The organism is Agromyces sp. Y782 (genome assembly GCF_059445405.1).
Genome location: NZ_JCAIUG010000001.1, coordinates 852,399 through 910,069, shown reverse-complemented (window position 1 = coordinate 910,069; position 57,671 = coordinate 852,399). Strand labels below are relative to the sequence as shown.

At 68.2% G+C, this 57,671-nt stretch carries 48 protein-coding genes and 1 pseudogene (2 of these 49 cut by a window edge); 27 read left to right on the top strand and 22 right to left on the bottom strand.

What is annotated here, in order from left to right; translation table 11 throughout:
* The 3 genes in view from AC1C2S_RS04185 to AC1C2S_RS04175 are tightly spaced (at most 2 nt apart) and all read left to right on the top strand, a layout consistent with a single transcriptional unit that may run on beyond the window.
* Positions 1-138 carry the 3' portion of a branched-chain amino acid ABC transporter permease gene (locus AC1C2S_RS04185; protein ID WP_495351283.1) on the top strand. The gene continues 738 nt to the left of window position 1, outside the view, so only the last 138 of its 876 coding nucleotides appear in the window; the start codon falls outside the window, past its left edge; its stop codon occupies positions 136-138.
* 2 nt (positions 139-140) lie between these two features.
* Positions 141-1,913, top strand: a complete 1,773-nt coding sequence (locus AC1C2S_RS04180) for a branched-chain amino acid ABC transporter ATP-binding protein/permease (protein WP_495351282.1) — start codon at positions 141-143, stop codon at positions 1,911-1,913.
* Positions 1,910-2,623: an ABC transporter ATP-binding protein gene (locus AC1C2S_RS04175; protein ID WP_495351281.1), complete on the top strand. Its 714-nt coding sequence runs from the start codon at positions 1,910-1,912 to the stop codon at positions 2,621-2,623. The genes AC1C2S_RS04180 and AC1C2S_RS04175 overlap by 4 nt, the downstream gene beginning before the upstream one ends.
* On the opposite strand, the gene AC1C2S_RS04170 is transcribed toward AC1C2S_RS04175, so the two are convergent.
* A complete protein-coding gene (locus AC1C2S_RS04170; protein ID WP_495351280.1) occupies positions 2,620-3,666 on the bottom strand; it encodes an NADPH:quinone reductase in 1,047 nt (348 codons plus the stop codon). The genes AC1C2S_RS04175 and AC1C2S_RS04170 overlap by 4 nt on opposite strands.
* 277 nt (positions 3,667-3,943) lie before the next feature.
* On the opposite strand from AC1C2S_RS04170, the gene AC1C2S_RS04165 reads away from it, so the two are divergent.
* Entirely contained in the window at positions 3,944-5,233 is a 1,290-nt protein-coding gene (locus AC1C2S_RS04165; protein WP_495351279.1) for a DUF2254 domain-containing protein, read from the top strand.
* Positions 5,234-5,330: 97 nt separating this feature from the next.
* Here AC1C2S_RS04165 and AC1C2S_RS04160 read toward each other — a convergent pair whose 3' ends face one another.
* Positions 5,331-6,146 (bottom strand): NAD(P)H-binding protein, encoded by an 816-nt coding sequence (locus AC1C2S_RS04160; RefSeq protein WP_495351278.1) that lies wholly within the window; start codon positions 6,144-6,146, stop codon positions 5,331-5,333.
* 137 nt (positions 6,147-6,283) lie between these two features.
* Between AC1C2S_RS04160 and AC1C2S_RS04155 the strand changes: the two genes are divergently transcribed.
* Complete coding sequence (locus AC1C2S_RS04155) at positions 6,284-7,285, top strand: AraC family transcriptional regulator (protein WP_495351277.1); 1,002 nt, start codon at positions 6,284-6,286, stop codon at positions 7,283-7,285.
* A 24-nt stretch (positions 7,286-7,309) separates the two neighbouring features.
* On the opposite strand, the gene AC1C2S_RS04150 is transcribed toward AC1C2S_RS04155, so the two are convergent.
* On the bottom strand, positions 7,310-7,894 hold the full coding sequence (locus AC1C2S_RS04150) for a helix-turn-helix domain-containing protein (RefSeq protein ID WP_495351276.1): 585 nt from the start codon (positions 7,892-7,894) through the stop codon (positions 7,310-7,312).
* Positions 7,895-7,976: 82 nt separating this feature from the next.
* Here AC1C2S_RS04150 and speB point away from each other — a divergent pair, with 82 nt between their 5' ends.
* The 7 genes from speB (at position 7,977) to AC1C2S_RS04115 (ending at position 15,229) form a co-directional block, all read left to right on the top strand.
* On the top strand, positions 7,977-8,945 hold the full coding sequence (gene speB / locus AC1C2S_RS04145) for an agmatinase (protein ID WP_495353186.1): 969 nt from the start codon (positions 7,977-7,979) through the stop codon (positions 8,943-8,945).
* Positions 8,946-9,017: 72 nt separating this feature from the next.
* Positions 9,018-9,452 carry a nuclear transport factor 2 family protein gene (locus tag AC1C2S_RS04140; protein ID WP_495351275.1) on the top strand — a complete coding sequence of 145 codons (435 nt, stop codon included), beginning with the start codon at positions 9,018-9,020 and terminating at the stop codon, positions 9,450-9,452.
* 44 nt (positions 9,453-9,496) lie between these two features.
* Complete coding sequence (locus AC1C2S_RS04135; protein WP_495351274.1) at positions 9,497-10,888, top strand: purine-cytosine permease family protein; 1,392 nt, start codon at positions 9,497-9,499, stop codon at positions 10,886-10,888.
* On the top strand, positions 10,881-11,510 hold the full coding sequence (locus AC1C2S_RS04130; protein WP_495351273.1) for a cyclase family protein: 630 nt from the start codon (positions 10,881-10,883) through the stop codon (positions 11,508-11,510). Before AC1C2S_RS04135 ends, AC1C2S_RS04130 begins: the two co-directional genes overlap by 8 nt.
* Positions 11,511-11,933: 423 nt before the next feature.
* On the top strand, positions 11,934-12,692 hold the full coding sequence (locus AC1C2S_RS04125; RefSeq protein WP_495351272.1) for an SDR family NAD(P)-dependent oxidoreductase: 759 nt from the start codon (positions 11,934-11,936) through the stop codon (positions 12,690-12,692).
* Between the two features lie 75 nt (positions 12,693-12,767).
* Positions 12,768-13,547, top strand: coding sequence for a TetR/AcrR family transcriptional regulator (locus AC1C2S_RS04120; RefSeq protein ID WP_495351271.1), 780 nt, complete (start codon positions 12,768-12,770; stop codon positions 13,545-13,547).
* Positions 13,548-13,636: 89 nt separating this feature from the next.
* On the top strand, positions 13,637-15,229 hold the full coding sequence (locus AC1C2S_RS04115) for an ABC-F family ATP-binding cassette domain-containing protein (RefSeq protein WP_495351270.1): 1,593 nt from the start codon (positions 13,637-13,639) through the stop codon (positions 15,227-15,229).
* Positions 15,230-15,313: 84 nt separating this feature from the next.
* Here AC1C2S_RS04115 and AC1C2S_RS04110 read toward each other — a convergent pair whose 3' ends face one another.
* The gene (locus AC1C2S_RS04110; protein ID WP_495351269.1) at positions 15,314-16,303 is read right to left on the bottom strand and encodes a LacI family DNA-binding transcriptional regulator; all 990 of its coding nucleotides are present in this window, start codon (positions 16,301-16,303) and stop codon (positions 15,314-15,316) included.
* 193 nt (positions 16,304-16,496) lie between these two features.
* Here AC1C2S_RS04110 and AC1C2S_RS04105 point away from each other — a divergent pair, with 193 nt between their 5' ends.
* The 4 genes from AC1C2S_RS04105 (at position 16,497) to AC1C2S_RS04090 (ending at position 23,285) form a co-directional block, all read left to right on the top strand.
* On the top strand, positions 16,497-19,718 hold the full coding sequence (locus tag AC1C2S_RS04105; protein ID WP_495351268.1) for a family 78 glycoside hydrolase catalytic domain: 3,222 nt from the start codon (positions 16,497-16,499) through the stop codon (positions 19,716-19,718).
* Positions 19,719-19,845: 127 nt separating this feature from the next.
* A complete protein-coding gene (locus AC1C2S_RS04100; protein ID WP_495351267.1) occupies positions 19,846-20,814 on the top strand; it encodes a carbohydrate ABC transporter permease in 969 nt (322 codons plus the stop codon).
* On the top strand, positions 20,811-21,698 hold the full coding sequence (locus AC1C2S_RS04095; protein ID WP_495351266.1) for a carbohydrate ABC transporter permease: 888 nt from the start codon (positions 20,811-20,813) through the stop codon (positions 21,696-21,698). The genes AC1C2S_RS04100 and AC1C2S_RS04095 overlap by 4 nt, the downstream gene beginning before the upstream one ends.
* 123 nt (positions 21,699-21,821) lie before the next feature.
* Positions 21,822-23,285, top strand: coding sequence for an ABC transporter substrate-binding protein (locus tag AC1C2S_RS04090; RefSeq protein WP_495351265.1), 1,464 nt, complete (start codon positions 21,822-21,824; stop codon positions 23,283-23,285).
* A 2,962-nt stretch (positions 23,286-26,247) separates the two neighbouring features.
* Here AC1C2S_RS04090 and AC1C2S_RS04085 read toward each other — a convergent pair.
* Positions 26,248-28,398 (bottom strand): NHL repeat-containing protein, encoded by a 2,151-nt coding sequence (locus AC1C2S_RS04085; RefSeq protein WP_495351264.1) that lies wholly within the window; start codon positions 28,396-28,398, stop codon positions 26,248-26,250.
* 173 nt (positions 28,399-28,571) lie between these two features.
* Positions 28,572-29,162: a TetR/AcrR family transcriptional regulator gene (locus AC1C2S_RS04080; protein ID WP_495351263.1), complete on the bottom strand. Its 591-nt coding sequence runs from the start codon at positions 29,160-29,162 to the stop codon at positions 28,572-28,574.
* A gap of 86 nt (positions 29,163-29,248) precedes the next feature.
* Here AC1C2S_RS04080 and AC1C2S_RS04075 point away from each other — a divergent pair, with 86 nt between their 5' ends.
* Complete coding sequence (locus AC1C2S_RS04075; protein WP_495351262.1) at positions 29,249-30,145, top strand: SDR family oxidoreductase; 897 nt, start codon at positions 29,249-29,251, stop codon at positions 30,143-30,145.
* Here AC1C2S_RS04075 and AC1C2S_RS04070 read toward each other — a convergent pair.
* The 13 genes and pseudogenes from AC1C2S_RS04070 to AC1C2S_RS04010 form a co-directional block, all read right to left on the bottom strand.
* A complete protein-coding gene (locus AC1C2S_RS04070) occupies positions 30,130-30,753 on the bottom strand; it encodes a hypothetical protein (RefSeq protein ID WP_495351261.1) in 624 nt (207 codons plus the stop codon). The two genes, AC1C2S_RS04075 and AC1C2S_RS04070, sit on opposite strands and share 16 nt — an antisense overlap.
* A gap of 318 nt (positions 30,754-31,071) precedes the next feature.
* Complete coding sequence (locus tag AC1C2S_RS04065; protein WP_495351260.1) at positions 31,072-32,475, bottom strand: HNH endonuclease signature motif containing protein; 1,404 nt, start codon at positions 32,473-32,475, stop codon at positions 31,072-31,074.
* Positions 32,476-32,641: 166 nt separating this feature from the next.
* Positions 32,642-33,268 (bottom strand): CGNR zinc finger domain-containing protein, encoded by a 627-nt coding sequence (locus AC1C2S_RS04060; RefSeq protein ID WP_495351259.1) that lies wholly within the window; start codon positions 33,266-33,268, stop codon positions 32,642-32,644.
* 127 nt (positions 33,269-33,395) lie between these two features.
* On the bottom strand, positions 33,396-34,004 hold the full coding sequence (locus AC1C2S_RS04055) for a hypothetical protein (protein WP_495351258.1): 609 nt from the start codon (positions 34,002-34,004) through the stop codon (positions 33,396-33,398).
* Complete coding sequence (locus AC1C2S_RS04050; protein ID WP_495351257.1) at positions 34,001-34,441, bottom strand: hypothetical protein; 441 nt, start codon at positions 34,439-34,441, stop codon at positions 34,001-34,003. The genes AC1C2S_RS04055 and AC1C2S_RS04050 overlap by 4 nt, the downstream gene beginning before the upstream one ends.
* Positions 34,438-34,641, bottom strand: coding sequence for a hypothetical protein (locus AC1C2S_RS04045; protein WP_495351256.1), 204 nt, complete (start codon positions 34,639-34,641; stop codon positions 34,438-34,440). The genes AC1C2S_RS04050 and AC1C2S_RS04045 overlap by 4 nt, the downstream gene beginning before the upstream one ends.
* On the bottom strand, positions 34,638-36,341 hold the full coding sequence (locus AC1C2S_RS04040; protein ID WP_495351255.1) for an ADP-ribosyltransferase: 1,704 nt from the start codon (positions 36,339-36,341) through the stop codon (positions 34,638-34,640). Before AC1C2S_RS04040 ends, AC1C2S_RS04045 begins: the two co-directional genes overlap by 4 nt.
* Positions 36,334-36,633 carry a hypothetical protein gene (locus AC1C2S_RS04035; protein ID WP_495351254.1) on the bottom strand — a complete coding sequence of 100 codons (300 nt, stop codon included), beginning with the start codon at positions 36,631-36,633 and terminating at the stop codon, positions 36,334-36,336. Before AC1C2S_RS04035 ends, AC1C2S_RS04040 begins: the two co-directional genes overlap by 8 nt.
* Before the next feature lie 31 nt (positions 36,634-36,664).
* Positions 36,665-41,053 (bottom strand): FtsK/SpoIIIE domain-containing protein, encoded by a 4,389-nt coding sequence (locus AC1C2S_RS04030; protein ID WP_495351253.1) that lies wholly within the window; start codon positions 41,051-41,053, stop codon positions 36,665-36,667.
* A 91-nt stretch (positions 41,054-41,144) separates the two neighbouring features.
* On the bottom strand, positions 41,145-41,441 hold the full coding sequence (locus AC1C2S_RS04025; RefSeq protein ID WP_495351252.1) for a WXG100 family type VII secretion target: 297 nt from the start codon (positions 41,439-41,441) through the stop codon (positions 41,145-41,147).
* A gap of 69 nt (positions 41,442-41,510) precedes the next feature.
* Entirely contained in the window at positions 41,511-42,815 is a 1,305-nt protein-coding gene (locus AC1C2S_RS04020) for a LysM peptidoglycan-binding domain-containing protein (protein ID WP_495351251.1), read from the bottom strand.
* Positions 42,816-42,865: 50 nt separating this feature from the next.
* Positions 42,866-43,126 carry a hypothetical protein gene (locus AC1C2S_RS04015; protein WP_495351250.1) on the bottom strand — a complete coding sequence of 87 codons (261 nt, stop codon included), beginning with the start codon at positions 43,124-43,126 and terminating at the stop codon, positions 42,866-42,868.
* Positions 43,127-43,195: 69 nt separating this feature from the next.
* Positions 43,196-43,312 (bottom strand): annotated as a pseudogene (locus AC1C2S_RS04010) (haloalkane dehalogenase); the annotation flags it as partial.
* A gap of 14 nt (positions 43,313-43,326) precedes the next feature.
* Here AC1C2S_RS04010 and AC1C2S_RS04005 point away from each other — a divergent pair.
* Complete coding sequence (locus AC1C2S_RS04005; protein ID WP_495351249.1) at positions 43,327-43,488, top strand: hypothetical protein; 162 nt, start codon at positions 43,327-43,329, stop codon at positions 43,486-43,488.
* 40 nt (positions 43,489-43,528) lie between these two features.
* Here the strand turns inward: AC1C2S_RS04005 and AC1C2S_RS04000 are convergent, their stop codons facing one another.
* Positions 43,529-46,378, bottom strand: a complete 2,850-nt coding sequence (locus AC1C2S_RS04000; protein ID WP_495351248.1) for an FAD-binding and (Fe-S)-binding domain-containing protein — start codon at positions 46,376-46,378, stop codon at positions 43,529-43,531.
* Positions 46,379-46,412: 34 nt separating this feature from the next.
* Positions 46,413-47,315: a MurR/RpiR family transcriptional regulator gene (locus AC1C2S_RS03995; protein ID WP_495351247.1), complete on the bottom strand. Its 903-nt coding sequence runs from the start codon at positions 47,313-47,315 to the stop codon at positions 46,413-46,415.
* Positions 47,316-47,503: 188 nt separating this feature from the next.
* Here AC1C2S_RS03995 and AC1C2S_RS03990 point away from each other — a divergent pair, with 188 nt between their 5' ends.
* From AC1C2S_RS03990 to AC1C2S_RS03950, 9 genes are all read left to right on the top strand, one after another.
* The gene (locus AC1C2S_RS03990; RefSeq protein ID WP_495351246.1) at positions 47,504-49,054 is read left to right on the top strand and encodes an ABC transporter substrate-binding protein; all 1,551 of its coding nucleotides are present in this window, start codon (positions 47,504-47,506) and stop codon (positions 49,052-49,054) included.
* A gap of 80 nt (positions 49,055-49,134) precedes the next feature.
* Positions 49,135-50,106 carry an ABC transporter permease gene (locus AC1C2S_RS03985; protein ID WP_495351245.1) on the top strand — a complete coding sequence of 324 codons (972 nt, stop codon included), beginning with the start codon at positions 49,135-49,137 and terminating at the stop codon, positions 50,104-50,106.
* Positions 50,103-50,990, top strand: coding sequence for an ABC transporter permease (locus tag AC1C2S_RS03980; protein WP_495351244.1), 888 nt, complete (start codon positions 50,103-50,105; stop codon positions 50,988-50,990). The genes AC1C2S_RS03985 and AC1C2S_RS03980 overlap by 4 nt, the downstream gene beginning before the upstream one ends.
* Positions 50,987-51,898, top strand: a complete 912-nt coding sequence (gene murQ / locus AC1C2S_RS03975) for an N-acetylmuramic acid 6-phosphate etherase (protein ID WP_495351243.1) — start codon at positions 50,987-50,989, stop codon at positions 51,896-51,898. Before AC1C2S_RS03980 ends, murQ begins: the two co-directional genes overlap by 4 nt.
* Positions 51,898-53,067 (top strand): anhydro-N-acetylmuramic acid kinase, encoded by a 1,170-nt coding sequence (locus tag AC1C2S_RS03970; RefSeq protein WP_495351242.1) that lies wholly within the window; start codon positions 51,898-51,900, stop codon positions 53,065-53,067. Before murQ ends, AC1C2S_RS03970 begins: the two co-directional genes overlap by 1 nt.
* Before the next feature lie 3 nt (positions 53,068-53,070).
* The gene (locus AC1C2S_RS03965) at positions 53,071-53,592 is read left to right on the top strand and encodes a GNAT family N-acetyltransferase (protein WP_495351241.1); all 522 of its coding nucleotides are present in this window, start codon (positions 53,071-53,073) and stop codon (positions 53,590-53,592) included.
* Positions 53,589-54,731, top strand: coding sequence for a serine hydrolase domain-containing protein (locus AC1C2S_RS03960; protein WP_495351240.1), 1,143 nt, complete (start codon positions 53,589-53,591; stop codon positions 54,729-54,731). Before AC1C2S_RS03965 ends, AC1C2S_RS03960 begins: the two co-directional genes overlap by 4 nt.
* A 7-nt stretch (positions 54,732-54,738) precedes the next feature.
* A complete protein-coding gene (locus tag AC1C2S_RS03955; RefSeq protein ID WP_495351239.1) occupies positions 54,739-56,370 on the top strand; it encodes an ABC transporter ATP-binding protein in 1,632 nt (543 codons plus the stop codon).
* Positions 56,371-56,402: 32 nt separating this feature from the next.
* Entirely contained in the window at positions 56,403-57,032 is a 630-nt protein-coding gene (locus AC1C2S_RS03950) for a hypothetical protein (protein WP_495351238.1), read from the top strand.
* Here AC1C2S_RS03950 and AC1C2S_RS03945 read toward each other — a convergent pair.
* Positions 57,026-57,671, bottom strand: the 3' portion of a protein-coding gene (locus AC1C2S_RS03945; protein WP_495351237.1) for an NADP-dependent oxidoreductase. 389 nt of this gene lie beyond the right edge of the window; only the last 646 of its 1,035 coding nucleotides appear in the window; the start codon falls outside the window, past its right edge; the stop codon is at positions 57,026-57,028. The genes AC1C2S_RS03950 and AC1C2S_RS03945 overlap by 7 nt on opposite strands.

Sequence of the window (57,671 nt, the reverse complement as noted above, 5' to 3'; positions counted from 1 at the left end):
CTCGGGCTCGCTGAGGTGTACGCGGTCAACACCGTCGGCAGCTCGTGGCGCGACATGGTCGCATTCGGGTTGCTCTTCCTGATTCTCATCATCAGGCCGCAAGGCATCTTCGGAGCACGCAAGGTGCGTGAGGTCTAGACATGTTCGAGTACTCGTCACTGCTCACCTTCATCGCTTTGACGGCGATCCTCGCCTTCAGCTTCTACGCGGTGCTCATCGCCGGCCAGTTGAGCCTCGCGCAGCTCGGCCTCGCATCACTCGCGGCGTTCACTTCGAGCCTCGTCGTGCCGACCGAACCGTTGTTCGGTGTCATCCCGCCGCTGGCCGTCGGGGTCGTGTTCGGAATGGCGGTCGGCGTCATCGCAGCGTTCATCATCGGGTTGCCCGTCATGCGACTGCGCGGAGTGTTCCTGGCCATCGCGACGCTCGCCTTCGGCGAGATGGTGCGGATCTTCCTGATCAACCAGTCGTGGACGAACGGTGCGCAGGGCATGAGCTTCCCGAAGCTCGTCGGCCCCGAGACGGCGTGGATCGCACTCGCGTTCGTCGGCTTCTGGTTCTGGCGTCTGTCGGGCTCGCGCATGGGGCGCGCGTTCGCGGCGATCCGTGAAGACGAGCTCGCTGCGACCACGATGGGCATCAATGTGACCCGATATCGAATGGCGTCGTTCGTCATCGCGGGCGCGGTCGCGGGCCTGTACGGGGTGCTCTTCACGCATTTCACGAGGTTCGCCGACCCGAACGAGTTCTCGTTCCCCGCCGCGGTCGACGGCCTGGTCACGGCCGTGGTGGGCGGAACGACGCTCTTCATCGGGCCGCTCCTCGGCTCGATCTTCCTCTCCGCACTCCCCGAACTCCAGCGCAGTCTCGGCATCGACGCGGGATGGATACGACCGGTCGTGTCGGGAGTACTGCTCCTCGTCGTCATCCTGTTCCTGCCCGGCGGACTCTCGGGGCTGATCCCGCGAAGGTGGAGGTCGTCGAGCCGGCTCGTCAGCGACCCTGCGTCGATGCCGCAACTCGCCCCGCTTCCGCCGGCAGGCACGGAGATCATGCGCCTGCACGGTCTCGGCAAATCGTACGGGGGGGTGAGAGCCGTCCACGACGTCGACCTCACCCTCACCGGCGCAGAAGTGCTCGGCCTGATCGGGCCCAACGGAGCCGGCAAGACGACGCTCGTGAACATGGTCACCGGTGTGACCGTTCCGTCGACGGGGTCGGGCAATGTGCTGGGCATCGAGCTCACCGCCAAGACGCGGGCGCACCGAATCGCGCGAGCGGGCGTGGCACGCACGTTCCAGCAGGTCAAGCTCTTCGACCGGCTCTCGGCACTCGACAATGTGCTCGTCGGCGGTTACCGCATCAGTCGTGACACGCTGCTGAGAAGACTGATCTTCCTCCCGTCGGCCCGCAGGTTCGAACGGCAGGCGGCGGCCGTGGCATCCGCTCAGTTGATCCGTGTCGGCCTCGGCGACAAGGCGGCGACGGCCGCCGGTGACCTGTCGTACGGCGACCAGCGTCGGCTGGAGATCGCCCGTGCCCTCGCCTCGCATCCCACGATGCTCGTGCTCGACGAGCCGGCCGCGGGCATGAACCAGGTGGAGGCGGAGCGCCTCTCCGAGCTGATCCGATCGCTGGGAGCCGACGGCGTTGCGGTGCTCATCATCGAGCACAACGTGCGGATGATGCTCGCCACGTGCGATCGGATCATGGTGCTCGACTTCGGCGAGGTCATCGCGCAGGGAACTCCGGCCGAGGTCGCGCGCGACCCGCGTGTGCTGGAGGCCTATCTCGGAGCCGACGGCGACGCGACAGCCGAGTACGCCGCAGAGGAGCTCGCCGAGGTGGTCGCGGAGGTGGCCGTCGACCCGACGACCCATGACGACGAAGGCGGAACGGGGGAGACACGATGAGCGCTCCGATCCTCAGCATCGAAGGCCTGCATGTGAGCTACGGACGCGTGGACGCGGTGCGCGACGTCTCGTTCGACGTCGAGCGCGGCGCCCTTGTCACGCTCGTCGGTGCGAACGGCGCGGGCAAGACATCGATCCTGGGCGCGATCTCCGGTCTCGTGCGCCCGCGAAGCGGCGTGGTTCGCTTCAACGGTGCGGATGTCACGCGGTGGCCCGCCCACCGTCTCGTCAAGGCTGGGCTCGTGCAGGTGCCCGAGGGCCGCGAGATTCTCGGCACGCTGACGGTGGACGAGAATCTCAGCCTCGGCGGCTGGCACCGCGGTCGAACGATGCACGACAGCATTGCTCGGGTGTATGAACGCTTTCCGATCCTCCGGGAGCGTCGCAGGCTGCAGGCCGGCGCGCTCTCGGGCGGCGAACAGCAGATGCTCGCGATTGCACGGGCGCTCATCGCCGAGCCCGAGGTGCTGCTGCTCGACGAACCGTCGATGGGGCTCGCCCCGAAGATCGTCGATCAGGTCTTCACCGTGATCGCCGAGATTCGCGACGCCGGCACGACCGTCGTTCTCGTGGAGCAGAACGCGCGACGCGCGCTCGCCGCGGCCGATGTCGGCTACGTGCTCGAAACGGGTGAGGTCACGCATTCCGGTCCGGCGCGCGACCTGCTCTCAGACGAGCGCGTGATCGAGGCATACCTGGGATTGAGTTAGTCCTCGGTTCGATCGGTCGGCGATGCCACGTCGATGAGCACCTTGCCCACGGTGCCCGCCTCCACCGCATCGTGCGCCTCGGCGGTACGCTCCAGCGGGAAGCGCGTGACGGGGAGTCCGGATGCCTCGCCGACGTCGAGCGCGCCGTCGGCGAGCGCTCGCCCGATGTCCTCGGCGGCGGCCGCGAGGGGCTCGGCGCCGACGGTGTAGAGCAGCAGGAACTGGTACCGCACGTTCAGCGAGAAGTGGAAGCGCACGTCGAGCACCATCTCGCTGCCGCCGTCAGTGGCGTACACGGCGATCGTGCCGTGGTTGGCGATGACGCTCGAGTTGAGCTGGGCGTTGCGGGCCGGCGAGACCTCGACGACGATGTCGACGCCGTCGGGAGCGATCGCGCGAATGGCACGGGTCGTGTCGCCCGCCCGGTAGTTCACCACGTGGTGCGCGCCCGCTGCCGTCGCGAGTGCTGCCTTCTCGGGCGAGCTCACGGTCGTGATGACTCGCGCACCCGACCAGCGGGCGAGCTGGATCGCCGCATGGCCGACGGCACCGGCCCCACCGGCGACGAGCACGGTGCGACCGTCGAGGGCTCCGGGGCCCAGTCGCGACGGGCCGCCCTCGGCGACCGTGAGGGCACGGTGCGCGGTCATCGCGGGAATGCCGAGGCTCGCGCCGATGTCGAAGCTCGCGGCATCCGGAAGGGGCACGACCCGCTCTGCCGGCACTACCGTGACCTCCTGGGCTGTGCCGGTCGGCCGCTCGTGGGCGGCGAGGAACAGCCACACCCGATCGCCGACTTCGAGGCCACTCACGCCGGGGCCGACCGCATCGACGACGCCCGCGCCATCCTGATCGGGGACGACCTCGGGGAACGGGGTGGGCCTGCCCGGCCGCCCGCCGGCACGCGCCTTCCAATCGGTGGGGTTGACGCCCGACACCACGATCCGCACTCGCACCTCACCCGCGCCGGGCTCGGGGAGTTCGCGCTCCACCAGGTTCAATACGGATGAATCACCGGACTGCGAGTACACGATCGCTCTCATACTTGAAGGCAACGCGGTGAGGGCGGTGGTTCTTCCTGGCGCTTCGAAATCGTGTCCGCCTGCCTCGTCGCCGTGATCTACTTCACTCCCGAGCTGCGTGACCCGGGGGTGCCGATCGTCTTGACGGGCATGATCGGCGACTCGTCAAGCCCATAGCCCCGATCGTCGGACGTCAGTAGCCTGAGGCGACGTCACCCCGCGAACCTGAGCAAGCACGCAGCGTCGAGTCACGGGCGATCGGCTCGGCTCGTTCTCGGGTACGTCGCGAAGGAGCGGCATGCAGAACACGGTCTACAAGGCATTGCGCAACGTCCTGACCTCGCTCTGGTTGATCCCAGTTCTGTGCGTCCTGGTCGGGTTCGTGATTTCCCTTACGACGATCGCGATCGACCGGGCCACCGGCTACGAGCTCGTGCCTGAAGATATCGTCGGCGGCCCCGAGGCCGCTCTGGAGATCCTCACCACGGTCGCCACGTCGATGGTCAACCTCACAGTCTTGGTGCTGACCATCGTCTTGGTCGTGGTGCAGCTCGCGATGGGGCAGTTCTCCCCGCGTATCGTGCAGCGGCTGCTCCGAGACCGCCCGAGCCAGTTCGCCATCGGCCTGTTCGTCGCGACGTTCGTCCACACGCTCCTGACGATCCGAGAGGTCCGGATCGGTGTCGGCGGTGATCCGGGCCAGGTGCCGGGCGTCGCGATCGTCACGACGTTCCTGCTTTCCCTGGTCAGCATCGCTGTTCTCGTGGTGTACATCCACCACATCGGCCAGGCGCTGCGGGTCTCGGCGCTCGTGGAGATCGCGGGGGACAACACCCGCAAGATGGTGAACAAGGTCTACCCGAACGAGGAGCCGGTGCCCGATGTCGTCGACGCGACCGTCGTCGTGGCAGAACAGTCCGGCGTCGTCACGTCGGTCAGGTATAAGAAGCTCGTCGCGGCCGCGCGGCGGGCCGGCTGCGCGTTGGAGCTCGTCCCCGCCCTCGGCGATTTCGTGCCGTCCGGCGGGCGGTTGTTCACTGTTCACGGTGACCCTGCGCGTCTCGACCGCCGGAAGGTGCACGGGGCCATCGTGCTCCGCCCGGAGCGCACGTTGGAGCACGACGTCGCCTACGGGATGCGACTGCTGGTCGACATGGCCATCCGTGCACTCTCCGACGCGCCGTGGCAGGACCCGACCACGGCGGTGCAGGCCATCGACCGTCTGCACGACTGCCTGCGTGAGCTGGTCAGGCGGGAGTTTCCGGACGGTCGCCACCACGATGAGGACGGGGAGTTGCGCCTGACGGAGAAAGTGATGTCGTGGGGCGACTACGTCACCCTGGCCTTCACCGAGGTGCGACTTGCCGGCGTCGGCTCGCCGCAGGTGGCCCGCCGCATCCACTCAGCCCTCGACGATCTGCTCACCGTGGCTCATGAGGACCGGCGCCCGCCACTGGAGCTGCAGCGCGGCCTCCTGCTCGCTGCTGTCGAGAGACGGTACGACGACGACAGCGATATCGAGCTTGCTTCCGGCATCGACGGCAGTGGGATCGGCGCGGCGGTCGATGAGCAGCGCAGGCCAGCGTGACGGAGAAGAATCCACCGAGCTGGACCGCGTCGCCGAACAGCACGGCCGTCAGCAGTGAGACGACGAACGACTCGGATTCAGTGAAACATTCCGGACCTCATGCCCAGGCTCCCGCCGAGGCCGCCTCGGTGAGCACTGCGCGCACGTCGCGGGGGCTGCGGCCGAGCGCTTCGGCGACACCTTCGGTGGTGCTCTCGTTGCGACCGTCGAACACCTCACGGCACAGCTCGGTGAGCAGCGTCGCGACCTCCGGCCCCTGCTCGGAGGCGACGGCGGCATGGAAGTCGTCGAATCCCATGGGAATGTAGCCGACCTCGCGTCCGCTGATCTCGGACAACAGTGCCGCCACCTCCGTGAGCGTGAGCGACTGCGGACCCGTCACCTCGTAGACGCGGCCTTCGTGGCCCTCGCCGGTGAGCGCTTCCACGGCCACCTCGGCGATGTCGTCGACGTCGATGAACGGCTCGCGCACACCCCCTGCCGCAAGCGCGAGCACTCCGGTTCCCACCGCGTCGCTCAGTGCGCCTTCGGTGAAGTTCTGTATGAACCAGCTCGCACGCACGACCGTCGCCGGAATGCCCGAGGCGAACAGGATGTCTTCGCACCGGCGTGCGCCGTCTTCGCCGCGGCCCGAGAGCAGCACGATGCGTCGTACGCCGGCGTCGCGTGCGACCTCGATGAGGCGGGTGATGGCGAGTTCCGATCCGGGCGCCGCGAGATCGGGCACGTAGGCGACGTACAGCCGATCGACGTCGCGGAGTGCCGCCGCCCATCCCTCCGGGCGCTCCCAGTCGAAGGCCGGGCTGGTGTTGCGGGCGAGGCGGCGCACTGCGTGTCCTTGTGCGTCGAGCAGGGGTGCGATGCGGCGACCGGTCTTTCCGGTGGCGCCGATCACGGCGATGGTCGGGGTCATGGTGGAACTCCTCTTCGTTGTCTTGTCGTCCACTCTCGCCCCAGCGACGCGGACGTACAATCGCCGGAAGTTCGTACTTCTATGCTGATCGTCCATGAACTGGGATTTCTGGCTGTTCGGCATGCCAGTGTGGACGCATGGTCAATCCCCGTAATCCCGGCGCAGGCGATCAGCTCGGCGACGGACTGCATCTCCTTCGGTTCACCGGCGCGCTCTACTGCCGCGCCGAACTCTCCGCACCATGGGGTGTGGAGTTTCCTGCACTCGATGGGCACATGATGCTTCCGGTCGTGCTCGCCGGGCGGTGCATCCTCGAGATCGAGGGTGAGCGGCACGCGCTCGAGGCCGGAAGTGCGGCGCTCATCACCAGGGCAGTGCCTCACCGAATCCTGAGCGCAGCGGATGCCTCGAGCACACCGCTGTTCGATATCCCGGTGGAGCAGGTCAGCGAGACGTACGAGCACATGCGGTTCGGTGGTGGCGGGGATCGCACTCAGATCGCCTACGCCGCGATGCAGGTCGACGCCCCGCTCACCGCCCGCCTGATCGAGGAGCTGCCGGGTCTCATTCGCGTCGACGCCTGGGACGACACCGAGTCGGGCTCGTTCCAGGCCGTCCTGCGAATGCTCGCGCGAGAGGCAGAGGACATCCAACCCGGTGGGGAGGCAGTGATGACGAGGCTGGCAGACGTGCTCGTCATCCAGGTGCTGCGCTGGTGGTTGCGCAACACCGAGACGACGGCGAGCGGCTGGCTCGCAGCCCTTCGCGATCCGCAGGTCGGGCGAGCACTCGGTCGCATGCACGCCCGACCGGATCACGACTGGACCCTCGTGGAACTCGCCCGGCAGGCCAACATGTCGCGCTCGGCCTTCGCCGAGCGGTTCACGACCCTCGTCGGAGAACCACCGATGCGCTATCTCGCCGATTGGCGGCTGCAACAGGCGCATTCGGAGCTCACCCGCACGACCGATCCGATCGCATCGATCTCGAGTCGGGTCGGCTACTCCTCGGAGGCCGCATTCAGTCGAGCGTTCAAGCGTCGCCACGGTGTGACACCCGGTGCTGTTCGGCGGATGAATTCAACGGTCGGTCTGCAGCTGGTTCCGGCGCGGCCCACGCCTCGGGGGGCGTCCACCTGACGCATCGAGGTTCGCGGCGGGAGTTCAGGCCGAGCCACTCCAGGGCGCGGGTGCGAGAATCCAGCAGACCTCGGCCGATGCGGCATCCTCCGCGTGCCAGGTGTGCGGCTCCCGGCCCGGGAACGTCAGCGCGTCACCGGTCTCGAGTCGCACGGAGCGGTCGGCGAATCGCACGGTGACCGCTCCGGCAATGACGTGGAGCACCTCGACGTCGCAGTTCACGGTGTAGAGCTCGTGCCCTCCGTGTGCGCCGGGTTCGAGGGCGGAGCGGATGAGCTGCACTCGCGATTCGCCGCGCGGCGACATGAGGCGTTCGCTGACGTCGACGCCGCCGAGGTTGATATGCGGCGCGTCGGCGTGCGTAATGCGCTGGATCTCGGGCTCGGCGAAGAGCGCGCCGACAGGCAGCGAGAGCACTTGGCAGAGCTGCACGAGGGTGGCGACGCTCGGCGAGGTCTCGTCGCGTTCGACGCGGCTGAGGAATCCCTTGCTGAGTCCGCTCGATTCGGCGATCTGGGCGAGCGTGAGCCCCTGTGCGATGCGAGCGCTGCGCAGCTTCGCGCCGATCGGCGTGCCGATCGCGTCGGCACTGGGGTGGATGGGACGCATCGTGGATCTTCCCTTGACGGCGACGGCGAATGCGGCATACAGTGGCCGCAAGTTTCCTCAAGAGTACTGGAAGTTTAGTAATATGCAACTCTCTCCCGAAGAACCGCACGACGGCGGCATCCGCGGCCCGGTCGACGCGAGCGTCGTGCCGCGCTTCGCCGGCATCGCGACCTTCGCACGCCTCCCGCGCCTCGACGAGGTCGCTCGAGCCCACGTCGCGATCGCGGGCGTACCCTTCGACAGCGGCGTGAGCTACCGCCCAGGCGCCCGGTTCGGCCCGGCTCACGTGCGCGAGGCCTCGCGCCTTCTTCGCCCCTACAACCCCGCGCAAGACGTCTTCCCGTTCGGCGCGCAGCAAGTGGCCGACGCCGGCGACATCGTTGCCAATCCCTTCGATATCGCCGAGGCCGTGAGCCAGATCGAGGCGGGCGCGAGGGAGCTCGCCGAGCACGCCGACAAGCTCGTGGCGATCGGCGGCGACCACACCATCGCGCTGCCGCTGCTGCGCGCAGTGCACGCGAAGCACGGCCCCGTCGCGGTGCTGCACTTCGACGCGCACCTCGACACCTGGGACACCTACTTCGGTGCCCCGACCACGCACGGCACGCCATTCCGCCGCGCGTCGGAGGAGGGCCTCATCGATCTCACTGCGAGCATGCACGTCGGCATCCGCGGCCCGCTCTACGCGAAGAGCGACCTCGAAGACGACGAGCGCCTGGGCTTCTCGATCATCACGAGCGAGTACCTCGAAGAGCACGGACTTGCCGCGGCGATCGACCGCATGCGCGCCCGCATCGGCGAGGCGCCGCTCTACATCTCGATCGACATCGATGTGCTCGACCCCGCGCACGCCCCGGGCACCGGCACTCCCGAGGCCGGCGGGCTGACGAGCCGCGAACTGCTGCGCATGATCCGCTCACTCGCCGACCGCAACATCGTCGGCGCCGACGTCGTCGAGGTCGCGCCCGCCTACGACCACGCCCAGCTCACCGCCGTCGCGGCGAGTCACGTCGCCTACGAGCTCATCAGCGCCATGGCGCCACGCGCATAGCCTCCGCGGCCCCAGCGAACCCGCCATCACACCCGACACGACCGAAGAACCCGAGGCGAAGGAGCCCCACCGATGACCGAGCAGTCCGAACCGAGTCGCGAGGCGGTGCTGGCGGCGGCATCCGAGATCGTCGACGCCTTCGCCGCGACCGACGGCGAGCGCTACTTCGCAGCCTTCGCCCCCGACGCGAGCTTCCTCTTCCACACGGAGCCTGAGCGGCTCGCCGACCGGGCCGCCTACGAGCGGCTCTGGGCGGGCTGGGTCGACGGTGGCTGGCGCGTCGTCTCGTGCGCGTCGAGCGACCCGCTCGTGCAGACGTTCCCCGGCGGCGCGGTGTTCACGCACTCGGTCGCGACGACCGTCGACACCGGCGAGGGCACCGAGTCCTACCGCGAGCGCGAAACCATCGTCTTCCGCGCCGAGGGGGCGACGGATGCCGCATCGCCGCGCCTCGTCGCCGTGCACGAGCACCTCTCGCCGATGCCCGACACGGCCGACGCGTCCTGACCACCACCCGAACCCGACCCACCACTCACCGAGGAGACCTGGCAATGTCGCTCTACTCCCGACTCGAGCACTACCTCGAGGAACACTCCGATGATGCCGGCCCCGTGCGCGGCACCCTGTCGCTGCCTCGCATCGGCATGATCTGGCTCGCCGCGAACCTCGTGGTGACGACCCTGCTCACCGGCACGCTGTTCGTGCCCGGCGTCGACTACGGCCTCGTCATCATGCTGATCATCGTCGGCACGATTCTCGGCGCCGCGGTGCTCGTGACCGTCGGCAACATCGGCACGCGCACCGGCATGCCGACGATGGCGCTCACCCGCGGGCCGTTCGGCACGCGCGGCAGCCTCCTGCCGGTGGCCGCGAACGTCATCATCCTCATGGGCTGGAGCTGGGTGCAGGCGATGCTCGCCGGCATCGCGCTCGACTTCCTCGTGGCATCCGTCACCGGCTTCTCGAGCCCGATCATGTTCGCGGTGCTCTGCCAGACCCTCGTCGTGATCCTCGCGATCTTCGGCCACACGGGCATCGCCCGCGTCGAACCGTGGCTCGCCGTGCTCATCCTCGGCATCATCGCCTACATCTTCGTGGTCGCGTTCACAACCTACGCGCCGGCGGAGTTCCTCGCGATTCCGGCCGACCAGTCGATCGGCTACACCCCGATCCTCGTGCTCGACGTCGTCATCGCCACGGCGATCTCGTGGACGGTGCTCTCGGCCGACTTCAACCGCTTCGCGAAATCGAGCAGGGCCGGCATCGTCGGCTCGGGGGTCGGCTACACGCTTTCGACGGTCATCTCGATGACCGTCGGTGCCACCGCGATCGGCTACGTCGTGCTCTCGGGCGGCGAGGCCATCCCGTTCGACCCGGTGACGATCGTCGAACCGTTCGGCGCTCCGCTGGCGGTCGTGATCTTCCTGTCGGTCATGGCCACGAACACGATGGTCGTCTACGGCATGGTCACGACGATCGTGAACGCCGTGCCGGGCGGCAAGAAGCTGAAGTTCCTGCCGACCGCGCTCATCGTGGGCGTCATCTCGATCGTCGGGTCGACCTGGTTCGGCCTGCTGGGCCAGTTCACGACTTTCCTCGTCACGATCGGCGCGCTCTTCGCACCAGTGTTCGCGATCATGATCGCCGACTACTACATCGTGAAACGCGGCGACTACACCCCCGACATCCTGCGCGCCCGCGACGGCCGGTACTGGTACCTCGCGGGTGTGAACTGGGCCGCGGTGGTCGTGTGGCTCATCGGCGCGGTCGCGGCGTACGTCTTCACGTACGTGTGGCCGACGCCGGTCGGTGCGACGATCCCGGCATTCGTGATCACGTTCGTGCTCTACCTGCTGGTGTCGCTGCGCGAGCGTTCGTCGACGCAGCCTGCGAGGAGCGAGCACTTGGCGGATGCCACGACGGAGCCCGCACCGCATGCGTGACCTGAGCCATCGGCTGCGCACCGGCATGCAGGTGTATCCGGGCGACCCTTCGGTCGAGCTCTCGCCTGCGCTGAAGCTGAAGCGCGACGGCGCCGCCGTCACGTCGCTCCACCTCGGGTCGCACACCGGAACGCACATCGACGCGCCCGCCCACACCGTGGCTGGTGGGCGGACGATGGACCTGGTCGCGCTCGAGGAGCTCGTCGGCGACGCGCTCGTGATCCACGTGCCGGGGCTCGCCGACCGGGCGACGATCGGCGTCGACGAGCTCGGCGAACTGCCTGAACGGGTGCCGTCGATCGTCGTCGTCGACACCGGGTGGGCGCGGCACTTCGGCACGGCCCGCGCGCTGCGACATCCAGCGCTCGGCGTCGACGCGGCGCGCCTGCTCGTCGAACGGGGCATGCACGTGCTCGGCGTCGACACCCTGAGCCCCGATCCCACCGATGCCGCCGGCACGACCGAGTTCCCGGTGCACGAGGTCGTGCTCGGCGGCGACGGGCTCATCGTCGAGAACCTCACCGGCCTCGACGGGCTTCCGTCGCGCGTGCGCATCGGAGTGTTCCCGTTGCGGCTCGCGGGCGACGGCGCGCCGGCCCGAGCGGTCGCCTTCGTCGACTGACTGCAGCGGCGAGCAACGCCGTCGTGCTGCTCCCCGGCGGCGATCGCCGCATCACCCCACGCCGTCGCGGAGGCGCGGATGAAGGCGCGCCCGTCGGCGGACGTCGCCCATTCGGTGGTCTCGAGGGGCGCGTCGGTGTCGAACGCGAGGTGCCTTCGGGCGCGAGTGCGACGCTCAGCTCGCTCGTTCCGCCGCCGAATTCCCACGTGGCGGGAAGCCGGTCGGCCTCGGTCGTGTAGTCGCTCATTGCAGTTCCTCCTCGTTCTCTTTCTGCCGCTGACGTCGGTTGCGTTTGCCGCGGGCGATCTCAGTGTCGAGCGCCGAGAGGCGCGGGCTCCAGAATCGGCGAATTCGTTGAGTAACTAGTATGTGCATATACTGTTTACGACAGTACGAGAAACAGCCACCGACCCTGAGGACACCATGACCGACCGCAGCACTGCCCGCTTCACCGACCGAACCGCCATCGTGACCGGAGCCGGCTCCGGCATCGGCTGGGCCACAGCGCAGATCCTCGCGCGTGAAGGCGCGACGGTCGTCGCGACCGATGTCGCCGCCGACCCCCTGCGCGACCTCGCCGCCGACCTGAGCGAGTACGACGTGCGCATCGTCACCGGCGATATCACGCAGGAGGCGACCGTGCGAGAGCTCGTCGAAGCCGCAGCGGGCAGGATCGACGTGCTCGCCAACATCGCCGGCGTCATGGACGGCGTCGTGCCGGCCGACGAGGTCGACGACGCCACCTGGCAACGCATCTTCGACATCAACGTCACCGCGGTGCTGCGCACGACCCGCGCGGCCGTGCCCCTGATGCGTCAGCGCGCGTCGGGCGTGATCGTGAACATCGCCTCAGAGGCCGCGTTCCGCGGCTCGGTCGGCGGCGCCGCGTACACGGCCTCGAAGCATGCAGTCGCCGGACTCACCAAGAGCTGCGCCGTCATGTACGGGCCGCAGGGAATCCGCACCAACGCCGTGGCGCCGGGCGCCGTCGTGACGGGTCTCGACATGTCGCTGAAGTCCGAGTACGGCCCCGGTCGGGTCGGCCCGATCATGCAGGCGACGATGTCGCCGCCGGCCACCGCCGAGCAGATCGCCGGCACGGTCGCGTGGCTCGCCAGCGACGCCGCTGCGAACATCAACGGCGTCATCCTCGCCTCCGACGGTGGCTGGTCTGCGGCCTGAGTGAGGCCGGGGCCGGGGCGATACCGGCCCCGGCGCCGCGCCTAAGCTGGAACGGGCCGAGCTGAGGAGGGTGCCGTGGCTGACGACTCGGTGGTCCCCGACCTTCCGGCGGAACTCGCCCTCGCCTGGGGCAGGGTGCCGGCGTCCCAGCGCGGTCCGAAGCGCGAGTTCACCCTCGACCAAGTGCTCGGCACTGCACTCGCCATCGCCGACGCCGATGGCATCGATGCGGTGACCATGCCCTCGGTCGCCTCGGAACTCGGCCTGACCGCGATGTCGCTCTACCGCTACGTCGGTTCGAAAGACACGCTCGTGGTGCTCCTGCAGGAGCGGGCCATGGGTTCGCCGCCCGACTCCGTGGCTCGCGCGACGGGGTGGCGGGCGGGGCTCGAAGCCCACGCCGCGGCATCCGTCGCGGTCTACCGGCGCCACCCGTGGATGCTCGACATCGCGATCCAGGGCATCACGAGCACCCCGAACAACCTCGCCTGGTTCGACGCCGGGCTCGCCGCGCTCGACGGCACGGGCTTGACCGGGCAGGAGCGCATCGCCGTCGTGCTCGAGGTCACGGGGCATGCACGATTCCGCGCCGCGGTCGAGCGGGGGTACGAGGAGCGCTCGGGGGAGACCGGCGAGCCGCCCGTGCAGGTCGTGCGTGCCGAGGCGCGGCTGTTGGGCGAACTCGTCACGGCAGAGCGTTTCCCCGCGTTGCACGCGACACTCGTGAGCGGCGCGCTCGTCGACCGGAGCTTCGACGGCGCCGACTTCGGTCTCGCGCGCATCCTCGATGGCGTTGAGCATTACCTCGACCGAGCAGTGGATGCCTCGGGCTCGCCCCCCATCGACGGCAGGTAGACTCGCCCGGCGCGGCAGTGCCATCTCGAACGCGCCGGCTCGAGGCATCCGTCTCGCCCTCATCGCCCCGCCCCGACGCAAGGACCCCAGTGAGCCTGATCCGCCTGAACGACGTGAGCATGGAATTCGACGGGCGACCCGTCTTGCGGGAGGCGTTCCTCAAGTTGCGGAAGGGCGATCGCGTCGGGCTCATCGGCAAGAACGGCACAGGCAAGACGACGTTCCTCGAGCTCGTGCTCGGGCGGCAGCAGCCGTCGGGCGGCACCGTCGACGCCACCCTCGGCACCACGATCGGGTACTTCTCGCAGTTCTCCGAACTCGACGGCGAACTGAGCGTGCAGCAGACGTTGAGCGGCCACTTCGCCGCCGTGCACGAGACGCAGGCCCGGCTCGACGCGATCGGCATGCAGCTCGCCGAGCCCATGGATGACACGGCGATGACGCGCCTGCTCTCCGAGCAGGGCGAGCTGTTCGAGCGCATGGACGCGATCGGCGGCTGGACCTACGAGAACACGATCGACACCGTGCTCACGAGCCTCGGTTTCGACGAGGAGCGGCGGCACCTTCCCGTCGACCGGTTGTCGGGCGGATGGCGCAACCGCGCCGCGCTCGCGCAGATTCTCGTGCAGGCGCCCGACGTGCTGCTGCTCGACGAGCCGACGAACTTCCTCGACCTCGACGGGGTGCGCTGGATCGAGGGGTGGCTCGGCGGCTTCGCCGGCGCAGTGCTCGTGGTCTCGCACGACCGTCAGTTCCTCGACGGGGTCGTCACCCGAATCGTCGAGATCGAGAACTATCGCCTGCAGGAGTACGAGGGCAACTACTCCGCCTACGTGCACGCGAAGCAGTCGAGGTTGAAGATGCTCGAGCGCCAGTTCGCGCACGAAGAGGAGCTGCTGGCCTACGAGCAGGCAGCATCCGCTGCACGCCGCGAAGCTGCTCGCAATCCGTCGAACGCGGTCGCCCGCCGGCTCGCAGACATCAAGAAGCGGCAGGCGCCGCGCCCGATCGACCAGATCATCACGGGCATCTACGACGGGCTGCGGGTCAGCAACGACCTGCTGACCGTGACCGGGCTCTCGAAGGGATTCAACGGCGCGCCGCTCTTCGAGGGACTCTCATTCGACCTGCAGCGCGGCGACCGGGTCGCGGTGCTCGGCTCCAACGGTTCGGGCAAGTCGACGCTGCTCGACGTGCTCACCGGTGGGACCGAAGCGGATGCCGGGACGGTGCGTTGGGCGAAGGGTGCGAGGTTCGTCTCGTACAACCGGGTCTACGCGTCGCTCGATCTCGAGGACACGGTCGGGCACGCAGTGAACGCCTACCCCGACTCGCTCGCGTTCACCGCGACGAAGAAGAGCGTGAACCGGTTCCTCGCGATGCTGCAGTTCTCCGATGCCGACCTGCAGCAGAAGATCGGCACACTCTCGGGCGGTCAGCGCGCCCGGGTCGCGATCGCGCAGTGCCTGCTCTCGGGGGCCGCGGTGATCGTGCTCGATGAGCCGACGAACCACCTCGACATCACGAGCACGCAGGTGATGGAGCGCGCGCTCACGCACTTCCCGGGCGCGGTGGTCGTGGTGAGCCACGACCGGTTCTTCGTCGACAAGCTCGCCGACCGGCTGCTCGTCTTCGATGGCACGCCCCGAGTCATCGAGACGGCGGCAACCGGGGCGCTCTGAGCCGCCGGCTCCCGCCGGCTTCACATCGTGCCAGTTTCACCGTGCGAACCCGCACTCTCGGTGGCGACAACGAGACGAACCTGATCAGCTGCGCCTCGAACTGGCCCGCACGATGAGCTCCGGCTGGATCACGATGCTGCGCACGGGTAGCGCCTCCGTGGAATCCGCCTGGTCCCTCACGAGGTCGACGGCGCTCCGACCGAACACCTCCCTCGGTCTCCGAACCGTCGAGAGCGGTACGGCCGCCGAGGAGGCGAAGTCGATGTCGTCGTAACCGACGACGGCGATATCCTCCGGAATGCGAAGGTCGGAACCTGCCGAGATCGCCTGCATGATTCCCATCGCAAGCGAGTCGTTTGCGGCGAAGATGCCGTCTGGGCGGTTCCTTCTCGCCCTGCCGAGCAGTTGTTCGCCCGCGGCAAGTCCGGCGTGAACAGAACGCTCAACCGTCGGAATGACCTCGAGGTCGACTCCCGGATGCGCCGCGACGGCGGCGCGAGCTCCACGCAACCTCTCGTTGATCTGGTGAATCTGAATCTCACCGCCGACGAAGGCGATCGAGCGACAGCCCTGTTCGATCAGGTGCGTCACAGCCCGTTCTGCGCCGAGAAAGTCATCGACCGATGTCGATGAGAACCGATCGGAGCTGCCGTACGCATCGACCAGCACCGTCGGTATTCGGCGCGTGAACAGCAGCTCGAGCTCTCGCTCCCTGGTCATGCCGGAAGCCAGGATCACGCCGTAGACGCGTTGCTGCACGAACATCTCGATGTACTGACCCTCGCGTTCAGGGTCACCGTTGCTGCTCACGATGAACAGGAAGAGCCCGTTCTGAGCTGCCCGCCGCTCCATCGCGTCGGCGACATCGCCGAAGAACGGGTTGTTCAATTCCAGAGCCACGAACGCCAGGGTTCTGCTCGCACCGGCGCGGAGTTGCCTGGCCGCCTCGTTTCGCACGAAGCCGAGGTCGCGGATCGCCTTGCCGATGCGCTTCTTCGTGTCTGGCGCCACTCGGTGCGGAGTGTTCAGATACTTGGAGACCGTGCCGATGGACACGTCTGCGCGCTGCGCCACATCTCGAATACTGACCAAATGTATCGCTCCCGCGGTTCGCGCAACGCCATCGATCGAGTGGACGTCGCTGTCGACCAATCATATCGATTAATGACCCGGGGGCACTGCTATTGCGGGAATTTGGTCGCTCGTGATTCGCCCTCGCCTGTGATACGTTTCACCGCGTGCCGCACCTGCGAGGAGACACCAGACGATGAATCGACCGAGCAGCACGGTTGCAGCGGAGCGCAAGGCAGCCCTCGGCGCTCCTCTTTCGCTGCGGGCCGATGGCCGCTCCGGCGAGCGGGGTCACGACGACAGTCTGGTGCTGACGGTGTCGTCGATGAGGCCCCGGCTGACCTGGAAGCTCGACGCCGAACTCGGTCCTCAGGGCACAGTGGGGTTCGAAGTCGAAGTACATGACACCTCGAACCGATCGATGTGGAGCTCGGGAACGATCAGATCGGACGCCACCGAAGTCGTCGTCAGTCGCGACCTCGAGCCGCATTCCGCCTACGACTGGCGCGTGCGGGTGCAGGCGCATGACGGTCGGTGGTCGCCATGGGCGGACTCGAGCCTCGAGACCGGCCCGTTCGACCTCTCCGACTGGCAGGCGCAGTGGTTGTCGGTTCCCCACCGTTCGCGCATCGTTACCCGCTTCCGCCTCGAAGCGCCGGTGGCGCGGGCACGACTGTATCTCACCGGCCAGGGGGTCATGCGCGCCTGGGTGAATGGAACCGTCGTCAACCCCGACCGGATGGACCCGACGAGAACGGACTTCGTGCGGGCTCTCTTCAGAAGCTACGACGTCACCGAATCGCTCACGGTGGCCAGCGACATCGAGGTGGCCGACGAGACCGGGGGTGCGAACACGCTCGCGTTCGTCGCCGGACTCGGGGAATGGGCTCGCACCGGCGAGCAGCCCCGGTTGCTCGCCGAACTGCTGATCTGGCACGAGGATGGCCGGATCACTCGGGTCGCCCCGGGTGCGGACTCCGAGGTCACCGCGTCGGAGGTCGACGTCGACGAGCCCTTCTACCTCGAGCGGCACGATGCGAGCGCAACGGCGACCGGATTGCCGCGGCTGGCGCCCCCGATCATCCTCGAACCGAAGGCGCTGCCGGCGTCACCGGCGACGCCGCCACTCGAGGTCACCTCGGACCCGACCCCGCCCCTGCGCACGGTTGACACCTTCGCGCCCGTCGAGACAGCCCGCTCCGCCGGTTCCCGATTGTTCGACGTCGGCGTCAACATCGCGGGCAGATCGAAGCTGGTCGTGCACCAGAACGTGCCGGAAGGCACGGTCATCCAGGTGCTGCACGGCGAGCACATCGACGGTCAGGGTCATATCGACACGACGAATCTCACGATGCCATATGACGACGGCCGCGAGCGGCAGCTGGTCGAATACGTCGCGAGTGGTGCGACGGACGAGACGCACGAGCCGTGGTTCGTGTACCACGGCTTCCGCTACCTGGAGGTTCGGGGACTGCCCGACGACGCGATCATCACCGTCACCGCCTCATCGATGCACACCGACCTTGCACCGGCCGGATTCATCTCGACCGACAGCCCCACAATCGATCGCCTGCTCACGATGGCCACCCGAACACTCCTGAACAACGTGCACGGGGTCCCGGAGGACTGCCCCACCCGTGAGCAGGCCGCCTGGACGGGGGACACGGCATCCGTTGCCGAGTATGAGCTTGCCGCCTTCGATAGCGCCACCTTCCTCGACAAGTGGATCGCCGATCTCGAGACGAGCCAGCAACCCGACGGGCAACTCCCGGCGGTTTCCCCAGACCTGCACGCGAGCCGCATGCCTTCAGACCCGGTCTGGGGGTCGGCGCTGCATCGCCTGCTGCGGGGCCACCTGTTGCATTACGGCGACCTCCGGCTCATCCGACGGGCGCTTCCGACGTTGCGCAGATGGGCGGATTTTCAGCTCAGCTGCACCGACGCCGACGGCGTCGTCTCCCGTTCCCCCATCAGTTACGGTCATGACTGGCTGGCGCTCGAGCAGACGCCACCGCCCATTCACCACACCGGAGCGGTGATCGACTGCCTCCTGGCGCTCGCCGATCTCGAGGAGGCGACCGGTGAGACGGATGCCGCCTCTCAGCGTCGCGCCGCCGCCGAAGCGCTCCGCGCATCCGCCCGCCGAATGTTCTTCGACCCCGCGTCGGGAACATTCGGGAACGGCTCGCAGGGGTCGTACGCCGTCGCCATCGAGGCAGGCATCCTGACGGGTCCGGAAGCGCAGCGAGCCGGCGACCGGCTTGTCGAGCTCGTCCGGGAACGGGACAACCGCGTGTCGAGCGGCTTCGCCACAACCCGCACCGTGGTGCGGGCGCTCACCATGTCTCGGAGATCACAGGTCATCTCCGACATCCTCGTCCAGCCAGAGGCGCCGGGAATCGGCGCGATGCTGACCTCCGGTCCCGGCACGTTCTGGGAATGCTGGTGGATCGATCCGACCAACACCGGCACGGGTTCCCTCAACCACGTCGGGCTGGGCGGCCCGTTCGCCGCCTGGGCCTGGAATGGCCTGGCCGGGCTGCAGCCGACGGCGCCCGGGTACACCAGGTTTCGAATCGAACCGCAATTCGTCGCCGAAGTGACCAGACTCGAGCTGCGCACCGAGACCGTGCGCGGCGACGTGGCGATCGGCTACGCCCGCACCGGTTCGGCCACGCACTTCGAGATCACCGTGCCGCCCGGCAGCGAGGGCACCCTCGTGCTCGCCGGGCGAGCGGATGCCGTCTTGCCACCGGGGAGACATAGCTTCACCGTCGAGACGCACGCCGAGGCGACCGAGTCCGGCGCTCCGCTTCCCTCACTCGGGGAGCAGACGCGGGCGACGCCTCCTCATGCTCCCACTGGAGCGGATGTGATCGGCTCTCGCACCCTGCTCGCAGAGTCGCAGGTCTCTCCGGGCCGGGCCGCCCCCACGATCGAGGCGCTCCCGCGGCTCAGATGCATGCCCGTGCCGCACGAGCAGCCCGACCATGCCGTACTCAAGGTCGTAGCCACAGCGGTCGGCGGCGAAGACCTCGCTCCGACTGTGGTTCTCACGCCTCCCGCTGGGATTCCGGTCGCCGGCACCACATTCTTCTACGCGCTGGTCGACCAGTGCCTTGCCGGGCCGGATCGGGTCGCCGCCCCATACCTCCTTCTGCACCTGAGCAATGGCGAGACCAGATCGAGCTCTGGCGCCCTCTGGCCGGCGGGATGGAACCGCGTCGCGGTCGACACCGCCGATCTCGACGGAACGGGGCTCGAAGGCACGGTCGAGGTCGTCGCGATCGAAGTCGGCCTGGAATATCGCAATGATGCTGCAGACAACGCCCTGGCCGTCTACCCGGCCGAGAACGGCATCCGTTCTGGATTTCATCTCAGCGACGTCGGTTTCAGCACCACGGCCCGAACGTGGTGAGCGTGAGGCCAAATGAATCGATTTCTTCCGGAGACACTTGACACACTCGAGACATCCGCTAGATTGTGGTGAAACGTTATATTCCTTCGAACACGTCTGATTCAAACTCGATGGTGAGGTGCTGATCATGGTGGTGACACTCGATGCCCCATCGCTCATCCCCTCGCCACCGTCGGAATCGCGGAACGCGGCGCGAACGCCCCGCAAGCGACCCGTTCGCTGGTGGGCCTACCTCGCGCTCCTCCCGCTCGCGGTCATCATCGGGTACTTCGCCTACTATCCGGCCGTCTCCGCGATCTTCTGGTCGTTCTTCCATTGGCAGCCGGCCGCGGAATCGACCTTTCTCGGATTCGACAACTACATCGCCATGTTCAGCGACCAGATCTGGTGGGCTTCGTTCCGAAACCTCGGCTACATCTTCCTGTTCGCCGTGGCGTCGTGGGTGTTTCCGCTGTTCGCCGCCGAGCTGCTGATCTCGCTCAGGAGCGCGCGCTGGCAGTTCACGATGCGCACGCTCCTCATCGTTCCCATGGCCTTCCCGGGCGTGGTCACCGCACTGGTCTGGGGATTCTTCTACAGCCCGAACGACGGTGTGATCAACCAGACGCTCAAGGCACTCGGACTCGGGGCGCTGGCGCAGAACTGGACCGGGCAGGAAAGCACCGCGCTTCTCTCCCTGCTCTTCGTCGGCTTCCCGTTCATCGCGGGCCTGCCGTTCCTGATCTTCTACTCCAGTCTGCAGAACATTCCGGTCGAGGTGCTGGAGGCGGCCCAGCTCGACGGAGTGGGACGATTCGCGCGGTTCTGGCAGATCGACCTTCCGCTCATGGCCAGCCAGATTCGCATCCTGCTGTTCCTCGCGGTCGTCGGAACTCTGCAATATGGATTCGTCGCCTACGTGCTCACAGCCGGGGGCCCGGACAACGCGACGATGGTGCCCATCCTGCGGATGATCAACGTGGCCTTCCAGGGCGGCGACTGGGGCTACTCCGCCGCCTTGTCCACCACCCTCTTCCTCATCACCATCACCATCAGCGCCGTGGTCGTACTGGCGCGCAAACGCGGTTCCTCGACCGCCGACGGCGGTGAAATGTGACCACGATCCGTGACCGCACTGTGCGAACAAGCGGCATCACCACAGGCAGCGCGACCGCGCGCCGGCCACGGAAGTCGCGGCAGTTCGGCCTGAAGTCGGTGCTGATCATTCTCGCGACCGTCGCCCTCGCGCCGTACCTGTTCATGGTCGTCACCTCGCTGAAGACGAACCAGCAGTTCGCCGACAGCTTCTGGCAGATCTCGTTCCCGCTGCACTTCGAGAACTATTCGGTGGCCTGGAACCAGATCCAGCCGTACCTGTTCAATACGGCCGTCGTCGCGGTGATCTCCATCGTGCTCATCCTGTTGATCGCATCGATCTCGGGCTTCGTCCTCGCGCGCTACCGCTTCGCCGGCAGAGGCCTCGTCTACGGCGCCGTGCTGGTGCTCATGATGGTGCCCGGCCTGGCCAACCTGATCCCGCTCTTCATCATCATGAAAGATCTGGGCCTGCTCAACACCTACATCGTTCTGGTGGTGCCGTACACGGTAGGCGGGAGCGTTCTCGGCACGATCCTGATTCGCAACTTCGTCGAGGGAATCCCGCAGACCCTGTTCGACGCGGCCCGTCTCGACGGTGCCAACGGAGCGCGAATGTACCGTTCGGTGATGCTTCCGCTCTCGCTGCCCGTGCTCGGAACGATCTCGCTGATCACCGTCAGCGAGGTCTGGAATGACTTCTTCTGGCCGTTGCTCGTGATCTCCGACAACAACCTGCGCACGGTCTCGGTTGGACTCCAGTTCTTCCAGGGCCAGAACGCCACGGACTACGGTCCGCTCATGGCGGGATACCTGATCGCCAGCTTCCCCCTGGTTCTGCTCTTCGTCTTTCTGTCGAAGTACTTCCTCGCCGGAGTCCAGGGAGGCGTGCCCGGCGCCCACTGAGCCGCGTTCGCCCCTGAGCCCCAGGGCGGCGGTCGGGCGATTCCTTCGGATTTCGAATGAAACGATTTACCACCAATGAACACCCAAGAGAACATTCCTGGAACACCCGAGAAATGGGGAAGCATGCTACAGACAACGAAGAAGTTGCGGCGGGCTGGCCTGACTGCGGTCGCGTCCGCGGCCACGCTGGGCACGATGCTCGCGCTGGCCGGATGCTCGCCGGCGGCGAGCGACTCGGACAAGGTGACCATCACCCTCTCCGGCCCCAACCAGTTCACGAGCGACACGAACACGTTCGGGCCGGCCTGGGACGACTTGATCGCCGACTTCGAGAAGGACAACCCCGACATCACGGTGAAGACCAATGTTCTGCCGCTCAGTTCCTGGTCGCAGACATCCGCTGCCCAGCTGACGGCCGGCACCGCGCCCGAGCTGATCTTCAACCAGACGACCCACGCGCCAGACCAGGTCGTCTCTCTCGATGACGCTCTGGCGAAGCCAAACGAGTTCGCAGACACCGGCAAGCCGTGGATCGAGGACTTCAACTCGCAGTACTTCGGCGGTGAGGATCGTCTCGGCCAGAACACGGCGGGCCATTACGAGTCGATTCCGTTCAACCTGGTCTCGGTGGGCATCTACTTCAACAAGGACATCCTCGAGGAAGCGGGGGTCGACGTCGAGGACCTGGCGACCTTCGACGGATTCACCCAGGCATGCAGCGACATCAGGGACGCCGGCTACACCCCGCTCGCCACAGACAGCGGAAACCTGCCCGTGGGCTGGGCGTCGACGGCACTGTCATCCATGCTGCTCGTGAATGAGACGGAGGCGGTGAACACGTTCGGCGCAGACGGCGAACCGGGCACCAGCACACCGGTGACCGTGAAGAGCGTCGCACATGGCTACCTCTCCGACGAGATCAACATGACGAGGGATCCCGGGTTCGCCGCGGTTCTCGAGGTGCTCAAGAAGCTCTACGACGAGTGCGCGACGCCGAACTGGTCCGGCATCAAGTCCGAGGGTGCCTTCACCGGCGGAACGGACTTTCCCGGAGGCAAAGCGGCCATGGCCTGGGGAACGAACTTCGCCTCCACGCAGCTCGCGACGGTGGATTTCGACTACGGCACGCTGCCGTTCCCGTCGGTCTCCAAGAGCGACTCGGATCAGGCTACGGGCGAGCCGGCGCAGTTCGGCGTCAACAACGGTGGAACCGCCTACATGATCCCCGCGTATATCGAGGGCAAGCAGCTGGACGCGGCCATCACCTTCCTCCAGTACGTTTCAAGCCCGAAGGTTCAGACCTGGCTCGACGAGACCGGCGGCATTCCGGCGGTGACTGCGCTGACCGCCCCGCCCGGACTCGAGGCCATGAACGACGGCGCCTGGGCAACTCTGTCACTCGGTGGCCAGAACGGTGGCCTGTGGCGCGGACCCAAGGCCGTCTCGGCCGAGAACACCCGTGCCGGGTATCTCCTCGGCACGACCTCCCTGGAGGACGAGCTGGTCAAGCTCAATGACAACGCCGTTGCCTGGGCCAAGGAGCAGGCCGCCGAGGCCAAGTGGACGGAGCCGTGGGCGCAGCAGTAGCCAGCACATCGCGCGACCTGCACCTGGGGGCGGGCCCCGTCGGTCCCGCCCCTTCCGCAACTCTGTACGCAATTTGCAATACCGACTTCAACGAGGAAGAGGATTTGCCATGAAGCGAAGAATGATCGCGGCGATGACTGCGACGGCACTTGCCACGCTGGCGCTGAGCGGGATCAGCCAGCCGGCATGGGCCGTCGGTACGACCTATTACGTCGACAACCAGGCCGGTTCGAACTGCAGCGACTCGGGTGCTGCGACCCAGGCGCAGCCCTGGTGCACGTTCACTCCGATCAACTCGCATGGCGCGTTCGGACCGGGCGACGCGATCCTCCTCGCCAAGGGGGCGACGTGGAACCAGCAGATGAACCTCAGGGGTTCCGGAACCGCATCGAACGGGATCTCCGTCGGCGCCTACGGAAGCGGGGCGAATCCGAAGCTGATCCGCAATGGGTCGGTGGATGACCGCGTCATCAAGCTCGTCAACGGGGACTACTGGAGCTTCAGTCACCTCGAGGTCGCGTCCGCTGCATCGGGCATCCTCGCCTATTACGACACTCTCGGACACAAGGGCCTGAGCTTCACGGATATCTTCGCGCACGACATCAAAGGCCTCATCTTCTTCACCGATGGCGTCGTCGACACGCCGGTGCCCAGCGCCCTGGCTGACAACGTGCGCAACTCGTCCGGCATCCAGATCACCGGAAAGTACACCACGTTCTCGTCGACGGACTATTTCCTCAAAGGCGTGCGTATGGATGACATCACGGGCGAACACAACCTCAACACCGTCGGTATCGACATGCTCGGGCAAATGCAGCAGCTGGAGTCCAACGTCGGTGGCAGTGGCGGAGCGGGCGCCAACATGGTGCAGGATGTCGTCATCAATCATCTGGCCAGTCACGACAACGACTGGGGATGCGACGAAGCGCTCCGACTCTTCACCGTCAAGCATGCGGTGGTCATGAACTCGTCCTTGAACAACGAGGCGCCGTGCCACCACGTCGGTGGCACGACGGCCGTGATCCTCGGCCACCTCGAAGACGTCACGTTCGTCAATTCCATGGTCACAAATGTCACGAGCACCGGTTCGAACGACGAAAATGCGCTCGACTTCGAGATTCTCAACAACAACGTGCGGGCTCGGAACTCCTTGTTCGCGAACACGCCTGGGTCTGCGATGTCGTTCCTGAAGCTCGGGAACCGCCCCGGCGATTACTCGACGAACAACGAGTCATCGTCCAACGTGATGATCAACAACGGGGTCGCGAAGGGGTACGGCCCGATTCTGGTTCTCAACCAGGCAGGCGCCGCGTCACCGATTACGGGCACGATCAAAGACAACATCAACGTCAACTCGAACTTCCTGTACGACCAGGGCAACGGTTTCGCCGGCTTCACAACGACGAACAACCAGACGCTCTCCAACGGCTCGGGCAACGTGTATTTCTCCGCGGCCGACTTCAGCGGTACCCAGGGTCTGAACAGCTGGTCCTACCAGGCTTTCAACGGCGCAGCCTATTCCGATCTGGTCTACAACGCGGGGGCCGAGAAGTGGACGCCGGTGGGGCAGAACGTGCCGGAGATCACGCGGTTCGACCAGCATCCAGGGACCACGACGAACGGCTGGGTTGCCAGGGCATGGACGGCTCCGGTCACCGGCACCGTGAGCCTTCGCGGGCGCATCCTCAAATCCGACAACACCGGGCAGGGCAACGGGATCCTGGCCAGGGTCACGATGAACGGAATGCCGATCTGGCCGGCCAGCGGCGCGCAGACCGTCGCTGCCGGAGACGAGTACACCGGAGTCGGGTACGTGCTCGACGACGTGGAGGTGAATGCCGGCGACATGCTCCGCTTTGAAACGAACGAGAATGGGGCCTCGGCGAACGACAAGGCGAGCTGGACTCCGAGCGTCGTGTACACATCGAATCCGGATGAGGCATACAACTGGGGTTTCAACAGCGGCCAGGAAAGCCGGTGGAAGGTCTGGGGCGCAACGTCGACGACCGCGGAGGGTGCGGATCTGAGTGCGCTGAACCTCACCTCGACCGGAACCGATCCCCGAATCGAGTCGCCTGACCAACTGCATCTTGATGCTGCGTCCGCACCGACGGTGACCGTCAGAATGAGCAACGCGACCGCCAGTACGACGGGGAGGATCTACTTCACGACTCGGTCGTCGCCAGGTGCGAGTGAATCGAAGTCGGTGGCTTTCGCGGTGGAGCCGAACAGCGGCTCTACGACCTACACCGTCGATATGGCGTCCAACTCGTTGTGGACCGGTGAGATCAGGCTCTTGCGGATCGACCCGATCGACACGGTCGGGCGCGTCAACATCGACAGCGTCGTGGTTTCCGGAAGTGGCGCACTGTATGTGAATCGGCTGCTGAATGGGAGCTTCGAAGACCCGTCGACGACCTTCTACACGTACGAGCCCGCGGGGGTGTGGCAGTTCGCCGGGTCAGCAGGGGTTCAACGGAACACGAGTCCGTTCAGCGGTGCGCAGCGCGCGCCAGATGGCCAGCAGACGGCGTTCATCCAGGGCACGAACTCGGTATCGCAGGAGCTGAATCTCTCGGCCGCCTCCCACACGGTGACGTTCTCGCTCGCCCAGCGCACCAACAACGGCGGTGCGCAGGCGCTCGACCTCTATGTCGACGGCGTCAAAGTGAACGGTTCGGCATTCGTACCGCCATCGAGCGGGGCGTTCCAGACGTTCACATCACCCGCGTTCACGACAACGGCGGGCACCCATACGATCCAGTTCAAGGGAGCGAACGCGGGAGACAACACGGTATTCGTCGATCGGGTCACTATTCAGTGAGCCGACGCGACCGCCCAGAAGCAGGGTGCGGCGATCTCGTCGCACCCTGCGGGTGGTCGGGGAGGTTCAGGAGTGTCACGCCGACTTGCTTTCGTCGAACAGGATTCTCACGCGGAGGTCGTCGATCCGCGCGCTTGCTCAGTCGGCCGCGCGTCGCCGGAAGCGCACGATGACACCGCCGATGAGCAGCGCGAGTGCACCCGTCCCGACGAAGACCATCGACAGGCCATCGGTACCGGTTGCGGCCAGCCCGGGACCCTGCCCAGGGATGGGCGTGCTGCCGGCACCGGTCGGTGCCGCGATCACGGTCGGTGTCGCAAGCCCGAGGAACGCGACGATCTGGTGACCGCCCGGGTTGGACTGCACCGGCACCTCGAGCCAGTTGTTGGTGACCCAGACGTTGCCCGATTGGTCGACGGCGGTCGCCGTGTTGCGGGTCAGGCCGTCGAAGAAGAACCCCGTGACCTCCGGAGAGATGGGGTCACCGGTGGTGAGCCCAGCCGGACACGTCGACGGGTCGGCACCGCAGAACTCCGAGAGGCGCTTGCCCGCGAAGTTCGCGACCCAGACGTTGCCGTCGCCATCGGTCGAGATGCCCCAGGCGACTGTCGTGCCGCCGCCTTCGAACTCCGTCGCCGTGCCGTCGGGGGTGACGAGTGCGACCGAGCCGATCACCTCGTCGAGGCCGCTCACATCGCCGTCGGCGAACGGTCCGGTGCCGCCGGGGGCTGTCGGGCATGGGAGCGTGATGAGGCTCGAGTTCGACACCCAGACGTTGCCCGCGGCATCCCGAGCGAGTCCCATCGGGTTGTCGAAAGCCGCATTCGCGCCGGGTGATTCGGGCAGCAGGTTGCCGTCGTAGTCGACCATCGCGACCGAGCTGTTCACGATGCCCGAGATGACGAGTCCGCGCCCGTTGTCGACGATGTCGAACGGCTGCTCGAGCCCGAGACGGTCGTAGGGAAGGTTCACCGCCTGGGTCGGGTCCGCGTCGGGGTAGACGGTCACGGAGTCGTTGCCGCAATTGGCGGTCCAGATGGAGCCGTCGCCGGCGAACGTCATGCCTTGCGGCCAGAAGATGTCGCCCTGGGTGAAGCCCGTGTCGGGCGAGAGCGGCACTCCCTCTGAAGTGAAAGCCGAGTTGCTGTTGTGCGGCGGCTGGTCTGCCTCGGGGCAGAGGGGTGCTGGGGCGGCGAACCCGAAGTTGCTCACCCACACGTTGCCGCTCGCTGGGTCGAGCGCGATGCCGTAGCCGACACCGCTGAGGCCGCCGCCCGTGAAGGTCGTGAACTCGCCGGTCGGCGAGACCCGGAACAGCTTGTCGGAGCCGCACACCGGCGTGTTCGGGTCGGCGGCGTACTGGTAGTTGTTGTTGACCCAGATGTTGCCCTCGTGATCGATGGCGAAGTTGCCGGGGCCGCCGAGCGATTGACCGTCGCCGTCGAACCGCACCGCAAGGGTCCACGCTGCGGGCGGCGAGGCGAGCACCGGCAGGTCTGACGGCAGTCCAACGACCCCGGTGAGGCTGAAGACTCGGGCCGGGTCGGTGCCGGGGGCGCGTGCGATCGACGAGAATGCCCGGAAGCTATCGGTCGGGGCCGGCTCGCCGGGCACTGCGGCTGCGTCGAGCAGGGACGCGCAGACCCCGGTCGGGTGCGCGACCGGGTCGGCGAACGGCACATTCACGCACGCCGCGAGTGCGGCGGTCAGCGAGTCGAAGGCTGCCCACGTCGAGGTCTCCGTGCCGTTCGGTGAGGTCGTCAGTACTTCGCTGAGTGCGCCCGTCGCAGGGTCGGCGAGGTTCGCAGCCATTGCCGCGGAGTTGCGCACGCCCGGTGCGAGCCCCGCGACACCGTCGGGGATGACGAACTGGGCCATCGCGTACGCCATCGCTACGGTCGTGCGCTCGTTGAGGGTGACCGCGCTCGTGGAGGTCCCGGCCGGAAGAGCGACCGCCAGAGTCGCCGAAGGGCCGGCAGCGTCAACCGGGGCCGTCGCGGTCAGGTACGCGATGCCGTCTGAGGGAACACTGTCTGCGAAGGCGACCGAGAAGGCACCGGATGCCGCGGCCGTCGTCGTCGCCACCGGCGCGGTGCCGCCCGTCAGCCAGGCCTCGACGAGCCAGCCTGTCCAATCCGTGAGTGCGTCAGGCCCCTCGTAGACGGTCTCGATCACCCCCGACACGGTCGTGGGTGCCGCGGCGGCGGAGGCAACGGAGCCGGATCCGGCTCCGGCTCCGACCGAGGCGCTCGCGGCCGTGCCACCCCCGAGCGCCGCCGCGATACTCATGCCGACTATTGCAGTCCACCCCAGTGCTCGACGCATCCCCACCCCATCGTTGACGACCCCGTGCTCGTATGCGGGGTCAGCCTAGCGAACGTTTCAATTTAAGAACACGGCGCCCGGGACAACCACGCGTGGCGACGAGCCGTTCGTCGTCGACGCCTCGGATCCGTCAGTGCTCAGCGTGCGGTGGCGCCGGTCAGTGCCTTGAGTTCGGCCAGGGCCTCGCGGATCTGCTGGGCGAGCGTGCCCCGCGAGTCATCCGCGACCCATCGTTCGAAGCCGACGCGGAAGATCGTGACGCCGGACTCCGCTGCCAAGCTGGCGCTCAGCTCGGCAACGCCGGTGGAGCGGAGGGCGTCGGCCGCGGCCGATGCGAGAGCGGAGAGCTTCAAGAGTTCGCGCTCCATGAGGCTCGGGTTGGCGGCAATCGCCGCGGCACGAAGTCGCGCGTAGTCGCGCCGTTCCTCGAGGAGTGAGCCTGCGCTCATCATGGCTTCGCCGACAGTGTCGAGGGGCGACGCGGAAGCCCCGGAGGCGCCGGAAGCCTCGGCAGCTGCGATCGCGTGCACGACCGCGTCTTGTAGCTCGTTCGATGCGTCGAAGAGCACTTCGCGCTTGTCGCTGAAATGGCGGAAATAGGTGCGCTCGGTCACGCCCGCACGCTCGGCGATGTCAGCCACCGTCGTCTGCTCGAAGCCGCGCGCGGTGAACAGTTCGAGTGCGGCCTGCCGCAGGCGCCCCTGAGCGTCTGCCTCCCAACGTCCCATGGCGACCAGTCTAGTGATGACAGAGTCTGACATCAGGTGTATCGTGAGTGATGACAGAGACTGACATCAATTGAAGGAGTCACGCCATGCGCGTTTTCGTCACAGGAGCATCCGGATGGATCGGTTCCGCCGTCGTTCCCGAGCTGATCGCCGCCGGCCACCACGTGGTGGGCCTCGCCCGCTCGGACGAGTCGGCCGCCGCCGTCACCGCTGCGGGCGCCGAGGTGCTGCGCGGCAGCATCGACGACCTCGAGAATCTGCGTGCCGGTGCCGAGGCATCCGATGCCGTCATCCATCTCGCCTACAATCACGACTTCTCGAACTCCGCCGCCGCGGGCCGCACTGAGCGGGCAGTGGTCGAAGCGATCGGCGACACCCTCATCGGCTCCGATCGTCCGTTCCTCTTCGCTTCAGGGGTCTTCGGGCTCGCACAGGGGCGGGCAGGAACCGAGCGCGACCGCTCGGCGGCGGTCGGCCCCGACTCGCCGCGAGGGGGGAGTGAGCAGTTCGCGTTCGAGTACGTCGACCGTGGGGTGCACGCCGTGGCGCTCCGGTTCGCACCGACCGTGCACGGTGAGGGAGACTACGGTTTCGCGTCGGTGCTCGTGAGCATTGCGCAGGCGAAGGGTGTCGCCGGGTACGTCGGCGACGGCACCAACCACTGGCCCGCGGTGCACCGGCTGGATGTCGCGACCATGGTGGCCTCGGCGCTCGAGAAGGCGCCGGCTGGCGCTGTGGTGCACGGCGTCGCCGAACCCGGCATCCCGACCCGAGAGATCGCCGGCGCCATTGGGCGACAGCTGGGGATTCCGACCGTGTCGATAGAGCCCGCGAACATCGATGAGCACTTCGGCTGGATCGGACGCATCTTCGCCGCCGACGTTCAGTCGTCGAGCGCGATCACCCGGCAGTTGCTCGGGTGGACGCCGACGCATCCGACACTCCTCGAGGATCTGGCCGCCGGGTACTACACGCGCGGCTGAGAAGGCGACGGGCCGGGTGGCGCTTCAGCGACTGAGCGATCGATGCTGACGGATGTCGCGGCCGCACGCCTGCGGCGTCGAGCGCCCACCCGACCCCACGGCTTGAACACCGAGAGGGTCATCGCTGCGATCACGGCCGTCGACGAGACGATCGGCGGGAACACCATGGTCGACGTCACCTCGAGCGAGGCGCCGGTCGCGAGGGCGTCGAGCGCCGTGCCGGAGAGCTCCTCGGTGCCGGGCGCGAGCACCAGCACCACGAGGGTGACGAGCACGAGGTTCAGGGCGAGCTTTGCGAGCACCCACCAGTAGCGCACGAGTCCGTACTTGGAGCCGAGGCCGAGCACAGTGCCGCTCGCGAGGGTGAGCAACCCGATCGTGATGAGCGGCCACGTCGCGAAGGTGGCGATGCTCGCGGCTGCGGCGGCGGCTGGCTGCGCCTGCGCAGTGAACGCGGTCAAGACCAGGATGCCGAGCACGAGGTCGAGCCCGAGCCACGACCCTGCAGCGGCGATGTGGGTGACGAGCACGAGCTTCCTCGTGCGCGGCGACAGGCGGAAGCGGCCCAGGGTCGGCGGCGCGCCTGGACGGCCGGTGAGCGTCGACATGGTCGTTCCTCTCGTTCTCTCGTTCTCTCGCGGGTCTCGGGGTCTCGGGGTCTCGGGGTGTCGGGGGTGTCGTCGGTACTCGCACCAGCATCGCGGCGGCGCGCTCGATCGGCATCCGCCCGGGGGAGGCATCCGCGGTACGCCCCCCGGCGTACGCGTGCTGTGACGCGGGCGCGCGCGTGCTCACCCGTTCGGCAACGCGCGCCGCAACGCACGCGCGACCGGTTCGACAACGCTCGCCGCACCGCACGCGCGACCCGTTCGGCAACGCGCGCCGCACCCCTCATGCAACCCGTGCGGTGACGCGCGCCGGAACCGTCATGCGACTTCGGGGGGTCTTCGTTCGAGTTGGTCGGCGAGTCTGGTCGGGGATTTCGTGGTGTTGCGCCATCGGCTGCCGGGGTCGAGCCATGCGGGCGGGCGGATCTGCGGTGCACCGGCGATCATGCGGATACCCCACCCTGAGGTCTCGATCGCGCGGTGGTGGAACCAGCAGAGCAGTACGCCGTTGTCTGGATGGGTCGGGCCGCCGTCGACGTCGGGGATGACATGGTGGATCTCGCACCAGGATGCCGGCACGCTGCACCCGGGGATGAGGCAGCCGCCGTCGCGGAGCGTGATCGCCCGTCGCTGGTGGGGTGTGAAACAGCGATCGGGCGCGCCGAGCCGGATGATGCGGCCACGACCGTCGAACGTGACGTGCTGCGTGCCACCGGTGCACATCAGTTGCCTCGCCGCACGAAGCGACACCGGGATCTCGACACCGTCGGCGTGCGCCACACCGCGGCCGGTCTCGAGGTCGGAGGCGCGCACGCTGACGAGCACCGTCGGCGCCGACCCGCCGATGGAGGGGTGTTCACCGGAGCGGGCGGCAGTCGCGATGATCGCGGCCATCACGTCGTGGCGTTGCTGATCGGCGGTTCGGGTTTCGCCGTTGCGGGCGATGTCGGCACGTTCTTCAGCGGTCATGAACCCGCCGCCCGACCGCGGTGCGAGGTGCGCATCGAACAATCGACGCAGCCCCGCCGCGACTTCGGGCAGGAGTTCGCCGCTGACGGGGATGAGCCCGTCGCGGGCCCGCCCGAGGCGGAAGCCTCGCCGCCTCATCGCGCGTTCGTCGTCGGGTTCGGGGCCGTCTTGATCGAGGAACGCAGCCCACGCCTGCGCCTGCACCCGCAGCTCATCGACCGTACAGCGCACCGGGTGGGCCTCACCCGATGCGAGGGCGGCGGCGACGAGTTCGCGCTCGGCCGTGCGGAGGGCGACGGGGTCGGCCACTCGCCGGGTGCCGCCCAGCTCGCGCACGATCGTGCCCGCGGCATCCGCCCCCAACTCGCCATCGGCCAGCGCCGCCGCGACTTCGGGAAACCGTGCCTCCATCTGATCACCGGTCAAGCCTTGGCGGGAGCGGGTGGCGGCGCCGAGGGTGAGGCGCCGCCGGGCTTCACCGCCCGAGACCTGGCTGACCCGTTCGAGCATCTCGCCGGGCGTGCGGCAGCCGCGGCGGGTCGAGAGCCGTTCAGTGCCCAGCTCGACCCGGGAACGTTCCCCGATCTCACCGGCGCAGGCCACCCGGTGCGCGTCGATCACCCGACCGGCCGCCTCGACAGCTGCCGTCACAGCGAGCAACTCGTCGTCAGACCAACGCGCCGGATCACCCGGCCCCAGGACGTCGAGCAGCGTGGATCGCAACTGCTCGAACGCCTCGGCGGAAGTGGTCATGCTGCCATTCTGCCGCCACCCACCGACATTCGAACCGGCCCGAAACCATCGCAAAACCGCTGGTCAGACTGTGGATAACCTCACCCGCCACCACCCTGTGGAGGACGAGTCGCCGCGCCGTGGGTGCTCCAGCATTGCCGCGGCCACGGCCAGTGGTGATGGAGCACTACGTCGCCGGCCGCGAGACGGCCGACTCGGCGGCACGCTTGCGTTCTCGGTGCGCTTGGACGTTCACCCGGTTGCCACAGATCGCCCCGTCATGCCAGACCCTGGACGAGTTCTTCGACCGGTCGAAGAACGCCACCCGGCAGAGCGGGTTCGCACAGAGCTTGAGGCGTCGGAAGCGATCGTCGATGGATGCGATGGCGAGTTGAACGAGCACGTAGGAGCGCAGGAAGCCGACACCTTGACCGGTCGGGCGGAGACGTGCGGCCCCGGCGCTGAGCGTGATCGACGCCGGCTCTTCGGCGAACCGCCGCCCGTCGATGTACAGACCTGGGGGGCGTCTGATCGCCTCACGCAGCTCATCCCGGAACGACACCAGTTGCCGCAGACCGAGTCCATCCAACTCGAACCGGTCGACCGGAGTGTAGGGGTCGGCGTCGCGAAGCAGATCCAACGCCGCGTTCATCCAGGCCTGGCCGCTCTCGATCGAACCCAAGAGATCAGGCCTGGGAGGATTGCCGAAACTCGCGGTGTTCATGAGGTCTTGCACGAAGCCCAGTCCACCGGGAGCGCTCTCGTCTTCTCCAGAACGTCTGGTCGCCGGCCATCGCAGAGAAATGACACCCATACTGTCTCCCCCTTCGTCGATGAGAGACCGGATCTTGGGCGCCAGTCTAGAGGTTATCGACGGGATCGGTCGCGGGAGACCGGCGACCGATTCTCCACGCCTGGCCCTTCGGCTCCTTCCTCCGGGGTCAACGGACTCGCCACCGCAGCGTCGTCAACTGGGCGTCGAACAATTCCACGAGCAGGTCGGCCAGCGCGCCGACGGGATCTCCGTCGCCGATGGTGATGAAGCTGAATACGACCCACGCCCGCGGATCATCCGGAGAAGAGATCGTATAGGTGATGCGGCGCCCCGCATACCGCGTGAGCGCATCGGCCTCCGGCGTGGCCGCCTCCACGGACTCCTCTCGCAGAGCCGGCTGGCCGTCGACGTCGACGATCTGCACCTCGGCGGTGCTGTTGCCCGCCAACACCTGCAGCAGCGACAGTGGGGGAACCTCGTCGCGATCGGCATCCCGCCATTCCGATACGGTGTACGACGCCGGAACCGCGATCTCGCCCATGCGCTCCACCGGCAGGCAGATCAGTCCCGCTCCGGCAGACCTCGCCTGGCCGACGACGTGCAGGAGGCGCTTGCGCACCTCTTGCCGAAACGGGGTCGCACTGTCCCGAGGCACGTCGTCGGGCACGGTGCCGTGAGCCAGCTCGTCGAGACGACGATCGAGATCCACCCGGTCTGCCGCGTTGAGGGACAGGTTCTCCCATCCCGGGATATCCACGATCGTATAGGCGGTCATCGGTCGCTCCCTTCCGGACGGATCGTCCTCAGCAGGTTGATCATCGCGTTGTACAGCTCGTCGACGGCCTCCACCGGCACCGAATGCGCAGAGACGACGATGTCACGGCCCCAGCGGCGACGGACGAGGTCGATGCGCGACGTCAGGGAGCCATCTGGCGACTCCTCGAACGCCAGCACGGCCACTCCATCAGGGAGTTCATCGGGCAGGCTGCTCACCTGCGGGCGACCGAGCGGTCCGATCTTCCCCGTGCCGAGCCGATCGAGCAGATACTGGGTGTTCTCCTCGAGCGGCTCGAACACGCGCACGATTGCGGTGAGTGCGTGTTCGGCCAGAATGCCCGAGGCCTGGAAGAGTCCGGTCTCCACGCCGGGGCTCCACTCCGCGGGCAGCGGACCGATCAGCATCCGATCGACTGTCTCGGTCTGCGCGGTCACGGTCGCTCCTCTTTCGGATCGGCGTCTGCAGTGGTCAGCACGACATGCGAGAGATGCCAGCGGTTGCCACCCGGCGGCTCCTCGCCCTCGGTCGCACGTCTCGTGCCTGGAAGGTCGACACTGTCCCAGTGCTCGACGGGCACGGCATACACCGGTCGGGTCGAGCCGGAGTCGCCAACTGCGGTGTTCGAATCGTTCATGGCTGCCGCACTCCTGATGCGGACGCTGCCGCGTTCTGACGCGCCGGAATGAGTTGCACGTCCCAGATGTCCACGGTGTTCGACGTGCCGGGAACCTGCAAGGCGTTCGGGACTCTCGTGTTGCTCACCACCTCGAACTTCTCACCGCGTTGGAAGAGCACCTCGAGCTCACGCTGCGCGCTGTGCTCGGAGATGTCACGCCCGAGACCGTCGGTCTTCAGCGTGAACCGGGTGCCCTCCCCGCCCTGCTTGGCGATGAAGCCGTCCGCCACCTTCAGGTCCGTCGAAGTGGAGAGATAGGCGGGATCCGAGTAGATGTCCCCCTTCTTCAAACCTGCCCCATAGTTCCCCTCCACGCCGCGATAGGTGGTGATGGGGTCTTTCATCACAGGTGCCTCTTGTATCCGCGTGTCGAGATCGGCGATCTTCTTGTCGATCTCGGGGTTCGCGGGGACTTTGCCGTCCGCACGATCTCGCAGATAGGAATTGAGCTCCTTGTAGCCCCCGCCGGTGTACTGATCGATGCGATAGCCCTCCTTGGCTGCGGCGGCGGCCTCGAGAGCGTCCAGGCGCTTGATCTCGGCAAGCTTGGCCGCTTCGGCGGGGGACAGGCCGTTCAACCGCCTCGGCCGCCACGGCTGTGCCGGGCGAACGGGCGCCGGGGGCTCCGGCGTGGACGCGACCGGTGTCTCCGGGCGAACGGGCACCGGCGTCTCCGGGCGGACGGGCACCGGGGGCTCCGGCGTGGACGCGACCGGCGTCACCGGGCGGGAGGATGCCGGCGATACCGGGAGAGAAGCCGGCGGGGTCGCCGACCCGGAGGGCGCCGCCCTCACGGCGCGCTTCGCCGCCACCCCGATCGCCTTGGCACCGCCGAATGTCAGGAAGCTGGCGATCGACAGGCCGATGTCGAGCCACGATCCCTCTCCCATGGCGACCAAAGTGACCTCGGCGACGAAGACGATCGCCTCGAGTACTGAGGCGATCGTCATCAGTGCCGCGGCGATCGCCGGCCCGATCCCCGGGATCAGCAGCGCGATCGCAGCCAGCACCATCCCGATGATCGCGAGGACCTCCACGAGGATCTTCAGGAACTTGGCGAACGCGTACTTGAAGCGGTCCCAGCCGGAGTCCTTCAGTCCGTCGTTGAATCCGTCGCGCACCGTCGCGGCTGCCTGCTGACCGGCGCGGTCGAACTCGTTCAAGACGGCGGACAGCCTGTCCTTCGCGGCCTGCAGGCGTGCGGCCGAGGCATCCGTCGCCGACAGCTTCTCGTCGTTCAGGTGCTGCTGTTCCGAGGTGAGCTCGATGCCCGGCTCGGCCACCACGAGAACCATCGCATCGGCATTGGCCCGCGCACCGCTCGCATCGATCGCGTCATCGAGGGCGGCTGCTGACCCGGTGAGTGCCACGTCGACCGCCGGCTGGAACTCGACGAGCGCCCTCACGACCGCGTCGTAGCGCCCGACGGCCTGATTCAGATCCTTCGCCACATCACCCGCGGCCGATCGCAACTCATCCGCGTACTCGCCGCGCAAAGCCTCGCCCGAACCGATGCGCGACAATCGCCGGCCCTCGACGCGCAGCATCTCAGCCAGCGACCGGAAATGCCCCAGCTGCTCATCGATCGCGGACGTGTCGGCATTCACCGGATCCGAACGGCGATCGAGCAGGTCCCATCGACCCGGCCGCTCAGCCATTCTGCGTCTCCTTGACCTGCAGGCTGTCGGCGAGCTGCTTCTCTGCATCCGTCCAGGTCGCGCAAGCCGTATCGACGCGGTCGCTCAGCTTGCCGAGCCGGTCGAGGATCTTGTCGCGGTGAACGTACCAGTTGTCGACGAACTCCTTCATGGCCCGCGAGAGATCGTCCTGGCCCCAGATGCTGTGATTCTGCTCGGCATTGTCCTTCGCATCCGTGAACGCCTCGCGGATCGCCTTGAGATCGCGGTTCGTGTCGTCGAGTGTCGCGTCGACGATCAGGTCGGGGGCCATGGACTCTTCTTCCTCTGTTCTGCGGGCGGGGTCATTCGACGAGCGTCGGCACTTGGAGCGTCTGCAGCGCGCCGTCGCCGAGGTGCACGATCGCGCGACCGGGAGCGACGGGCGCCGTCGTGACCGACCGCGGGATACGCACGCCCAGGAGGTCGCCATCGAATTGGTTGCGCGGACTCAGCAGTGCGCCGCGCTGATTGTTGCGGATATCCGTCTGCCAGCCCATGAAGCCGCCGCCGACCTCAGCCGCGTTCCCGCCGAGCACGACACCACGACCATTGCCTGCCGCGCCGCGGATCCAGTCGCGCAGGAAATCCTTGGCCGGCATGTCGCGAACGAGCTCTCCGTCGTCAACCACCAGAACGACGGGACCATCGACGTCGAGGGCGTCCTGCAGCTCGTCTGCGTCGATGTCGGTGCGCTCGAACACGGTGCGCATGCCGGGGTGACCGGCGAAGAGCCCGGGCAGCGGCGAGCGGCGCGGCGCGATGAGCACCACCGACGTGCCGGCGTCGAGCAGCGATCGGGTCATGGTTGCGAGCAGGTTGCTGCGCCCGGAACGCGGCGGACCGGCGACGAGGAACGTCGGCGAGCCCTCCGCGAGGTCGACGCCGATCGAGGTCAGTTCGTCGCCGCCGACTCCGAGCATCGCCCAGAGCGCCGGAGCGCTGGCGTTCGTGGGGTAGAGCGACGCGTCGTCCCAAGAGAGCAGCGCCGGCAGCAGGTCGATGCGCATCGGGCGCAGGCGGGCCGGTACGTCCCGATCGCGCTCGCGCGCGCGCATCGCGATCTCGGTGAGCGCTCCCGCCTGAGCCGCCGCGGTCGGGTCGGCGGCGAGGAGGGCGACCTGAGCCTCCTGACCCGTCGATGCACGCACCATGCGCCCGTCGGGGATGCTCTGGGCGACCTTGCGCGGGTTCAGGCCACCCAGGCCGTAGTCGCTGCGATCGGCGAGGCGCAGCATCCATTTCTCCTCTGTCAGCACGCTGATGCGCCCGGACAGCAGCGATCGGTCGCCGGCGAGGATCAGATGGATGCCCGCGCTCGCCCCCTCTCGGAGGAAGCCCAGCACCTGCTCGACCAACGCACCGCCGTCGAGGTCGCCGAACGTACTGGTGAAGCTCTCCCAGCGATCGAGCAGCACGACCATGTGCGCAAGGCGTTGGTCGGCATCGGCTTGAGCCCGCTGCTCGGTGATGTCGGCGACGCCGAGTCTGCCCAGCAACTCCTGGCGGCGGGTCAGCTCGGCCTGCAGCCGGTCGAACAGCCGTACGACTCGTTCGCGCTCGCTGCGCTGGACGATGGCTCCGGTGTGCGGCAGTCGGGAGAGCGGAAGCAATGCCCCGTTGCCCATGTCGATGCCGAAGAGGTGCAGATCAGCACTCGAGACGGTGTCGGCCAGCGCGCCGGCGATCGTGCGCAAGGCCTGGGATCGCCCGCTCCGGGCGGATCCGGCGATGAAGAGATGGCTCAGTTCGGCCAGATCGATGGCCACCGGGTGCTGCGATTGCTCGCTGGGCAGGTCGCCGAGCGCCCACGACACGGGTGGCAGCCGCGCGCTGTCGACGTGCTGGGGAACGCCGACGCTCGGGAGATCTCCGCGCAGGACGACCTCGGCCAGGGCGGCCAGCCACGGGGAGCGGTTCGGCGGCAGATCGAGGTCGAGCGCGGCCTCTCGAGCGGCCTCCACGACGCGGGACAGATCAGTGTTCTCCCCTTGCGCCGTGTCAGATCGCGGGGAGGCGGGGAGCGGATAGCCGGCGGATGCCCAGCCGAGCTCAGTGATCACGGGCGTGGCCAGGGGCTCTGGGCCGCCGACCGACAGGCTACGGCCCCCGACCCGCGCTGTCTGGAAGGGAATGAGCGACGAGTGCCCGAGTCGCACATAGGCGCGACCGGGTACCGATGCGGAGATGCGCGCGGCGTCCGGGGCATCGATGACGTCGCTGCTGTCTGCGACGTCGGTCACGCGCAGCGAGATGCGCAGGTTGGTGTTCGCGCGGATCTCCGACGAGACGACGCCCGATGGTCGCTGCGTCGCGAGGATGAGATGGATGCCGAGCGAGCGTCCACGCTGGGCGACATTGACGAGCCCGGTCACGAAGTCGGGCAGCTCCCGTGCCATCGAGGCGAATTCGTCGATGACGATGAGCAGCCGCGGCATCGGCGCGGTGGCACCGGCCTTGCTCTGATCGCGCGCGACGATGTAGTCCTCGATGTCCTTCGCGCCGGCGCCGGCGAGCTGGTGTTCGCGCCGCGTGAGCTCCGCCCCGAGGGACGTCAGCGCGCGCTCGACGAGGTGGGCATCGAGATCGGTGACCATCCCGACGGTGTGCGGCAGTCGCACGGCGTCCTTGAATGCCGCACCGCCTTTGTAGTCGACGAGCACGAAGTTCATCTCGTCCGGACGGTTGGCGACCGCGAGGCTCGCGACGAGAGTCTGCAGAAGTTCCGATTTGCCGGCTCCGGTGGTTCCGGCGACGAGCCCATGAGGGCCGTCTGCGACGAGGTCGATCGAGAACGGACCATCGAGCGATACCCCGATCGTCGCGCGGGTGCTGCGCGCTGCCCCGGCCCAGCCTGCCGCCAGCCCGCGGGCGCTCACCGGCTCGAGTTGCATGACCTCGGTCAGTCGTGCGGCGCTCGGGATGGCGTCGCCCTCGTCGTCACCCGTGTCACGGATCGGCGCGATGGAGCGTGCGACGTCTTCGAACCAGTCGTGATCGACCTCGTCGAGCCGGAGGTTCTGAACGGCTTCGTGCGAGGACCGGCGCACCACGGCGCGCCCGCCCGGGCGGAGGGCGACGACGGAGTCGCACTCCTCGGGTAGCGAGCGTTCGCTGTCGTCGATGCAGATGGCGTAGACACCGACCGCCGGACCATCGCGCAGGACGCCTGCGACGCCCGGATAGCTGCGAAGCCGCCTGGCCCCGTCCCAGACGACGACGACGTCCGGCGGGAAGCGCACGTTCCGGGCGCTCCCGGAGGAGGACCGCTGCTGGCGGTCGGCGACGAGCTGTACCAGCTCCGCCACGCGCCGGCCGACCGTGTCGGCGTCGTTGCCGACAAGAGCCCGCGCATCCTGCCCGAGGGCCGGTACCACCTGCGGCAGCCAGGACGTCCAGCCCCAGTCGTGGTCGTTCTCACCGGAAGTGAGCACCACCAGCTGCACGTCACGCGGGCTCTGCAGCACCGCGAGTTGGGCGACGAGCCACTTGGCGAGCCCGCGCGCCGGACCCGGGAGACCGGCGATGCCGAGTACTCCGGAGTCGGCGAGCGGGATCGTCGTCGGAACATCCTTCAATACGCCCGGCATCCTTCGGCGATACTCCAGCGGCTCGCGCATGTCTTCGACGACGACGGCGCTGGGCAGGTTCGCGGTGCCGACGCGCACGAGCAGGTGGTCGTCATCGGTGGGCCGACGCTCCCAGAGCCTCACCCCGGGCGCAGCAGCGATCGTCCAGAGATCTGCGGCGCTGGGAGCGGCGATGAGCATCGCAGCGCGTTCACGGTCGTGCTGTTCGGCGATGTCGGCTTCGATGTGCGCGACCGTCTCGCGGTGCTCTTTCACCTTGGCGCCGTGGCTGCGTCGCCCCTGCCGCCGGGCTGTCAGCGAGTTCGCGATCGCCATGACCGGCGACAGCAACGCGAGCGCAAGGAATCCGAATGACTGAAAGATGATGGCCGAGACGACTCCGGCGACCAGGGGAAGGAGCACCGCCAGCCACGGAAGCGAGCTCTTGGCCTGGAACGCGGGTGCTGCCGGGATGCGGAACACCTGGTCGGCCCGGGCGGAACCGAGTCGGGGTGGCCGGTTGAAATCGAGCGCACTGCCGTCATCCGAGGGTTCGAGTACTGCCACGGTCTCGGTGACGCTGCGTTGCTGCATCAGCGAATCACCGAAGCTCAGGTTCGCCCCGTCGGGCCACGACGCGAACTCCTCGGTGAGTGTCTCGCCGCCGAGCTCTGCCCGCACATGGGCGGAGGCCGTGCGCACCTGCACCCGCATCTGCATGTCGACCGCCACGACGAATCCTTGAGCCGGCAGTGCGCGCAGTACAGCGTCGTTCGTGGGCGCGCTGCCCAGTGAGTGCTGACCGGGGCCGAGGCGCACCACTTCGCCGGATCCAGGACCGCTCGCGATGCCCACATCGACGAGACCGTTCGCCGCCCGGTGGCCGGCAGACGAATCGCCGCCGATCGCGATCACCGAGCCTTGGCGAACACCCGCTGCACGGAGCGATACGGCGGGATCGATGCCCACGCCGGAGACCGTGACATTCTCGTCGCCCGTCGCCGCTGTCACGCGGTCGGCTCCCATCCGCCGCAGTACTTCGGCGACCGGAGCCTCGGCCTCAGCATCGATGAAGAAGTCGCGGAGGGCGTCCGTGTTGTCGCGCAGTGTCACTGCAATTCGCATGATCCGGTTTCTCCGGGTTGAGATGGGATGGGATGGGAAGACAGGGATTCCGCCCGAATATCGGGCGGAATCCCTGTGCTGTACTCCTCGGCTACTTGCGGAGTGCGCTGGCCAGGTCGGAGTCCGTCTGCTGCAGCGCCTCAGCGGCCTTCTTGAGGTAGCTGCTCATGCCTTCGAGTCCCGCGATGGTCTTCGTCGCGCCGTCGTTGAACTCCTGGTAGGAGCTCGCGAACGCAACTGACGACTGGTCGGTCACGTATCCGCCCGACACGAGGCTGTCGACGAGCGACTTCAGCCGGCCCAGCTGAGCGTTGATCTCTTGCTGACCATTGGCGAGGCGGCTCCCCGCATCCTGCATGTCGCCATAGGTGACGTTCAAGTTGGCCATATTTCCCTCTTTTCTTCTCGGTCGTACTGGATTGCACCGAGCGGATGCTCGGACATCTCGGAATCTGCGTCAAACGGAGCTGGGGTCGCGGACGACCGAGGAAACGCTGTAGCGAATGGGAGGCAGGAAATTGCTCGATAGCTGCCCGTCACGTACGGTGAACGTCCACGAGGCGCCAGGGAAGGCTCCTTCTGCGATGACGATCCAGCCGGAGCCCGGTGACGATGCCAGGGCACGTAGCGCCTCGCTTTGCGCACGGTTCGGCGAATCTTCCAGGATGACGATCCCGGTCTCGACTCGACCGGCCGTGGCGAGGAACTCGTCGAGCGAAAGCTGCTGCGCGCTACCGCGGGTGCTCAGGCGCACGACCTCCGGTGTGCCCGACCACGGACTGTTGGTGAGTTCGGTGAGCCAGCCGTCGACGACATCGGTCACGGCGGAGGCCGCGCCCTCGACGCTCACCACGCCCTTCGCCTGGTGGAAATCAAGCAAGAGGCGACCTTGATCCGTCGTCCCGAGAGTCGCGATCGCGGAGAACTGCTCGTTCGTCGCGACAGGCACCTGCTGCGTCTGCAGGTACGCGAGCGACGCGGTCCAGCTGCGGCCGTCCGGTGAGGCCGTCCAGCCGGTGGGCACCTTCGTCGACGGGCTCGAGAGTTGGAGATGGATCGAAGTGGCATCCACGGTGATCAGGTAAAGACCGGGGAAGGCGATCTGCTCGTCAGCGCAGGTCGATACGACGATCTTGAGTGCGCTGTCGATGGTCCAGGAAGCCGAGCGGTCAGCAGTTCCGAGGAGCCGCTCGCCACTCGGGGCCGTACGTCGACCGCGACGACGGAGCCAGAGGAACACCCCCGCGGCTGCCAGCAGGGCGATGATGACCAGCGCGACGATGAGGAGCGGGGCGGGTGCGCCATCTGCGGACGCTTCGTCTGCGTGCTCCTCGGAGCGAGGCTCCGTGGCAGTGGCCGGAGGCTCGGCAGTCGCCGTCGTGACCGGCGAATCGGCGCCCGGGAGCGGGCCGAACTGCACGCCTTCGCCCTGCGCGTCTGCAGGCAGCTGGAGAACCCAGCCCGGACTCACGCTCGTCGGCACCGTCAAGGCGCCTCCGTCCGGCTGCGTCCGGCCTTCGTTCAGTTCGAAGATCTCGTCGAAGCGGTTGCCGTCGCCGAGAAAACGCTGTGCGATCGCGAACAGGAACTCCGGCTCCCCGCCGACGCTCTGCTGAACGATGTAGAACGGCACGTCCTCTTCCGACGCCGCCGCCGACGACCCGCCGATGATCCCCACGGCGGCGACGACGACGCCGACCATCATCACCATGGCGCGAGCTCTCACAGTGTCGATGATCCAAGAAGCTCGCAGATTGCTCATACGAAAACAGTAACGTGCATTCGGCGATGAGTTCTTACCTGCTGATTTTCTCAGCTGGCAGCAATGTGTTGATCTCGAACTCGTTCAGCGCAGCCCGTGCCGGTCTGCCCAGCGGCCGATCGCGGCGGCGATCGCATCCGGGCGGTCCTCTTGTGCGCGGTGGCCGGCGAGCCCGAGAAGGTCAGCAGCAGCTTCGGATCGGAGGTGCTTGTTGCGAGCCACCGATCGTCGGTCTCGAGATCAGAGCCGTCGACCGGGGTCAGCACGCCGCCGGTGAACGCCTGGCGGATGAACGCGTCGGTGGTGAGCATACGTTCCTCGCCGACGCCTGGCGTGCGCACCGACGCGGAGCGAGCTTGCGCCTGCGCTGAGAGATCGCTCCACTCCATGGGTTTCACGATGCTTTCGAAGACGGCGATGCCGAGTACCCGCTCCGGATGCCGCGTGGCCCAGTCGAACCCGAGTGCACCGCCCCGGTCGTGGCCGACGAGCACGGCTCGTTCGACGCCGCATGGTGATCGCCATCACGCGCGCCGGCAGGCGCACCCTCGATCAGCTCGATGCGGCAATCGACGAGGCCCAGGCGGAATTGCTTTCACCACTGAACGAAGCGCAACGCGAGCGACTCTTCGAGAGCCTCGAGGTGTTGGCCACGGCTTCCGAGCCGCACTGACGGCGCTCGACCGGCCCCGGCCCCGGTCTGGGCCCCGGCCTCAGCGGGTCGAGCGCTCGAGCAGCTCCAGGATGTGCACGTACGGCTCGCCCGTCGCGCGCGTCATGCCGATCTCGCACGTGCGGTTGCACGAGGCGTGCGCATCGAAGTCTCGCTCGGCGAGCTCCGCCGCCTCCGCCGCAGTGGCCGATGCCGTGAGCTCGGGGTGGAGCATGCCCCGGTCGCCGGCGAATGCGCAGCAGCCCCAGGCTTCCGGTACCACCGCGTCGACGGCCACGGCGTTCGCGAGCCCGCGGAGGTGGTCGTTCGAACCGAGCCGGGTGCTCGAGCACGTCGGATGCAGCGCGAGCGAGTCGAGCTGCGTGCTGACGTCGAGCGCCGGGAGGAGGCGCTCGGCGGCGAAGTCGACCGCGTCGACGATGCGCAGCGACACCGCTGCGCCATCCAGCTCGCCGACGTTCTCGAGGGCGTGCACGAGCCCCTCGGTGCATGAGGAGTTGTCGCAGACGATCGGCAGGAGGCCGCCGTCGGAGGCGGCGAGCAGCGCACGCACGGTCTTCTCGATGGCCGTGCGGTAGCCGGCGGCGAGGCCCTTCGACTTCCAGGGCGTGCCGCAGCAGAGGCCGTCGATGCCGGCGGGTGTGATGAGCTCGACGCCTGCCCGCTCGCAGAGCGCTCGGAACGCGGATGCCGCGCCGATGCCGCCCTCGGCGGGGCCGAACATCGAACCGACGCACGCGGAGAAGAAGACGACCTCGCCGGTGGGGGAGGAGGCATGCGCCCGCTTCGCTCCGCCGCGCGGCAGATCGGGGCTCCACTGGGGCACAAGGTCGGTGCCGAGCACCTTTCGCCCTGCGGCGCTCGCCGCGGTCGCGACGGACGGAACCGCCTTCGCTGCGGTGAGGGCGAGCGACGCGCCCCGACTCACGACGCCCCAGCCGTCGGCGAGCCCGGCGGCGATCGTGCGGGTCGGCGCGTTCGCATCCTGCTCGCGCAGGCGCCGCACGAGATCGCCCGTGTTGATGAGCACCGGGCACGCCGTCTGGCACATGCCGTCGGCGGCGCACGTCTCGACCGAGGAGTACTCCTCCGCCGCCGCGAGGCGTGCGTCGAGCGCGGTGTCGCCCGCCTCCCTCGCCGCAGCCCGCGCCCGGCGCACCGCGATGCGCTGGCGCGGCGTGATCGTGACGTCTTTGCTCGGGCAGACCGGCTCGCAGTAGCCGCATTCGACGCAGCGGTCGACCTCGGCCTCGACCTCGGGTGTGAGCTTCAGGTGCTCGAGGTGCGCGGTCGGCGAGTCGGCGAGCAGCACGCCGGGGTTCAAGATGCCGTCGGGGTCGCAGAGCGCCTTGACCTCGCGCATGACGGCGTAGAGCTCGGCGCCGAACTGCCGCTCGACGAAGGGCGCCATGATGCGGCCCGTGCCGTGCTCGGCCTTCAGTGTTCCGCCCGCGCCGAGCACGAGGTCGACGAGCTCTTCGGTGAAGCGCTCCTGTCGCTCGACCGCGCCCGCTTCGGTGAAGTCCTCGGTGAGGAGGAAGTGGATGTTGCCGTCTTTCGCGTGCCCGAAGATCACGGCGTCGGCGTATCCGTGCTGCTGGAACAGCTCTTGCAGCGCGGCGCAGGTCGCCGCGAGCTGTTCGACCGGCACCGCGATGTCTTCGAGCAGTGCAGTCGTGCCGGGACGCCTCGCCCCCGCGATCGCGGCGTAGAGGCCCTTGCGGAAGTGCCAGAGTCGGGCGCGCTCTTTCGCATCCCGCGTCACGTCGAGGTCGGGTGCGCCCGCGGCGGTGAGCGCCGCGCCTGCCCGGTCGAGCTGCGCGGCGAGCTCGGCGTCATCGCTGCCGTGGTACTCGACGAGGAGGGCGGCATGGCCGTCGATCGCGAGATCGTCGATGATGCCGGATGCCGCGGGGTCGGCCTGGATGACTCGGAGCGACGCCGCATCCATGAGCTCGAGGGTCGCCGCGCCGGTCTCGACGAGCACGGGCAGGATGCCGGTGGCGGCCTCGAGGGTCGGGAAGACGAGGAGGGCCGTGGCGACACTCGAGGCGATCGGCACAGTGTCGAACACGGCCTCGGCGACGAAGCCGAGGGTGCCTTCGCTACCGATCATGAGGTGGGCGAGGATCTCGACCGGTTCGGTGAAGTCGAGGAAGGAGTTGAGCCCGTAGCCCATCGTGTTCTTGCCGCGGTATTGCCGCTCGATCTCGGCGCGCAGCTCGGCTCGGCCGCGCACCAGATCGCGGAGCCGGGCGAGGCCGGCGTGCAGCTCGGGCTCGGCTTCGGCGAGTCGTCTGTCGGCATCGGGCATGGAAGTGTCGACGACGGTGCCGCTCGGGAGCACGAACGTCAGCGACGCGAGCGTGCGGTAACTGTTGTGGTGCGTGCCGCACACCATGCCGCTGGAGTTGTTGGCGATCACGCCGCCGATGGTCGCGGCGATCTCGCTGGCCGGGTCGGGGCCGAGCTTGCGCCCGTGCCGGAGGAGCCGGGCGTTCACCTGGCGCACGGTCGCGCCCGGTTGCACGCGCACCCGCTCGCCGTCGGCTTCGGGCTGGATGCGTCGGAAGGCGGTGCGGGTGTCGAGCAGGATTCCCTCGCTCGCCGCCTGCCCCGACAGGCTCGTGCCGCCCGATCGCACGGTGACGCCGAGGCCCGCGTCGGCCGCGAACCCGAACACGGCGGCGACCTGGTCGACGCTTCGAGCCGTGACCACTGCGGCGGGGGTCAGCAGCACGTGGGATGCGTCGACGCCCGCGACGATGCGGTCGAACTCGGCGACCGAGACATCCGGCCCGGTCGTGCCGAGGAGTCGGCCGAGATCGGCGGCGAGTCGTTCGTCGCCTGGGCCGACGGCGGAGCGCTGGGCGGTGGCGTGCGGGGTCATGCAGTGGAGCTTCCTGTGGTGGCTGGTCGGGTGGTCAGGCGCGCGCGCGGAGATGGTGGACGGCGGCATAGGTGTTGCGGATCGCATCCATCGACTCGTCGTAGCTGGCCTGCGCAACGCCGATGAAGACGCAGTCGACGACCATGAGCTGCGCGATGCGGCTGCCGAGTGCGCCTGAGCGGAAGCCGGTCTCACGCGCGGCCGTGGTCAACACGATGTCGGCGTGCTCGGCGAGGGGGGAACTGCCGTGATTGGTGAGCGCGATCGTCGTCGCCCCCGCTGCTCGCGCGATCGCGAGGAACTCGATGGTGTCCACGGTGCTCCCGCTGTGCGAGACGGCGATGGCGACGGCCCCGGCGCGCAGCGTCGCCGCCGAAGTCCACGCGGCGTGCGGGTCGGACCAGTTGAGGGCGGTTCGACCGATGCGGGTGAGCTTCTGCTGCAGGTCGAGCCCGACGAAGGAACTCGCTCCGACGCCGAAGATGTCGACGCGGTGCGCGGCGCCGACCGTGTCGACGGCCGACTGGAGGGCGGCGATGTCGAGCACTTTCGCCGTGTCGGCGATCGAGAGCGTCTCGGCCATCGACACCTTCGCCACGATGTCGTCGAGGCTGTCGTCGCGGTCGATGTCGCCGGAGACCTCGGGCAGGGCGGCCGTCTCGAACGTCTCGCGGGCGATGTCGCGCAGCACGTCCATGCGCAGGTCTTTGAGGTGTTCATAGCCCATGCGCTTGCTGAAGCGCACGACCGACGTGGTCGAGGTGTCGCAGCGCGCGGCGAGTTCGGCGATCGAGAGCGCGGCGATCACGCTCGGTTCGGTGACGAACAGCGACGCGATGCGCTGTTCGCTCGGGCGCAGCTCGGGGAGGATCGCCCGGATGCGCACGAGCACAGCGCGTTGACCGGGCTCCGCGGTGCGGGCCTCCTGTGCAGGCATGGGTTCTCCTCGTCGACAACGCTCTGCCCGTCACGGGCCGTGCAGACCACACTAGGAGAAAGTTTGTTACACGGGTAGTCGATGTGATGTACTTTCGTGACCTACTGAGATCATCGATGCTCTTCGAGCCGGCGCACCACAGCGATGTACGCCCGGACGAGGCAGCACTAGCCCTGAGGAGTTCCCCCATGAACGAAGGCAACCGCGCCACGCGCGGCGCCCTCGCGGCGGTCGGCCTGGCCGCAGCCGTCGCCTTGACGATCACCGGCTGTTCGTCGCCCGAGCCCGCCCCGTCCGACGCCGGGGCCGCAGGCGGCTCGCTCGTCATCGGCGTCACGAGCGACCCCGACACGCTCTTCCCCTGGAAGGCCACCCAGTTCCAGGCCGTCAACGTGCTGCAGAACCTCTACGGCACGCTCACCGAGTTCGACGCCGACCTCGAGGTCGTGCCGGGTCTCGCCGAGTCGTGGGAGGTCTCGGAAGACGGCCTGACCGTGACCTTCCACTTGCGTGAGGGTGTCACGTTCGCCGACGGTTCGACCTTCGGCTCCGAAGACGTGAAGTCCTCGCTCGAAGCCATCCAAGACGAGGCAACGGCTGCCGTCTCGCGCAGCTCGCTCGCGTCGGTCGCCGCCGTCGAGGCACCCGACGAGAACAACGTCGTGCTCAGCCTGACCGCGCCCGACTCCGGCCTGCCGGCGAACCTCGCCGTCGTCAACATGGCGATGCTCTCCTCCGACGACACCGAGGCCGACCTCAACACCACACCGAACGGCACCGGGCCGTTCGTGCTCGACGACCGCAAGCCCAGCCAGTCGCTGACCCTCGCCAAGAACGACGCGTACTGGGGCGATGCCGTCGAGCTCGACACCGTCGAGTTCCGAGTCATCCCCGACGAGTCCTCGATCGTCTCGGCCATGCAGTCCGGCAACGTGCAGCTCGCGATCTTCGACGACCCGCTCGTCGCCCAGACCGCTGAAAGCGGCACCGTCACCGTCGAGAAGACGCCGCAGCTGAGCTACCACGCGCTGCAGCTGAACACCCGTCGCGGTGACCTCGCCGACGTGAACGTGCGTCTGGCCATCCAGTGCGCCGTCGACCGCCAGGAAGTGCTCGACACCGCAGCACTCGGCGAGGGCGAGGTGACCGGTCCGATCACGTCGCCGGCCTACCGCTCCGACCCCGATGCTCGCCCCTGCCCTGAGCGCGACCTCGACAAGGCCGCCGACTACCTCGACAAGGCCGGCAAGTCCGACGGCGTGACGATCAAGACGATCGTCTCGCAGGGCGAGTACGCGACGAGCGTCAACGAGGCGCAGAACCTCAAGTCCCAGCTCGCAGAGGCGAACATCACACTCGACCTCGAAGTACTCGAGTCGGGCGCCTTCGTCGACCGCTGGGTCGCCGCCGACTTCGACGCAGCCGTCGCCCTCAACGGCGGACGCCCCGACCCCGACGGCATGTACGGCCGGTACTTCACCAGCACGGGCAACCTGAACCAGGTCGCCGGCTACAGCTCGCCCGAACTCGACGCACTCTTCGCCGAGGGCAAGCAGAGCTCCGACGCCGGTGAGCGCAAGGACATCTACGCGCAGGTCTCGGAGAACCTCGAAGACAACGCGGCGTGGATCTGGCTCTTCACGAGCTACACCTACACCGCCGCGGCATCCGAGGTGGCGGGCTTCACGCCCATGGCCAACGGTTCGCTGCAGTACCTCCGAACCACGACGGTCAACTAAGCCCCGAACGGCGCGGCAACCACACATGCGCCGCGCCGTTCGGTTCAACTCGGCTCACCCTCGCTCAACCCCGGAAGACCATGCTTCGACGACTCATCAGGAACCCGGTGCTCCGGCGCATCCTCGCCGCGCTGGCGACGCTGCTCGGTGTCGCCGTGTTCGTCTTCATCATGTTGCGGGCGATCCCCGGCAACCAGATCACGGCCGGCCTCGGCACCGAGGCCGCGGCCCTCACCCCGGCCCAGCAGCAGGCGCTCGAGGCGTACTACGGGCTCGACCAGCCGCTCTTCGTGCAGTTCTTCAGCTGGCTCGGCAACATCTTCACCGGCAACCTCGGCTTCTCGGCCCGCGCGCAGCAGAGCGTGCTCGAGCTGACGGCCCAGTCGCTGCCCGTCACCATCGAGCTCGCGATCTTCTCGATCGTGCTCGCACTCGTGCTCGGCATCCCGCTCGGCATGCTCTCGGCATCGAAGCCCGACTCGCCGCGTGATGCGTTCGGGCAGGTCGTGGGCCTCGCAGGTCTGTCGATCCCCGCGTTCCTGCTCGCGACGACCCTGCTCGCGTGGCTCGCCTCGACGTTCGGGTTCAATCCGAACGGCCAGGGCTTCGCCTACTTCTTCGACAATCCGTGGCTGAACCTGCAGCAGATGCTGCTGCCCTCGATCGTGCTCGGATTCGGCATCGCAGCGCCGATCATGCGCACGACGCGCACCGCGGTGCTCGAGATCCGCTCGAACGACTTCATCCGCACCGCGAAGGCGAAGGGCGTTCCGCTGCGCCGGCTGCAGGTCAAGCACGTGCTCGGCAACGCGCTCGTGCCGATCGTCACGATGACGGGCCTGCAGTTCGGCTACCTGCTCGGCGGCGCGGTCGTCGTCGAGCAGATCTTCTCGCTGCCGGGCATCGGCCGGCAGGTGCTGCTCGGCATTCAGCAGAAGGAGTACGCGCTCGTGCAGAGCACGGTGCTCGTCATCGCACTCGCCTTCGTGCTCGTGAACCTCGCGACCGACCTGCTCTACCGCATGATCGACCCCAGGGTGCGTGCAGCATGACCGACATCACGCAGACCGCGACCCTCGCCCCCGGCGGCGGGCGCACCATGGAACGGGTTCGGCTCCTGCTCCGCAGCAGGAGCGGCCTCATCGGCCTCATCCTCGTCATCATCCTCGGCGTGCTCAGCCTGCTCTCGGCATTCGGGCTGCTGCCGTACGACCCGATCGCGCAGGATCCGCCGTCTCGCCTGCAGCCGCCGTCATCCGCGCACTGGTTCGGCACCGACCAGTTCGGCCGCGACGTCTTCTCCCGGGTCGCAGCGGGCGTCGCGAACTCGGCGCTCATCTCGCTCGTCGCCGTGGCCTTCGCGACCATCGTCGGAACCCTCTGCGGCGTCGTCGCCGGGTTCTACCGCGGCGTCTCCGACGGCGTCATCTCGGGGTTCACGAACGTGCTGTTCGCCTTCCCGCCGCTGCTGCTCGCGCTCTCGCTCGCCTCGGTCTTCGACCGCAACTGGTTCACGATCGCCGTGGCCATCGCGATCGTGTACGTGCCGATCTTCATCCGCGTGACGCGCGGCCCCGTGCTGTCGCTCCGCGAGATCGAGTACGTCAAGGCGGCCACGAGCACCGGCCAGAGCCGCGCGATGGTGATGTTGCGCCACGTGCTGCCGAACATCACCTCGATCATCATCGTGCAGGTCACGCTCTCGCTCTCATGGGCGGTGCTGACCGAGGCGTCGCTCAGCTTCCTCGGCCTCGGCACGCCGCCGCCGGCCCCGTCGCTCGGCTCGATGATCTTCGAGGCGCGAACCCTCATCGGCATCGCGCCGTGGACGATGTTCGCCCCCGGTGTCGTCGTCGTTCTTCTCGTCGTCGGCCTGAACCTGCTCGGTGACGGACTGCGCGACGCTCTCGACCCCAGAAACAGAGGAAAGAAATGAGTATGCAGGGCGATGACCTGGCGACCCTCGCCACCGAGGCGAGCAACCCGCGCTACGCGGAGCTCGACCGCATGACCGTCGCGGAGATCGCGGCCGCCATGAACGAGGCCGACGCGACGGTTCCGGGCGCGGTGGGCCGTGCGCTGCCGCAGATCGTTCCGGCGATCGAGGCCGCGAGCGAGCGGATGTCGCGTGGCGGGCGTCTCGTCTACGTCGGCGCCGGCACTCCGGGCCGCATCGCCGTGGTCGACGCCTCGGAATGCCCGCCCACGTTCAGCACGCCGCCCGAGCTCGTCTTCGCGATCATGGCAGGCGGGGCGTCGGCGATCGTGACGCCGACCGAGGGCGCCGAAGACGATGCGGCGGCAGGAGCCGCGGCGATCGATGAGGCGCGCATCGGGCCGCTCGACACGGTCGTCGGCATCGCGTCGAGCGGTCGCACCCCGTACGTCATCGCGGCCATCGAGCGAGCGCGTGCGCTCGGCGCCCTCACCGTCGGGCTGTCGTGCAACGTCGACACGGCGCTGAGTGCGGCCGCCGAGTTCCCGATCGAGGTGGCCGTCGGCCCCGAGGTGTTGACCGGTTCGACGCGGCTGAAGGCGGGCACGGCGCAGAAGCTCGTGCTCAACATGTTCTCGACGATCGTGATGGTGCGGCAGGGCAAGACCTACGGCAGCCTCATGGTCGACCTGAAGCCCACGAACCACAAACTCCGCGACCGTGCGGTGCGCATGGTGGCCGAGATCGCCGAGGTGCCGCGTGAGCGCGCGGAGGCGACCCTGGTCGAGACCGGCTACGACGTGAAGACCTCGGTGCTCATCCTCGCCCTCGGGTTGTCGCAGATCGATGCGGTGGCGCGCCTGGCTGCGGCCGGCGGCAGGCTCCGACCAGCTCTGGAAGGAGCATGATGCGTGTTCTCGGCATGATCTCGGGCACTTCGCACGACGGCATCGACGTCGCCGTCGTCGAGTTCACCGAACTCGACGGGGCCCTCTCAGGGCGAGTGCTGCACGAGGCGAGCACCCCGTATGCGCCCGAACTGCGCGCGCGGCTCATCGCGGCATTGCCGCCGGCCCCGACGACGCTCGCCGAGATCTGCGAGCTCGACACCCTCATCGGTCAGGCGTTCGCCGACGCCGCACTCGTCGCTCGCGACGCGGTGGGCGGCGTCGACGCCGTCACCTCGCACGGCCAGACCGTGTACCACTGGGTCGACGGCGCCCACGCACTCGGCACCCTGCAGATCGGTCAGCCCGCATGGATCGCCGAGCTCCTCGGCGTGCCGGTCGTCTCCGACGTGCGCATCAGGGACATCGTCGCCGGCGGTCACGGCGCACCGCTCGTGTCATTCCTCGACGAGCTGCTGCTGCGCGATCGCGCGGGCGTCTCGGCCGCGCTCAACCTCGGCGGCATCTCGAATATGACCGTCGTCGGCGGCGACTCCCTCGTCGCCTACGACATCGGCCCCGCGAACGCGCTCGTCGATGCGGTCGTCGTCGACGGTGCGCTCAACACGCTCGGCTACGACGAAGACGGGCGCATCGCGGCGAGCGGCTCCGTCGACGAGGAGCTGCTCGCGCTGCTCCTCGACGACCCGTACTACGCGCTCGCCGCGCCGAAGAGCACGGGCAAGGAGCACTTCCACCTCGCCTACGTGCGCGCCGCGGAGACTCGCCTCGGCCGCTCGCTCGAGGTCGCCGACCTCATCCGAACCCTCACCGAGCTGACCGTGCGCACGGTCGCCCGCGACGTGCAGTCGGCCGGCATCGGCTTCCTCGCCGTCTCGGGCGGCGGATGTCGCAATCCCCTGATTCTCGGCGGGCTCCGCGATGCGCTTCCCGAGGTCGAGGTCGTGCTCGCCGATGAACTCGGCGCCCCGGCCGACAGCAAAGAGGCGATCGCCTTCGCGCTCATCGGCTGGTGCACGCTGCACGGCGTCGCGGCGACCGTGCCGGGCGGCACCGGTGCGCGCGCACCGCGCATTCTCGGCACGATCACGCCTGGCGATGGCCCGCTCGTGCTGCCGCAGCCGCTCGCCGGCGGTCTGCGCTCGCTCGTGCTCGAGGCAGGGGCCTGAGCCATGCCCGTGACGCTCCGCCCAGCGACGAGTGACGACCGCGACGGCATCGTCGCCGTCTTCCTCGCCTGCTGGCGCGAGAACTACGTCGGCGTGCTGCCGGCCGCCGCGATCGAGGCGATGACGGTTGCCCGTGCGCAGGCACTGTGGCGTCGAGTGCTCGCGTCGCCCGACGGCGTCGTGCTCGTCGCCGAGCCCGACGGCGTCGTGCAGGGCGTCACGCGGTTCGCGGTCGAGGTCGACGACGCGGGCGGTGCCGGCGCCGGCGGTGCCGTGCACTCGCTCTACGTCTCGCCCGACGCCCAGGGCCTCGGCCTCGGCACGCGGCTGCTCGACACCGCGTACGAGATGCTGCGTGCCGACGGTGCGAGTTCGGTCGCGCTCTGGGTTTTCGCGGCGAACGCGCCCTCGATCGCGTTCTACCGCGGCCGCGGCTGGCTGCCCGACGGGGGAGCCCGCACGCAAGACGAGTTCGGCGCGCCCGAGCTGCGGCTGCGTCGCGGCGGCGGGGAGTCGGCCTCGTGAACACCAGCCCCGTGAGCACCGACCCGATGAGCACCGACCCGATGAGCACCGCCGAGATCCTCCGAGGTGCCGCCGAGGGCGTCGTGGCGTCAGGCGCCGCCGCTCCCGCCGGCTGCGTGATCGGCGTCGAGATCGACGGCGAACGCACCGTCGCCGCGACTGGCCTCGCGGCTCCCGAGCGGCCGGATGGCGCTCCAATGCGCCGGAGCACGCTGCACGACCTCGCCTCCGTGAGCAAGGCGGTCGGTACAACGACCGCGCTGCACCGCCTCGCCTCGGCGGGAGAGCTCTCGTTCGACGACCCGGTGGTCGGCTTCGTTCCGAGCTTCGGCGGTGCCGCCGGCGCGACCATCCGCGATCTGCTGCAGCATCGCGCGGGCCTCTGGGAGTGGCAGCCGCTCTATCTCGCTCCCGACTCCGACCCCTTCGATGCGCTCGACGCTCTCCCGCTCCGGTACGCGCCCCGCACCGAGCGGCACTACTCCGATCTCGGCTTCATGACCCTCGGCCGGGTCGTCGAGGCGGCCTCCGGTCTGCCGCTCGCCGCCGCCGTCGACGAGCTCGTCGCGCGACCGCTCGCGCTCAGCACGCTCGGCTACGGCCCCGTCACGGGCGAGGTTGCGACGAGCGCCCGGGGCGACGAGGTCGAACGTCGCATGGTCGCCACGGGGCATCCGTACCCCGTCTCATGGAGCGACGCCGACTTCGTATGGCGCACCGAGCCCGTGAACGGTACCGCGAACGACGGCAACTGCTTCCACGCCTTCGCCGGGGTCGCCGGGCACGCCGGGCTCTTCGGCTCGATCGACGACCTGCTGGACGTCGCGGCCGCCCTGAGCGGAGCCGACGACGCGCCCGGACTCTGGAACCCCGCCATCACCGCCGACCTCATCGCGGCAGGTCCCGACCCAGAGCAGGCGCTCGGCTGGCGGCGCCGCGAACTCGACGTGCAGGGCGAGCGGATGCCACTGCTCTGGCACCCCGGATTCACCGGCTGCGCCGTCGGCTTCGTGCCCGGCCGGCGCATCGCCGTGGCCTTCGCGAGCAACCGCCTGCTCGCGAGCCAACCGCAGCCGACCGACTTCCACTGGCGACGCGCGCTCGATGCGCTCGCCTCGATCCTCAGCACACAGGAGTGAACGCCGTATGACCTCGAACGAACCGGTTCTCCGCATCAGCGGGCTTTCGGTCGCCTTCCGCATGGGCGGCGAACTCGTCACCGCCGTGAACGACGTCTCCATCGACGTCGCAGCGGGCGAGACCGTCGCGGTCGTCGGCGAGTCGGGCTCGGGCAAGTCGACGACGGCCGCGGCGATCAACCGCCTGCTTCCCGACAACGGCGTCATCACCGCGGGCAGCATCCGCTTCGAGGGCCGCGAGATCACCGAACTGGGCGAGAACGAGCTCGTGCAGCTGCGCGGTGCCGGCATCGGCCTCGTGCCGCAGGACCCGATGTCGAACCTCAACCCCCTCATGCGCGTCGGCGAGCAGATCGGCGAAGCGCTCGAGGTGCACGGCTACGGCAATGCCGACGCCGTGCAGGCCCGGGTGCTCGAACTGCTCGAGCTCGTGGGCATCCCCGACCCGGCCCAGCGCGCACGGCAGTACCCGCACGAGTTCTCTGGCGGCATGCGGCAGCGTGTGCTCATCGCCATGGGTCTCGCGTGCCGGCCGCGCCTGCTCATCGCCGACGAGCCGACCTCGGCATTGGATGTCACGGTGCAGCGCCGAATTCTCGACCAACTCGACCAGCTCACGGGCGAGATGGGCACCGCGGTGTTCCTCATCACGCACGACCTCGCCCTCGCCGCCGAGCGCGCCGACCGCATCGTCGTGATGTTCCGCGGCAACATCGTCGAGACGGGCACCTCGGCCGAGGTGCTGGCGAACCCGCAGCACGAGTACACGAAGCTGCTGCTGGCCGCGGCACCGAGCCTCGCCTCGCGGCGCGAGCCGCTGCCGATCCGCGGCGGCGAGGTCGACGCCCGCCCGCTCGTCGAGGTCGTCGATCTGCGCAAGGAGTTCGCGTTGCGATCGCCGAAGGCCGGCGAACCGACGAAGTTCACGGCCGTCGACGGCGTCAGCTTCACGATTCCGCGCGGCAAGACGGTCTCGATCGTCGGCGAGTCGGGTTCGGGCAAGTCGACGACGGCCAACCTCGTGCTGGGGCTCGAGCAGATCACGGCCGGCCGCGTCCAATTCGATGGAACCGACCTGACCGCCTTGAAGCGCCGCGAGCTCTTCGCGTTCCGCCGGCGGGTGCAGCCCGTCTTCCAGAACCCGTACGCCTCCCTCGACCCGCGCTACACGGTCGAGGAGTCGATCGCCGAGCCGCTCAAGGTGCACCGCGTCGGCAACGCGGCCGCTCGCCGCACGCGCGTCGCCGAGCTGCTCGAACAGGTCGCGTTGCCCGTCGCGATGTCGTCTCGACTGCCGCACGAACTCTCGGGCGGGCAGCGACAGCGCGTCGCGATCGCCCGCGCCCTCGCACTCGAACCCGAGCTCGTCGTGCTCGACGAGGCGGTGTCGGCGCTCGACGTGCTCGTGCAGGCGCAGATCCTCGAACTGCTGGCCGGCCTGCAGGCCCGCCTCGGCCTCAGCTACCTCTTCATCAGCCACGACCTCGCGGTCGTGCGCATGATCTCCGACGAGGTGCACGTCATGCAGCGCGGCCGCATCGTCGAGAGCGGCACGCCCGAGCAGATCTTCGACCACCCCCGAGACCCGTACACGCAGGAGCTCCTCGCCGCGATCCCTGGAGCCGCACTGGCATCCTGAGCCCCGCTCTCGCGGCGACGAGCCGGTCGCTCTTGCGGGCGAGCGACGAGCCCGTCGCCCTTGCGGGCGATGCCGGATTCCGTCAGGGTGACCGCATGCACTTCGGCGGCCAACTCACCCCCGACGAATTCTGGGCGCTCATCGACGACGGCGACGAGCAGATCCGCCGCGGCTTCGCGGAGCGTCCGGCCTATGCGGTTCGCGGATGGCCCGGTCGGGCGATCCTCTCGGAATGGGCGTTCGGCAGCGGCATCCGCTCGATCACGTTCCTCCCCGCCGAGTGGGAAGGTGCGAACTTCGATGATGCCGACATCCGGCCGCGCGTCGGTGTGCTCGTCGACGCCGCCGAGCCGAGGCGCATGGTCGCCGAGCGCATCGCGCATGAGGCCTTCGCCCGCACGCTCGAACCGCAGTGGCCGGCCGAGGAGGCGCCGACTCCCGACGAGGTGATCGCAGTGGCGGTCGACGGCGTCGCCGAGCCCTTCGAACTCTGGTCGAGCGGTGACACGGCGCGCGCGGCCGGCCGCATCGGCGGCGTGACCGTCGTGATCGAGACGACGGGGCATCCCATCGACGAGGTCGAACTCGAGCGCGTGCGCGACATCGAGGTCATGCTCGCCGATCGGCGCCGCTGGATCCGCGAGCAGCGCGGCGGTCAGTGAGCAGAGGCCTGTTCAGCGGCCCTGGATGCCTCGTCGTCGTCGCCTGCGCCTGCGATCGGCGTGAGCACGACCTTGCCGCGATGGGCGCCGGCCTCGTCGAGCGTATGCACCCGGGCGAGCTCCTCCAGCGGGTAGCGGGCGCTCACATCGAGGTCGAGCTCGCCGGCGTCGACCAGCTGTGCCAAGCGCTCGAGCTGGGCGGCATCGCTACGAGCGAAGACGCTCATGGTGCGCACCTCGGTGCCGGGCGCGGCCACGCCGGGCGTCGTCGTGGAGACGAAGGTGCCGCCCGGCCTGACGAGTGCGATGAGGGCTTCGGTCTCTTCGGGGCTCGTGCGCACGAGGTTCACGACCACGTCGACCGGCTCCGTCACGGCCTCCGTCACGGAGACCGCGGTGTAGTCGATCAGCTGGCTCGCACCGTGCGCCGCGACGGCGTCGCGGCTTCGGGGGCTCGCCGTCGCGATGACGGTCGCGCCGGCGCGGGCCGCGAGCTGCACGACGAACGCGCCGACGCCCCCGCCCGCTCCGTTCACGAGCACCCGCTGCCCGGCATGCACTTCGGCGTACTCGACGAGCGCCTGCCACGCGGTGAGTCCGCTCGACGGGAGTGCTGCGGCATCCGCCAAGGGAACGGAA

Excerpts from the sequence above, each read along its gene's own strand:
- AC1C2S_RS04180 (WP_495351282.1), top strand. The coding sequence starts at position 141 with ATGTTCGAGTACTCGTCACTGCTCACCTTCATCGCTTTGACGGCGATC.
- AC1C2S_RS04175 (WP_495351281.1), top strand. The coding sequence starts at position 1,910 with ATGAGCGCTCCGATCCTCAGCATCGAAGGCCTGCATGTGAGCTACGGA.
- AC1C2S_RS04170 (WP_495351280.1), bottom strand. The coding sequence starts at position 3,666 with ATGAGAGCGATCGTGTACTCGCAGTCCGGTGATTCATCCGTATTGAAC.
- AC1C2S_RS04165 (WP_495351279.1), top strand. The coding sequence starts at position 3,944 with ATGCAGAACACGGTCTACAAGGCATTGCGCAACGTCCTGACCTCGCTC.
- AC1C2S_RS04160 (WP_495351278.1), bottom strand. The coding sequence starts at position 6,146 with ATGACCCCGACCATCGCCGTGATCGGCGCCACCGGAAAGACCGGTCGC.
- AC1C2S_RS04155 (WP_495351277.1), top strand. The coding sequence starts at position 6,284 with ATGGTCAATCCCCGTAATCCCGGCGCAGGCGATCAGCTCGGCGACGGA.
- AC1C2S_RS04150 (WP_495351276.1), bottom strand. The coding sequence starts at position 7,894 with ATGCGTCCCATCCACCCCAGTGCCGACGCGATCGGCACGCCGATCGGC.
- speB (WP_495353186.1), top strand. The coding sequence starts at position 7,977 with ATGCAACTCTCTCCCGAAGAACCGCACGACGGCGGCATCCGCGGCCCG.
- AC1C2S_RS04140 (WP_495351275.1), top strand. The coding sequence starts at position 9,018 with ATGACCGAGCAGTCCGAACCGAGTCGCGAGGCGGTGCTGGCGGCGGCA.
- AC1C2S_RS04135 (WP_495351274.1), top strand. The coding sequence starts at position 9,497 with ATGTCGCTCTACTCCCGACTCGAGCACTACCTCGAGGAACACTCCGAT.
- AC1C2S_RS04130 (WP_495351273.1), top strand. The coding sequence starts at position 10,881 with ATGCGTGACCTGAGCCATCGGCTGCGCACCGGCATGCAGGTGTATCCG.
- AC1C2S_RS04125 (WP_495351272.1), top strand. The coding sequence starts at position 11,934 with ATGACCGACCGCAGCACTGCCCGCTTCACCGACCGAACCGCCATCGTG.
- AC1C2S_RS04105 (WP_495351268.1), top strand. The coding sequence starts at position 16,497 with ATGAATCGACCGAGCAGCACGGTTGCAGCGGAGCGCAAGGCAGCCCTC.
- AC1C2S_RS04100 (WP_495351267.1), top strand. The coding sequence starts at position 19,846 with ATGGTGGTGACACTCGATGCCCCATCGCTCATCCCCTCGCCACCGTCG.
- AC1C2S_RS04090 (WP_495351265.1), top strand. The coding sequence starts at position 21,822 with ATGCTACAGACAACGAAGAAGTTGCGGCGGGCTGGCCTGACTGCGGTC.
- AC1C2S_RS04085 (WP_495351264.1), bottom strand. The coding sequence starts at position 28,398 with ATGAGTATCGCGGCGGCGCTCGGGGGTGGCACGGCCGCGAGCGCCTCG.
- AC1C2S_RS04080 (WP_495351263.1), bottom strand. The coding sequence starts at position 29,162 with ATGGGACGTTGGGAGGCAGACGCTCAGGGGCGCCTGCGGCAGGCCGCA.
- AC1C2S_RS04075 (WP_495351262.1), top strand. The coding sequence starts at position 29,249 with ATGCGCGTTTTCGTCACAGGAGCATCCGGATGGATCGGTTCCGCCGTC.
- AC1C2S_RS04070 (WP_495351261.1), bottom strand. The coding sequence starts at position 30,753 with ATGTCGACGCTCACCGGCCGTCCAGGCGCGCCGCCGACCCTGGGCCGC.
- AC1C2S_RS04065 (WP_495351260.1), bottom strand. The coding sequence starts at position 32,475 with ATGACCACTTCCGCCGAGGCGTTCGAGCAGTTGCGATCCACGCTGCTC.
- AC1C2S_RS04060 (WP_495351259.1), bottom strand. The coding sequence starts at position 33,268 with ATGGGTGTCATTTCTCTGCGATGGCCGGCGACCAGACGTTCTGGAGAA.
- AC1C2S_RS04055 (WP_495351258.1), bottom strand. The coding sequence starts at position 34,004 with ATGACCGCCTATACGATCGTGGATATCCCGGGATGGGAGAACCTGTCC.
- AC1C2S_RS04045 (WP_495351256.1), bottom strand. The coding sequence starts at position 34,641 with ATGAACGATTCGAACACCGCAGTTGGCGACTCCGGCTCGACCCGACCG.
- AC1C2S_RS04040 (WP_495351255.1), bottom strand. The coding sequence starts at position 36,341 with ATGGCTGAGCGGCCGGGTCGATGGGACCTGCTCGATCGCCGTTCGGAT.
- AC1C2S_RS04035 (WP_495351254.1), bottom strand. The coding sequence starts at position 36,633 with ATGGCCCCCGACCTGATCGTCGACGCGACACTCGACGACACGAACCGC.
- AC1C2S_RS04030 (WP_495351253.1), bottom strand. The coding sequence starts at position 41,053 with ATGCGAATTGCAGTGACACTGCGCGACAACACGGACGCCCTCCGCGAC.
- AC1C2S_RS04025 (WP_495351252.1), bottom strand. The coding sequence starts at position 41,441 with ATGGCCAACTTGAACGTCACCTATGGCGACATGCAGGATGCGGGGAGC.
- AC1C2S_RS04020 (WP_495351251.1), bottom strand. The coding sequence starts at position 42,815 with ATGAGCAATCTGCGAGCTTCTTGGATCATCGACACTGTGAGAGCTCGC.
- AC1C2S_RS04015 (WP_495351250.1), bottom strand. The coding sequence starts at position 43,126 with ATGCTCACCACCGACGCGTTCATCCGCCAGGCGTTCACCGGCGGCGTG.
- AC1C2S_RS04005 (WP_495351249.1), top strand. The coding sequence starts at position 43,327 with ATGGTGATCGCCATCACGCGCGCCGGCAGGCGCACCCTCGATCAGCTC.
- AC1C2S_RS04000 (WP_495351248.1), bottom strand. The coding sequence starts at position 46,378 with ATGACCCCGCACGCCACCGCCCAGCGCTCCGCCGTCGGCCCAGGCGAC.
- AC1C2S_RS03995 (WP_495351247.1), bottom strand. The coding sequence starts at position 47,315 with ATGCCTGCACAGGAGGCCCGCACCGCGGAGCCCGGTCAACGCGCTGTG.
- AC1C2S_RS03990 (WP_495351246.1), top strand. The coding sequence starts at position 47,504 with ATGAACGAAGGCAACCGCGCCACGCGCGGCGCCCTCGCGGCGGTCGGC.
- AC1C2S_RS03985 (WP_495351245.1), top strand. The coding sequence starts at position 49,135 with ATGCTTCGACGACTCATCAGGAACCCGGTGCTCCGGCGCATCCTCGCC.
- AC1C2S_RS03980 (WP_495351244.1), top strand. The coding sequence starts at position 50,103 with ATGACCGACATCACGCAGACCGCGACCCTCGCCCCCGGCGGCGGGCGC.
- murQ (WP_495351243.1), top strand. The coding sequence starts at position 50,987 with ATGAGTATGCAGGGCGATGACCTGGCGACCCTCGCCACCGAGGCGAGC.
- AC1C2S_RS03970 (WP_495351242.1), top strand. The coding sequence starts at position 51,898 with ATGCGTGTTCTCGGCATGATCTCGGGCACTTCGCACGACGGCATCGAC.
- AC1C2S_RS03965 (WP_495351241.1), top strand. The coding sequence starts at position 53,071 with ATGCCCGTGACGCTCCGCCCAGCGACGAGTGACGACCGCGACGGCATC.
- AC1C2S_RS03955 (WP_495351239.1), top strand. The coding sequence starts at position 54,739 with ATGACCTCGAACGAACCGGTTCTCCGCATCAGCGGGCTTTCGGTCGCC.